Consider the following 57,671-nt stretch of genomic DNA (forward strand, 5'->3'; position numbering starts at 1 on the left):
TGGGATCGTGTTGGTAAATACGATGTAAACAGCTCATGTTGGATTCGTGTTGCGCAAAATATCGCGGGTAACGGATGGGGCTCGGTGTTTCATCCTAGAGTAGGACAAGAGGTCATCGTCGAGTTTGTCAATGGCGATCCTGACCAGCCAATTGTTACGGGGTCACTGTACAATGGTAGTCAACTCCCTCCCTACACGTTACCAGAGCAAAGCTCTCAAAGTGGTTATAAATCGCGTTCTGTACAAAAAGGCACATCTAATTTTAATGAGTTGCGCTTTGATGACAAACCCGGTGAAGAACACATCTATCTTCATGCCGAAAAACTTTTCCAAATGCTAGTTGAAGACTGTGTTGATATTGCCGTTGAAAACAGTAAAACCGAAAAAGTGACGAATGATGTCAATCAAGAGATTGGCAAGAATGCGACCTTGAAAGTAGGTAAAAACTTTTCTAATGAAACGGGTGAAGTGTTGTCTTTTAATGCAGGAAAGAGTATCGAGATCAAAGTCGGTGGCGCTTCGATTCAGATGTCTAGTTCCGGAGAAATCAACATCAAAGGCAATAAAATATCTATTAACGGCTCTGCTATCGCTCTTAAAGCTGGGCAAATTTCATTGAACTAAGGTGATTTAAAGTGGGTAAACCAGCCGCGATATTGGGCAGCTTTCATCTTTGTCCTAAAAAAACAGGAAAAATTCCTCATGTAGGTGGCCCCGTCGTAGTTGGCTCGCCAAACGTGACAATTGGCGGCATTCCAGCGGCTAGGCAGGGAGATAAGCTTATATGTATAGGTCCTCCGGATAGCATCTCAGCAGGCTCTTCTAGCGTTACAATCAACGGTAAGCCAGCGGCAAGGGTCGGGGATTCAACGTCTCATGGTGGTAAAATTCTGTCTGGCATGCCTACGGTTTTAATCGGAGGCTAGATGCCACTCGCATTTCAAACTCATCTTCTTGCTATTAATGGCAGGCCATACACTGTTCGTGAGATAGCTAACGAATGTTTTAGATTGCCCGCAGAAACACCAAGATCCTATCCTGATCAATCACTGTATGAGCAGATATTAAATCTTGTGCGCTCTAAGCGCGAGATACTGGAGCAAAGTGATATCAAAGGGAATATCTGCGTTCTTTTACCGTCTTGGGTAGATAAAAGCTTGCTTAAGGCATTGATAAACGAGTTTTCTCTTATCCTTGGTAACTCTGCCAATAGAGAAATTTATTTTTATCCTTATGGTCAAGCGGCGTTCTTGATGGCGCTAAATCGGATAAACCGTGAAGTTAACGAAACACAAGCAACTTGGATACTGGCTATAGAAATTGCTCGCGATGCAGAAGAGCATGCCAAATCTCAAAACTCGATCATTTTGACGAAGTGCTTTTTTCAACAGTCCGGCCTTGTTACTGATGATGTTAGAATTGATTTAGATACCAAACAACAAAGCATTGCTGTCGATAAAGTGTTTAAACAACTTGGAGTAGGGTGTGATCACTCACTTAGTGAGTTGCATTTATCCGTTGATGGAGATGAGCCTCGATGGTTAAATGCTATGCAATTCTTGTCTCCCTGGGTGACTGATCAAACTCAGTATCAATTTATTGATGTTAAACTAGGAGGGCTGGGCGCATGCGGAGGTGTTCTAAAAGTGTTAATGATTGAGGAGCATCAAAGAAGCAGCCTCAACTCAGACTTCCACGTTTTGCAAGCTGATATCGAGCCAGATGGTTATACGGTGGGAGTTCTATACAATTGGCATAACGAGTAGTTCTTGAGCTAGTTTGTCCCTTCTAAACGTTGGTTTTTAATGGTTTAAATGTGACGGTTTTTTTATTCGAGACCATCGCTTAATGTTGCTTAAAAGGTGTTTATACAACGTTCTTCTCGCTTTCCGGTGAAATAGTGAACCATAGAACATAAACTACATGAAAAGCTGTTCGACTCAAGATATCCTAACCCAAATTAAATATATTGAGCTTTGGTTTGTGCCAGATTCAGCCAGTCGCGTAATACTCTGATGTTTACACGGCTGAAATTCGGATTCTTGCAGAAGCAAACCTGGCTTAAAGATTTGGCAGAAAGTGAATTCGAATGAAGTTTATCCACACCTCAGATTGGCATCTTGGTCGACAATTCCACAATGTATCACTACTCGAAGATCAACAAGCAGTACTCGAACAACTGATTAACTATATTGAACACAACCCCGTCGATGCCGTTGTAGTGGCGGGAGATATTTATGACCGTTCGGTGCCACCAACGGTTGCAATAGAACTGCTAAATCGAGTCGTGAAGCGTATTTGTACTGAACTGAAAACACCGATGATATTGATATCTGGCAACCATGATGGTGCAGAACGATTAGGTTTTGGCGCAGAGCAAATGAAAAATGCAGGCCTTCATATTGTTAGTAACTTTGAAGATATGCTAACTCCCATCATCATAAAAACGGACTCTGCGGGTGAGGTAGCGTTTTATGGCATGCCTTATAACGACCCTGAACAGGTCAGATTTGCCTACAAAACCTCGGTATCAACTCATGATGAGGCACATCAACTGCTTGTAGAGCAAATAAGAGAGCATTTCATTTCAGAGCAAAGGCGTGTTCTCGTTAGCCACTGTTTTGTTGATGGTGCTATTGAGTCTGACTCTGAACGACCACTATCTATTGGTGGCTCTGATCGCGTAAGTCATGAGCATTTCTTAGATTTCGACTACGTCGCACTTGGTCATTTACATCAGCCTCAGAAGAAAGGCGCAGAGCATATCCGTTATTCTGGTTCACTTATGAAGTATAGTTTTGGTGAACAGAACCAGAAGAAAGGCTTCACGTTAGTCGAACTAGACAAGAAAGGATTTGTCTCTGCTAAACATATTGAGCTAATTGCCCCTCATGAAATGCGCATTGTTGAGGGAGAGCTAGATAAAGTCATAGAGCAGGGCAAGACTGACCCTAAAAATGAAGATTATTTGTTAGTTCGTTTGATGGATAAACATGCGATTTTAAATCCAATGGAAAAGCTTCGTTCGGTGTATCCAAACGTTTTACATCTTGAGAAACCGGGTATGTTAATTGGGGTAGAGCAGGAAATGGCGCAAGCAAAGTTGGCCCGAAGCGAAATTGATATGTTCCGAGACTTTTTTATTGAGGCACAAGATAGTCAATTATCCCAAGAGCAAGAACAAGCCGTTACTGACATTATTAAGCAATTATCACAGCAATAGGGACCAAAGATGAAACCAATTAAACTTACCATGCAAGCCTTTGGTCCGTTTGCAAAAACCGAAGTCATTGACTTTGAAAAGCTTGGCCGTAACCCTCTGTTTTTGATTAATGGTCCTACAGGCTCAGGTAAAACGTCGATCTTAGATGCCATTTGCTTTGCCCTTTACGGTGAAACTACCGGTAATGAGCGGCAAGGCATCCAGATGCGATGTGACTTATCGGCGCAAGACTTACCAACCGAAGTCGCTCTAGAATTTTCGTTACATGGCAAACAATACCGAGTTGTGCGATCTCCAGAGCAGGAAGCGCCCAAAGCGCGTGGTGAAGGGATGACGGTAAAAAAGCACACTGCGGCTCTTTATGAACTCGGCGAGACCGAAAAGCTCATCACTAGTAAGACGACTCAGGTTAAAACTGAAGTGAGCAATATTATTGGTTTGAATGAAACGCAATTTCGCCAAGTAATGGTATTGCCTCAAGGGAAATTCCGGGAGCTGTTGCTTGCTAGTTCTAAAGAGCGCGAAGAAATTTTTGGTCAGCTCTTTCAAACGGACATATATAAAAAAATTGAGTACGCGCTCAAGGATAAAGCGAGCGCAATCAGTAAAGCGAAAGATGAATTTGATAATCAAATTCGAGGCGCTTTACAAGTTGCAGGAGTGAGTTCAGAGCAGGAATTATTACACCAGCTCGAACAAGCAGCTGAGCAGCTAGAGGTCGATAGAAAGAATGAACAAGCTTCGTTAGATAAGCTAAATGTTGCTAAATCTGAATTACAAAAAGCGGAAACTATTAATGGAGAGTTTTCGAAACGAGAGCAAGCAGAAAACGCACTCAAGCTGCATCTAGAACATTCAGACTCGATAAAAGCTCGTCAACAGCAATTAGAAAACGCTAAAAATGCCAATAAGATAGAATTACCCTACGTTTCATTACAGAATGCAAAAGCTCAAACTCAAGAGCTCAGACAAAAAATCGTAGCTTTGAAAGAGAGCCTTGATAAAGCCAATGCTGTTACGAAAGAAAAAGAAAACTTGCAGCAAAGTGCAAAAGAAGCCGCGGCAAAAGTCCCACAGTTAACGCAGCTGCAGTATCAACTTGAAAGCATGAAAGACAAGTTGCTTGAAAAAGCCAACTTGGAAAGCAAAATAACGGCAGGTCATCAACAAAAACAACAATTTGAAGCAACGTTAAAACAGTACATAGAGCTGAAAGACAAGTTAGCGTTTCAGGCGCAACAGGGCCAGAAAGATCTAGAGCAAGCCCGAGTAGATGTTGCGCTTGTTGGCAGCATCAATGCGGAAATAAAACAAAAACAACGACTACTACAGGATCTACAAAAGCTGCATGGTCTTACTTTGGAGCTCTCTAAACTCACGGCGTTAACCGTAAGCAAGCAGCAGTCATTACAGGAAGCCAGTCAGCGCTATATGCTGTGTCAACAAGCCGCTGATACGATAGAGCTTAAGTGGCACAACGCTCAAGCGGCAGTATTAGCGCAGCGACTAAAGGCAGGTGAAGCATGTCCGGTATGTGGCAGCCAAGCGCATCCTAACCCTGCAACGTTTGTTGAAGAAATCGTTACAAAAGAGCAAGTTCAGGCGGCTAGAGCGAAAGAAAGAGAAGCTCAAACCTCACTGAACCAGCTAAGTAATCAGCTAGAACAACATAACGTTGTCATTATTCAGCATCAGAATCAAATCGACCAGTTGAAAGAAGAGCTTGGTGAGCATGCAGCATCTGAGATCTCGACGGCTCAAACTGAGTTGCAGGCGCTTAATGATCAACTTCTACGTCTACAATCTATTGATATTGAAAAGCTAGAAAAGAACGTTGAACAGCTTAATCAACGCTGCTTAGTGGGTGAAAATAAAATTCATGAGTTGCAGAATCAAATGGCGGCAAATGAATCAACCGTTCAAGCAAACCAAGAACAATTGACTCAATTACAAGCTTCCATTGATCCGAAATACAGTTCCGTTGATTCGCTTGAGCGTGACATTTTGCTCACAAAAGAGCAAATTCTGACCTTGAATACAGGTTTAGAAAAGGCGCAAAACGCTTTGCAGCAAGCGGTATTAGCGCAATCGAATGCTGAAAGTCAGTTAGTGACGAACAAGCAGTGGCTATCTGAGTCAGAACAAAAGCTTAGCCAAGCAGAATTAGCGTGGAATGAGGCATTACAGGCGAGTAAATTTGAGGATGAAAGCAGTTATCTAAATAGCAGAGTGACAGATGATGAGCTTCAAGCGTGGCAGAAAGAAATAGACAACTTCAAACAGACACAAACCAAGCTTGAACAAACACTACATGATTTAAACCATGCATTGAAAGCGCTTGAAAGACCGGACTTGGATTCGCTTAACGACAGCTTAACCACTCTGCAGGCGCAGTATATTGAAGTAAGGAATCAGCTCGATACCACGCGCTCAACCTTTGAGCGAATTGAAAAAGTTCGTAAAGATATTGCTACGCTGCATGAGAAAAATAGCAAGTTAGAAGAAGAGTACAAAGTGTTTGGTACGTTATACGACGTTGCCAGCGGTAAAACAGGCAGCAGGGTTAGCCTGCATCGCTTTGTTCTTGGTGTACTGTTGGATGATGTTTTAATTCAGGCCTCTCAACGTTTAAGCCTCATGAGTAAAGGGCGCTATATTCTTGCTCGAAAAACAGAGGGCTTCAAAGGCGCTGCGGGTCGCGGCTTAGATTTAATGGTTGAAGATGGTTACACAGGAAAAACACGTGATGTTGCGACACTTTCCGGTGGTGAATCGTTTATGGCAGCGCTTGCTTTGGCGCTTGGCTTGTCGGATGTTGTGCAATCCTATAGTGGTGGTATCCGTTTAGACACTTTATTCATTGATGAGGGGTTCGGTAGTTTAGACCCAGAATCTTTGGATCTCGCCATTCAAACGCTAGTGGATTTGCAACAGACTGGACGCATGATCGGTGTTATTTCTCACGTTTCTGAGTTAAAAGAACAAATGGCGCAGAGGATTGATGTTGAACCATCAAGAGTCGGTTCGACAGTATCGGTCAAATCTCAACTAACTAGGACAGTATAACTAATACTCGATTGAAAAGATGTATACTTTGCTGTGTCGTATCCTACGATTTGCAGCAAAGTATACTTAGTTGATGCTCGGAACAACCATCTACATGGAAACGAATTGTTTGACTCCTCCTCGTATGCTCTCTGCAAACACTTTGGCAAGCAGAGACATAGGTTTATGCGCAGGGGTTAGAATGGCGTGATCAAACATTACGGCTGGCGTAAATGGGCGAAACACCACATTTCCTTGACCGGATTTATACAATTTGTAACTAGCCGCACTGATTGGGTCACAGATACAAGCACACAGCTTCTGCTCCACAAATTCGAAGCCTGAAATGTAATTTTGCAACTCGAATCTTGGTCGATAAGTAGCTCCACATTCCTCAAATAACATGCGTACATGCTCACTTGCAGAGTGACGCGTATACAGCGCAGCCAGCGGTTCGTTATCCAAATCTTTCGGAGTAATCACTTCTTTAAGCGCCAGTGGGTGGTCTTTATGCAACGCACAAACCCCCTCAAGGTGAATGGGTTCGACATGGAAAGAATCCCTGTCTTTCGGTAGTTCCGAGTACCCAATATCATACTGCTGGGAGGCGACCCAGTCCTGAACCATGGTCGAACTGCGCATCATCATCGATACTTCGACCTCTGGTCTATCCTTCACAAATTCTGCAATGACATGCGGCATAAAGAACAGCGCAGCGGCAGGCATGCACGCAATGCGAAGTTTCCCACGAGTTAAGTTTTTGACCTCTGCCATAAGCTGTGTTGAGCGAGATAACCGCTCCAGAATGGCGTCTGTCTCTTCAAGTAAAAAGTACGCTTCTGGGTTTGGGATTAGCCGACCTTTATGCCGCTCAAACAATGCGAATCCAAGCTCTTTCTCCAAGCTAACCAGCATCGCGCTTATCGCAGGCTGAGTCCGGCACAAAGTTTTCGCTGCCACAGTAACCGAGCCAGAACGCATCACAGTACGGAAAGTTTCAAGTTGTTTTATTGATATATTGCTCATGTGTTCCTATAAGAAAAAATTATGACTTTAGAGGAATTTTAAATTTGTTTTTATTAACTGTCACCATTAAATTAACGATGTATTTACAAATACAACAATAAGGAAATGTACTGTGGAGCAAAAGTTCAGATATCTGCTGACTTGCTTGATTGCATCTGTAGCGCTGATGCAGTTCATCCAAGTCGTGACGCGATATATCTTTGAGGTCCCAATTATGGGGCTGGAAGAGTCGATGGTGATCCCCACTGTTTGGCTCTACATGCTTGGCGCGGTGAATGCTTCAAGGGAAGACACGCAAATCCGTGCAAATGTGCTGGAAATTTTCATTAAGACAGAACGCGGACACCAGATCCTCGCTCTGGTTGGTGAAGTGATCAGCTTTGTTATTTCGGCCTGGCTGACTTACTGGGCATGGGATTATGCCAAGTACGCATGGCGAGTTTGGAAAGAGAGTCCAACGCTTTATATACCTACGTTTTATCATGAGTGCTCCGTATTTCTCGGATTACTTCTGATCACTCTTTTCATCGCTGTTCATATCGTCAAGTTGGTACGCCAGCTTAGATCTCCATCCTATTCAGTAAGTAAGGTTTAAATTATGGTTGAAGTAGCTCTGTTAGCAGTGGCAGTTTTGGTCATACTGCTGACGTTCGGTGTGCCTTTACCGTTCTGTTTCGGTGGTGCGTTAATGGTAATGAGTTTTGTCGGCGATATGTCGATGAAAGGCAATATGATGTGGGGCGCTGGCCAATTGATGAACCCGGTTCTGCTTGCGATACCGCTGTTTGTCTTGGCTGGCACCATCATGAGTCGAAGTGGTATCGCCGCCAGTTTATTAGGATTTGTGAACGTTTTTGTCGGCCATATCCGCGGCGGATTGGGCATCGTGGCCTCAGTTAGCTGTGCAATTATTGGGGCAATTTCAGGTAGTGGCTTGACGGGTGTGGCTGCCATTGGGCCTTTGCTTATCCCTGAAATGGAAAAGCGCGGTTACCCACGAGCGTACGCAACAGCTTTGATTGCAAACTCATCAATTCTAGGTCTGTTGATTCCGCCAAGTGTCACCATGATTGTCTATGGTTGGGTCACAGATACCTCTATTCTGGCTTGTTTTCTTGCGACTTTAGGTCCGGGTTTGTTGGTCACTTTCAACTTTGCCGGAATCAACATGTTCATGGCGCGTAAGTTTCCACTGGTGTTGGATGACAAACCAACGATGTCCGAATTGATTAAGCAGACATCAAGCAAAACCTTTAACGCGATCCCTGCTTTATTGATGCCTGTGATCATTTTGGGTGGCATTTATGGCGGCATTATGACGCCAACAGAAGCCGCAGCCGTCGCAGTGATCTACGCTGTGCCAGTTGGGTTCATGATCTACAAAGGTCTGAGCTGGAAAACTCTGCTGGAATCCGGGAAAGAATCGGCAACCGCGGTTGGCTCTATCATGTTTATGATTCTGTTTAGTCTCATCCTGAGCCAGATGTTCGTTGTTGAAGACATTCCTCAGCAGCTTGTAGAAGCCATCTTTGGTATCACCGATAACAAAGCGTTGCTGCTTATTTTCATTAACGTGTTGTTGTTTTTAGTGGGCATGGTGGTGAATGACCTTACTGCTATTATCCTTATCGCGCCGCTGCTTTTACCACTGATGACAGCAATTGGTATCAGCCCAATTCAGTTTGCCGCCATTATGGGCGTAAACACGGCAATGGGTGGTGTAACCCCTCCATATGCGTCGATTCTTTACCTAGGTGCTCGCATCGGAAACGTTAAGTTCTCGGAAGTTGTTGGCCCTGCAATGCTACTGATTGTGTTTGGCTACCTGCCAGTCGTAATCCTAACTTCGTTCTGGGCAGATTTGTCTCTGTTCCTCCCTACTGTGTTTGGTTATTAAAAGGAAATTACCATGTTTAAAACAAGTAAGTTTGCACCATCAACAACACTGAAAAAATACAGCGTTCTTGCTTCGCTCATTGCGGCTGCAGTGACAGCGATCCCTGCGCAAGCAACGACATTAAAAATCAGTCATGTTCGTCCACAAGGGACAGTGGTTGATAACGATATCAAACAACTTAGTGAGGCGCTTAAAACCTCAACAGACGGTGATCTTAAGTTGCGCGTTTATGCCGCCAATGCCTTGGGTGACTACACCTTAGTTCAGGAACGTATTTCTGTCGGTGCTATCGATATGGCGTTGCAACCCGCGTCTACGTCGACGGATAGACGCATGCAGATTGGTCTGTTGCCTTTCTTAGCCAATGATTGGGAAGAGGCGCAAAACGTTTATGGTAGCGGCGCACCAGTACGTGAAGCTATGGAAGAGTTGTTTGAAAAACAAGACATTACTCTGCTTGCCGCGTATCCAGTCTACTTCGGTGGTATCTCGTTAAATCGTGAAGCTGTGGATGCAGGTAACCCAGATTCAGCGAAGGGCATTAAACTGCGAGTTCCACCTATCAAGAGCTTCCAACTTTTGGCTGATAATGTCGGTTACATCGGTTCCCCACTGCCGTTCTCGGAAGCCTTCACCGCGGTTCAAACTGGCGTAGTTGATGGTGTGATTGGTTCTGGCGCTGAAGGTTACTATGCGTCATTCCGCGACGTTACAAAGACATATATTCCTTTGAACACGCACTTCGAGATCTGGTACTTGATGATCAACTCAGAGCGTTTGGATGACTTAGACGAAAATGAGCAACAAGCACTAAAAGCCGCAGCGCAACAGTTTGAGTCTCGTCGCTGGCAGGCGGCTCAAGTCGACCAAAAAGAAAACGAACAAAGACTCGTTGAAGCAGGTGCCACCATTGTAGAAATGACACCAGCGCAACTGCGAAAAACAGCGGATAAAGTTCGCGCAACAGTATGGCCACAGATCATCGAAGATATCGGCTCAGACTGGAGCCAGCCAATCATAGATAAAGCGCTGAATTAAGCAAAGCACATACAAACGGGGGCAGTCCTGCCCCCAAATTTAGTCTGAAGAGAATGTTATGAAACCGGAATACATAGTTGTCGGTGGCGGTGTCGTGGGTTGCGCTTTGGCCTATGGGCTGCTGAAAGCCGGCCATCAAGTCACCGTATTAGACGGTGGAGACAGTGCGCATCGGGCATCACGCGGAAACTTTGGCTTAGTGTGGTTATCAAGCAAAGGGTTAGACGCGCCACATTACGCAGCGTGGACTCGTCGTTCAGTGAATTTGTGGCAAGGATTAGCGCACGAGCTGGAAAGCGCAACGGGTGAAAAGTTAAACCTGGTTCAGCAAGGTGGATACGATTTCCACTTCTGTGAAAAAGAACTCATGGCCAAGGCGCAGCAATACGAGCATTTGCGCGAAGCTCTGGGTACCGATCATCCCTATGAAGTCTGGGACAGAGCCCGTTTGCTCGAAGAAGAACCCGATATCGGCTCAGATGTGGTAGGGGCGATTTATGGCCCAGAAGATGGCCATGTGAATCCGCTGCAACTACTTAAAGCGTATACCAAAGCCATTCGTAATCTTGGCGCGAACCTTATTACGGGTGTCCATGTCTCGGATATTGAAAAGGATGATACAGGGCGCTTTCAGGTAACACTTGAGGACGGTACGCAGTACCAAAGTGACAAAGTGATCCTGTCTGCGGGCTTAGGTGCGGCCAAACTCGGACCTAAGTTAGGCTTTGTTGCCCCAATTTCGCCTCAAAAGGGGCAAGTGCTGATCACGGAAAAATTGCCGAAAGTCATCAAGCGTCCTTCTGGCATTATTCGACAGGTTGACGAAGGCGGCATCCAGATTGGTGACTCGAAAGAGAACGCTGGGTTTGATGATAGTGACACGCTTGAAATGACAGCCGCTATTGCGGAACGAGCCATCGCCGTGTATCCGTTTTTGGCACAAACAAGATTGGTCCGCAGTTGGGGCGCGATTCGAATTGTCTCTCCTGATGGCCTGCCGATCTACCAGCAATCAACAACGCATTCTGGCGCTTACCTGATTAGCTGCCACAGCGGAATTACCCTTGCAGCGGCACACTCCTACTTACTTCCACATTGGCTGGAAGACTCTGCCGATGCACCAAATTTGGAGGTGTTCAGTGAAGAACGATTCTAAGTTTCAACGACTTGAACAGGCTGACTCTCAACCTAAGTTGGTTCAGTTTTACTGGGAAGGCAAAGCGTATACCGCGTGTGAAGGGGACACCATTGCCGTGGCACTTTTTTCTGCGCAAGTAAACCATACACGTGAAACGCCGCAGTCGGGTTCCCCGCGAGCAGCGTTCTGCATGATGGGAAGTTGCTTTGAGTGTCGCGTTGAAGTGAATGGTGAACAGAATGTTCAAGCCTGCATGAATTTAATCGAAGACGGCATGCAGATTCGCCGCCAAACCACCTAACAGGAGACATCATGCAAGACGAAGTAACCAATGTAGTGGATGTATGTGTGATCGGAGCGGGGCCCGCAGGGATGAAAGCGGCTGTGCGCTGCTCGGCCGCGGGTGCTAGCGTCACTGTTATCGATGAACAAGCACGTCCCGGCGGGCAAATTTACCGCGCAGTGCAAGAGAACGGCCACCCGAATGGGCATATTTTTGGCCCGGATTACTTGCGCGGCGCAGAGTTAGTAAAAGCCTTTAATCAAGCGGAAGTAAATCACGTATCGCAAGCCACATTGTGGCGAATTGATGAAGACAATACGGTTTATTGGAGTCAGCAAGGCAAAGCGCATAAGACCATCGCGAAAAATATCATTATCGCTACTGGCGCGACAGAACGTCCGTTTCCGTTTGTTGGTTGGACATTACCCGGTGTAATGACCGCAGGGGCGTGTCAGATCATGATGAAAACATCGGGTTTAGTGCCAAAACAAGCGGTTATGGTTGGAACGGGGCCACTACTTTACCTATTGGCCGCGCAAATGATTGACGCCGGATCGCCTCCTAAAGCGATCGTCGATACTCAACAATCAGATGGATATTTAAAGTCACTCCGATTTGCGTCAAACGCGTGGACAGGGCGTAAGTATTTGGTTAAAGGGTTAGGTTTACTAGCGAAGTTACGAAAGGCCGGAATAAAACGCTATACAAGGGCGACTAATATCGAGGCCGAAGGTACAGATTCTGTGCAAGAGCTGGTGTTTAAGTGTGGCGGAAACAAAGTGTCGTTAGGGACTGAAACAGTATTGGCCCATATCGGTGTAATTCCCAACGTGCAACTGACTAGAGCAATGGGGTTAGAGCATCAGTGGGATGCCTTGCAAGTGTGTTGGAAACCAACGCTTGATGAAAACAATATGAGTTCTCGACAGGGCGTTTTCATTGCCGGAGATAGCGGTGGTATTGGCGGTGCACTGGTGGCCGAGCTACAAGGAGAATTGGTCGCTTGCCAGGTATTGCAATCGCTACAAAACGAGCTGAGCCGAGATCTAATTAATGAATCTCTGGCGCTCAAAGAATCTATAGAGCACGAGTTGGCAGTACGTCCATTCTTAGAAACCTTGTACGCGCCGCCCAAACAAGCGTTATGCCCATCAGATAAGACTATCGTCTGCCGTTGTGAAGAGGTGACGGCTGGTCAAATTAGGCAACATGCAGCCAATGGGGCGAATGGAATTAATCAAATAAAAACCTATACCCGTTGCGGTATGGGACCATGCCAAGGGCGTTACTGCGGTTCGACAGTCGCACATATTATCAGCGATAAAATAGGACTATCGATGGAGCAAGTGGGTTATTACCGCCTGCGCAACCCAATCAAACCGCTGAAGCTGGGAGAGTTAGCCAGTTTAACGCCAGTCAATAAATCATTTATGGAAAAATACAAAAGTGAAGGAGCAAGTCATGAACAACGTGCAAAAACAGTACAGCAATAAACGAATGAGTAAGGTCGTGATTCATAACGATACCGTGTATCTATGTGGACAAGTTGGTGTAAAAGGCACGAGTGTTGCGGAGCAAACGGAAGAGGCTTTGAAACGTGTTGAAGATTTATTGATTGAAGCGGGTAGTGACCGCAAACACGTTTTGCAGACGATTGTTTGGCTAGCAGACATGAAAGATTTTGATGAAATGAATGGCGTTTGGGATACGTGGTTTGAAGAGGGCTACGCACCTGCGCGTGCATGCGGGGAAGCTAAGTTGGCCAGTCCAGAATTAAAAGTGGAGCTGATTGTTACAGCGGCTCTCAGAAAGTAACAGATATACTCAAAAAGCCCCTATCTAGGGGCTTTCTTACTTAATCGCTACTGTTCGCAAAAGTGGCCTTCTTTTGGCGATTGGGTAATCGCATACTCACCATCTAGGTTGCGATAAACAACTGTATTCCAAATAGAGCCATCATCCAATTCAAACTCAATGGCATAGTTGACGCCGCTAACGATTTGCGCGTGAACGTTCAGTATTTGTTTGAACGACGCTATTGTGTCCATTCTTTTCAAAACAAAAGCCATTGCCTTTTGTGCATCAGGGGTAGCATTAAACTCATTCCACCCACCTGGCATGTTTCCTTGTGTATTACATACATCTGCCGAGGTTGTTAATTGTGTCGCTTGGCTTGGGTTTTCCTGCTGGCAACCTGCAAGCAATACCAAAAGTGCACAAACTGACACTGTTTTTAATTTCATAACAATAACCTCTGTCTATATCGCGACGTATTATAGGAGGGGGATATGACAGCGTATGTCTATATTGTGCAAAGTTTCTATATGCATACGGTTAAATGCTGACAAAATATACAAGTATGACCAACTTGTAAGTAAAACATAGAACAATATTGTTAGGGAATTGCTGACATAACGAGGTTTTGGTGTTCAGCATGCTATTGATAATGAAGAACTGTGATGTGTAGCTACGTACCTTTGGGACAGTAGTGCGACTTAGTGATCGATTTGCTACCTTCTACAGTAAAATCAATCACTAAATCAAATTTAGGTGTTGTATGAAATCGCTAAAAACATTATTACTTTTATCACTTGTTACTTTATTTGGCTGTACCTCTAAACCTGATGGGGTGGAGCCAGTTAACAATTTTGATTTAGAGCCTTATCTAGGCAAGTGGTACGAAATCGCACGGCTCGATCATTCGTTTGAGCGTGGTCTATCCAACGTTACGGCCGAGTATCGGCTTCGCGAGGATGGTGGGGTTAAGGTGACAAACCGCGGATATTCAGAAGAAGATCAACAGTGGTCCGAAGCTGAAGGTAAAGCTTATTTTGTTGAAGACGAAACGGTTGGGCACTTAAAAGTCTCCTTTTTTGGGCCAATCTATTCTTCTTACATTGTGTTTGAGCTAGGTGAAAACTACGACTATGCGTTTGTCTCTGGTTACAACCACGATTACTTGTGGCTATTGTCTAGAACACCCAACGTTGATGAGAAAATCCTGGAGCGTTTTAAGCAGGTTGCTAAAGAGAAAGGTTTCGCGTTAGATAAGCTAATTCTCGTTGATCAAGAGAGTGGACGACAGTTTTAAGTTCATCAATGTGACTTCTAAAAACAACAGAAGCGAAGTTTCTGTCTAGCGGTTTTGAGTTTTGCTTGGAATATTTTTGTTACCTTGTTACCTTGTTACCTTGTAACCTCATGTGGTCAAAAATATAGCCCCATCATTTGTGATTACTCGTGATGGGGCTTATATAAATTTGAGTGAGCGTCGAAAGGTAGATCTATCGACAAACGGTTATGGTTTACTTAATCAAACGAACGATCAGAGAGCCAGGCGCCCGAATAGATTCCACATTGTGGCTGAGCACTGTACCACTTGTAGGGGCGGTGTAGCGCTCAACTTCAGTGCCAAAGCTGTCGTATTGAATCGCAACCAGTTGGCCTTGCTCGACAAAATCCATCAAACCGACATGAGGTAGTACAAAGCCGCCATGTGTCGCTTTCACACTGACGATCTCGTTTCCTTCCAAGCATGAAGTGATAGGCTCTATCTCACCTTCTACGACGTTATGCTGCTTCAACACATTTAAAATGCCTGATACGGTTCGACTAATGAGTTTTTGCTCTGTGTAGCGCCCCATACCCACTTCAACCGTAATGCTTGGGACACCATGGTTATTCCAAACGGTTTCAAGGACGCCAGCATCTCCGGGATCATTTAAAATCGCATCAGGATTAATGAGACGAGCCATTTCTAATGATTGCTCAATTCGGAAGTCTGCAAACACGTATAGTGGGTAGGCCGCACCACTGGTTTGAGTGTGAAGGTCAATGGCTAAATCAGCATTTGGCTTGAGCAGATCATTCCACAATGCATATAAGTAGCGTTGTGCCTCATTGCCGTTTTGGTCACCAGGGAAAAAGCGGTTTAAGTTTGCAGGAGACGCATCCGGGTCTGCGGAATAGAAATCGCGGCTGTGGTTTAGCATACCTGGCATGTTAATGGTTGGAACAATCGTGACAGTACCAGCGACTTCAGTGCCAATGAGTTCTCTAGCGGTCTTCTGCGCTGCTAACACACCATTATATTCATCACCATGAACCCCTGCGGTGATCATGATTTTCTTGCCAGGTTTTTCACCTTTGAATACTAAAACAGGAAGATGTTGCCACTGAGAGAGCGCGTTGGTTGCGATGCGGAACCAAAACTTATGCTCACCCGGACCTAGGTCTGCTACATTGAGAGATTGAATCACTTGATGACCTTGAATCATGTCATCGAGAAGTTGTGTTGCCATTAAAGTTACCACTCCAAAACCATAAGCCAATCTAAAACCTTAACGTCGCCATACGAAGAGTATTAATAAGGCGAGAACGTGTCTCGCCTTGTGCCAATTGATTTCGTTTTACGCAAACCCCATTATGTGAGCTGCGATAACGACGACACTCGACAGGGTAAAGAGTAATAGGATAAATCGCCAGCAGAATTTTGCCCAGTCACCCCAGTCGATGCGGCAGACACCAAGTGTTGCCATCAAGGATGCTGAAGTAGGGACGATAACGTTGGTAAAACCATCTCCAAGTTGGAATGACAAAACGGCAACTTGGCGCGTGACACCTGCAATATCCGCCAATGGCGCTAATAAAGGCATCGTCAGTGCCGCTTGTCCAGATCCGGAAGTAACGAAGAAGTTGAAGATAGATTGGAATACATACATTAACCATGCCGCAGCTACGTCAGGAAGCCCACTGATCACGCCGCCAGCACTGTTCAGAATAGAATTCAGTACACTCGCTTCATCGGTCGTACCGCCACCTAGGATAAGTAACACACCTTTCGCACAACCAACCAATAGAGCAGGAGCAAGCATAATAGCCGCCCCCTCTTTAAACGCATCGGCTGCGCAGTTGAGCGTCATACCGTTTAAGCGAAAAATCGTACCGATGATCGCGACAACAAAGCCCATAGTGAAAAATTGAGAAGCGATTTCTGGGATGTACCATGCGTTAGCGACTACGCCCCAAACAACCCATACTGTGGTCGCGATGACCGTAAGAATAACGAGTGTATCGCCGATATTCCAACGAGAATCTTGATTGCCAAGCTCTTGCTGACGGAAGTATTTGTCTGTGCGGTGACTGTAAGAAAGTTCTGGGTTTGACTTCACGCGAGCGGCGTAGATCATGGTGAAGGCGATACCGATTAACGTAAAGCCAGCCCATAACCCCATGCGCACTGTCATGCCGGATAAAACAGGTACTCCCGCAATACCTTGTGCAATAGCAACAGAGAAAGGGTTCATCCAAGATGTTGCGAAACCAATTTGAGTCGCCACGTAGGTCACCATTACCGTAGTGATACCATCGTAACCAAGGCGAACCATAAGCGGAGCGATAATAATCGCAAATGCTACGGCTTCTTCACCCATACCAAATACCGCACCGCCCAGAGAGAACAGCAAAAATAGCACTGGAATGAATAGCGCTTCGTTACCTTTGGTCTTATCGATAAGGCGCAAGATACCGTTGTCGATGGTGCCTGTTCGCATTACAACGCCGAAAGCACCACCGATAACCAACATGAACATAATCACGCCGATCGCGCTGCCCCATTTAGAGCCTGAAACTAGCCCTTCGAATGGGAAGTTCATTAAACCAATGCCACCACCAGAAGCAAACAGGCCAACCTTGTTGTAAACCAATTCACCGTTTTCGTCGGTTGCATAAGAGAAAGAAGATGGATCGATAACCGTGCGAGTTTTTTCTGCACCATCGACCATATAAGTCACTTGCTGACTGTCAAAATGGCCAGCAGGAATTAAGTAGGTAAGAATCGCAGCGAGAATACCAACAATGAAGATCAAAATGAGGGTATCTGGCATCTGCCATGATTTGGGTGTAGCAACCGAGTCTGCTGGTTGCGCATGTGTGTGAGACATAACTTACTTCACGTTAAATTCAATGAAGCATGAAATATCAATAAACCAGAATAAAAAGTCAATATTAATGGAAATATTGAACTATAAATTCATAAAATATTTGAAGTGAAGTCATTATGATTATTTTACAAGCAAAGCTTGGTTAAATGTTTTGGCTCGGTTCGGGGGCTCACAAGCTCTTGTTGTGAGCCGAGATAAACAAATCATTTGTCTTGCGTCTGTTCTGCATAAAATGCAGCGACATCACGAAGATCCTCATCATTTAACATTCTTAATTGTGCGCCCATCATTTCGGCAAGCGGCCCTTTACGTTCGCCTGCTTGGTAAGACTTCATCGCATCGTATAGATACTGGGCATTTTGACCTGCAAGATTTGGATAGGCATCATTACCTGCGACGCCTGTTGCACCATGACAATAGACGCAGCTAGGGGATTTGATTTTACCTTTATCAGCATCACCAAAAGGCGCGGCATGGCTAGCGGAAGAGAAAATAAGAGAGGTTAGAAGTACAAATCTGAACATGAAGATTGTCTATTCGCTAAAAAGTCATATCGATACAATAAAGCTTCCCCTTAGGGGAAGCTCAATGATCAAAATCAAACTAAAGCAGAGATTTAATGCTTGATAAGAAATTGTCGATATCTTGCGCTGAAATGTCTTTATGAGTCACGAAACGAATGGGGTTTCCAGGTGTTATCGTGATATTTTGTTCCTTTAGTTTCGCAGCGATATTTACTATGTCCACTTGAGGATCAAGCTTCGCGAATACAATATTCGTTTGAACAAATTCAGGGTTGACTGAAAAACCAGGCAGTTCAGCTAAACCTTCCGCTAAGGTTTTTGCGTTGGTATGATCTTGTTTTAGCTGTTCCACTTGTTCGGTAAGGGCGAGTTTGCCTGCTGCGGCAAGAATACCCGCTTGACGCATACCACCGCCGACCATCTTTCTTAAGCGACGTGCTTTTGCGATGTACTCTTTGCTACCAAGCAGTAACGAACCAACAGGGGCAGCCAAACCTTTCGACAGACAAATCGTCATTGAATCAAAATACTGACCGATTTCTTTTACCGGAACATCAAGCGCAGCGGCTGCATTAAAAACGCGAGCGCCGTCGAGATGCATCTTCAAATTGTTCTTATTCACGAAGTCACGAGCTTCTGCTAAGTAAGACAGAGGCAGCACTTTACCATTAATCGTGTTTTCTAAGCTGAGCAGCTTGGTACGAGCAAAGTGACAATCATCTGGCTTAATCGCCGCTGCCAGTTTATCAAATGGGAGTGTGCCATCTGGGTTATTTTCGACTGGTTGAGGTTGAATTGACCCAAGTACTGCTGCGCCGCCAGCTTCGTACTTGTAGTTATGTGCTTGCTGCCCACACAGATATTCATCTCCGCGTTCACAATGCGCCATTAGGCCGAGCAGATTGGCTTGCGTGCCTGAAGTGGTAAACAAAGCCGCTTCGAATCCTGCAAGCTCTGCGGCAAACTCCTCAAGCTCATTGACCGTAGGGTCATCACCATAAACATCATCCCCAACGGGGGCCTTAAACATGGCCTCTCGCATGGCTTGGGTAGGCTGTGTAACGGTATCTGATCGAAAATCCATGAATGTCTCCTTGGTCAAAGTCCTAAATATATCCGCAAAGGCGCGCTTTGCTTAAACAAGCGATCGTTTTGGCATCGGTAATTGTGCCATCAATAATCTTGTCTTCGAGTTGTTGGAGTGACAAGGTAACAACCTCAATCACTTCATCTTCATCACATTCGTAACGGTTGGTTTGGCTGAGCTTCTCAGCAACAAATAGGTACTGTATCTCATCACAAAATCCGGCAAGGGGAGTGACTTGGCCGAGAGAGGTGAATTTTTCTGCACTATAGCCCGTTTCTTCTTCTAGCTCTCTTTTCGCGCAGCAGAGAGGGTCTTCATTGCCTTCTCTTGTACCAGCAGGAAGCTCCAAAAGCCATTTATTAAGTGAAGGGCGAAATTGATGGACAAGAACTACCTCACCTTCCGTTGTAATAGGGAGAATCACCGCAGCGCCCGGATGATGGATTGTGGTGTGCGTAATTGCCTGTCCTGTAGGAAGCATAACCTCTTCTTCAATCAGAGAAATTTGCTTCCATTTATGAACTATTTTGCTCATGCAGTTATTAACCCTAGCTGTTACCGCATTTTGACGTTTTTCGACATTAACCACAAATGGTGGGAAACAAAAGCAAAAAATGTTGCAACACGACGAAAGCGTTTGCACTTTCAGTGAGCTGTATCTCATAAATGGAAACTTTGATTGCTGGCTAAAGAAGGGGGTAAGCATCTGCTATAAGGGGAATTCAACAAAATACATTTGTAACAAAGTTATAACAAGTGTATAAAAATGTTAACGCAATACCAGTTCAGCAGCCGGAGAACGTATGACACAAACCTTATTTGCCTCAAATGCCGAAAAAGCGCTTCTCTCAGAACGCATCAACAAGTTGGCTAAAGCGTTAACGGATGGCGTTTATGAACGCGAACATACCATCAAGCTCTGCCTCCTTGCGGCACTTGCTGGTGAAAGTGTTTTTCTTTTAGGCCCACCTGGCATTGCAAAAAGCTTAATTGCCAAGCGACTTATCCAAGCGTTCGATAATAGCAGTTACTTTGAATACCTGATGACTCGATTCTCAACACCTGAAGAAGTTTTTGGGCCACTGAGTATTCAAGAACTCAAAGATAACGGTCGTTATGTTCGCTTAACTAAAGGGTATTTGCCAACCGCACAAGTCGTATTTTTAGATGAAATCTGGAAGGCGGGCCCCGCCATTCTGAATACATTGCTGACAGTGGTCAATGAGAAAACGTTCAAAAATGGCAGCGATATTGAGCGTGTGCCAATGCGTTTGTTGGTATCGGCGTCCAATGAACTGCCAGATGAAGACAGTGGTTTGGATGCACTCTATGACCGCATGTTGGTGCGCGTGTTTGTGAATCGAATTCAGAATAAACAAAACTTTAAGTCGATGTTGACGGTAGGCACGTCACAAGAGGCACAAGTGCCAGAAGGGCTAGCAATAACAGATGAAGAATATCATCAATGGCAACAGCAGCTCGACAAGCTGACGTTAACCGATAATGCATTCGAGAAGCTTTTCCAGCTTAAAACGATGTTAGAAAGTAAAGTCGAAGCTCAGTTTGGCGATGTCGCTAATACCGACATGTATGTGTCTGACCGCCGCTGGAAGAAAGCCGTGAAGTTGTTAAAAGCGAGCGCGTTTTTTAATGGTCGCGATGAAATCAATCCGCTTGACCTTCTACTGTTGCAAGATTGCTTATGGAACAGTCCTGAATCGCGAGATGTGGTACGTGAAGTGGTTCAAGAGTTCGCCTTAAAACATGCATTTGATCAACAAGACGCGGAGCAGGAAATCGAGTATTGCCGTGAGTCTTTGGTTGATGTTCAACATGAACTTGAAGATGCCTACCGCATGACGTTAACGTCTGAAGCGGCAACGGGTATTTTGCGCAAAGAAACCATGCGCTTTGATACCTCTAAAGCCAAGATGTACAAAGTTGGCGCAGCCGTTAACTTAGTTAAATTGGTTGTCTTGCAAAGCAACATGTCGGTTTCAGAATCAGAGAAAGGCGATAGCCGCTGGGTTTACGTGCCAAAAGATGAACTAGACCGAGTCATCAAAGAAGGACACGGTGATGTGTATGGCTACGTCAATCAAAACACCAACATGTGTCGTTTACGATTTGATGTTGATGCCGCAAATAACCTAGTTATTCGTGATATCGCAAACCGAGGCATTCTGGTGAGCTTAGTGACTCAAGAGGGTTTGGATGTAGAGCTTTACCAAAAGTGGTTAACGCAGAGTGAAAAAGCCGTAAATCAACTCAGTGAAGCAGAGCACCATATGCGCAAGGTAAAAGCGAATTTCCATGATGCGCTTCCGCATAGCTTTGTTGATCCTGAATTACCACGCCTAATGGAGTCGAGTCTGCAGCAGGTCAGTCAGAGACTTGAGTCTATCCAAGCTGAAAGCGAGAAAGTTATCCAACGCTTTAAAAACTTACATCAGTTTTTCTCATAAGGAGACGACATGCTAGGTGCAGACGGACTTAACCTCGCGCTGATGGTAGCCGACTCTGGCATCATCGATAGCGCAGTTAATGATTTAATGGCGCGTTCACAAGTCATGATGATGGCGGAAAACCGAGGCGTTAAATCTTCAGTCAAAGGCCACTTATTAAAGTGGCGAGGCAGTGTTAAAAAACGGATTACCAAGGTATGTGAGACAGAGCGTTTCCAACAAGAGCTGTCTTTATATCAAGAGGTCATTCACTGGGATGAAGAGGCGTTTTTCGAAAACATCGAAGATGTGATTAAAAAGCTTGAGTGGAACTCCGCTTTTTATATGCAGGCTCGCCGAATGATGGAGAAGAACAAGGGGATGAATAATCCCATGTTCCCACATTACTTCTGTGATCAATGGTACCAAAGCCTAGCCGATGCGATTAAGCAAGCGCAAGTAAGCGAGCTTGAGGCCAATAAAGAGAAAGTGCTGAATGACCTGTATCAGCGTATGGAGACCATGCGTAATATGGATAAGGTCACGGAGTCGGGTGATGCTGAAAGTGTAGGGCGCTTATGGGATATGGCATCTGCCAAGTTGAGCAAAACTGACTTAACAGTGATGAAACGCCATGCGGAGTTTCTGAAGAAGCACCAAGGCTTGCAAGAAATAGCCGAGCAACTTGGTCGTATGGCGGGGCAAGTGAATGATCCCGAACTTAACCGCGCGCCTACCGAAGAGCTACAAATGATCGAAGAGAAGAGTGATGAAGCGACAGATGATATTGTCGGCATTCACGAAAGCGATGATTTAAATAAGCTACTTCCCAACGAAACGATGTTTTTGGCGTATCCTGAACTCGAGGTCGTGTTCTATAAACACTTAGTCGATAAACGACTTATGAACTACCGTACACAGGGCAAATCGCGCACGTTACGTAAAGTTAAAGCTCACCGACCTGACAACAAAGCGGTAGATATCGAAAAAGGTCCGTTTATTGTGTGTGTGGACGCGTCCGGCTCAATGAGCGGGTTTCCTGAGCAATGCGCCAAAGCCATGGCTTATGCGCTGATGCAAATTGCATTAGCGGAGCAACGTGATTGCTATGTCATTATTTTTTCGACGGAACACATTACGTACGAGCTAACCAAACAAGATGGTCTGCGCGAGGCGGCGGACTTTTTAACTTATAGCTTCCATGGTGGTACAGACTTAGAGCCAACTTTGATCAAATCTATCGACTTGATGAGCGGTGATAAGTACAAAAATGCCGATATGGTGGTCATTTCCGACTTTATCGCGCCAAAACAACAAGACGAGTTGCTTGCCAAAGTGGATGCGCTTAAAGCGAAGAAAAACCGTTTTCACGCGATCAGCCTATCTAAATACGGAAACCCGGCATTGATGTCGATGTTTGATCACACATGGTCTTATCATCCTAATGTTGTGGGCAGGTTGCTTAAACGGGTCGGTAATTACTAAGTGACATTGAAATTCTATTGAGTAAAACGTACAGGAAGCTAGATTTATATTGCTTCGTTTTAAGCCGATAAGATCGAACTTTGGTCTAATTGGCTTAAAAGAAATCAAACAAACAGAAAATGAAAGATTTTTGTTTGACTATCTTCTCTCAATCCGTAAAGTAGCCACCAACGCAACGGGGAAGAGCCCTGAAGCGAAGTAAAAAAGGCGCCTTGGCAGAGTGGCTATGCAGCGGATTGCAAATCCGTGGACCTCGGTTCGACTCCGGGAGGCGCCTCCATTATTCTTTTGAGAGTGAATGGCTTTCGAGAATCAATGCGACACTAGCTCAGTTGGTAGAGCGCAACCTTGCCAAGGTTGAGGTCACGAGTTCGAACCTCGTGTGTCGCTCCAAATTATTCAGATATGGCAATTGCGGTATCTCGATGCCAAGTGCATCAACTTAAAACCAGCGAAAGCTGGTTTTTTTGTATCTGAATATTGATAAATTTACGCCATCTCAATTTCTTGAACTGTGGGTATAACCCTTGTTTCTGTCACCAGTTATGTTGTTAAGTGTGACCCGATATTTCGCAGATTGACCAATATCCGTTTACAATGTCGGTCTCCAAAGGATTTGACGAAGACGCATGAGAAATACCGACGATTACATCATTTTCTATCACCTGATCGAGCAAGGCTCATTCAGTGCTGCTGCAAGACACATGTCATTGACCAAATCGGTTGTCAGTAAACGCATCGCCAAGCTTGAGCAAGAGCTTGGTGTACAGCTTCTTTACCGAACAACGCGAACGTTAACGTTGACTGAGGCAGGGCGGGCGTTCTTTACTCATGCAAAAGCCGTTTATCAAGCGGTGGCAACGGCAGAAGAATCCATTGTGGGGTTGGGTAAGAATTTATCTGGAAACATTAAAGTTTCTGTACCCACTATTTCTGGTGAGTTAATTCTTCCTAAAGTGATCAATGAGTTTAATCAGAAATACCCTGACATCAATATCGACATGGATCTAGATAATCGTTTCGTCGATATCGTGAATGAACGTTTTGATCTGGCAATTAGAACGGGTGTGTTGCCAGATTCTAGTCTGATTGCAAGAAAGCTGGTGGATGCGAATTGGATTATTTGCGCGTCACCCCAATACCTGGCTAAACATGGCATACCTAAACAACCTCAAGCCTTGGATAAACACAATTGTTTAGTCTATTCCTACCAAGAAACCGGAGCGCATGAGTGGGCGTTTAAAGATGGAGACGAGGTATATCAAATCACCGTCGACGGTAACCTCTGTACCAACAATTCTTCTGTATTGAGAAATGTGGCGTTGTTAGGGCAGGGAATCATCTATGTACCGCGTGTCTTGGTTTATGAAGACTTAAAGCAAGGCCGCCTGATTCAATTGTTCAAAGATGAAACCGCCAAATGTTTGGGTATTTATGCAGTGTATCCTTACACTCGTCAACAACCAGAAAAAATTAAGATCTTCATTGATCATCTATACACCAGCTTTCAAAGTCAAAATCATCGATTTTAAGACAATAACTCAACACCAATCGTTATGTTGGTGTTGAGTTATTGTTTCCATCTTCATTTCTAATAATTCTTATAAATTTAGAAGCTTAAGCTTTCTCCTTGTTTTATCACTAATATTGATAACAAGATGCTGCGCACAACTGTTAACAAATGGTTTTGCTATTGTTTCTTTTAAGAAACGGTCTGTTTCTTGCGTTAAATTTTCCGAATGTGAAAGATAAGTGACAGAAAAATAAAAGAATTATTTTGTTTGTTGTCTATTGGTTAAGTGTTGCTCGCCTGCCTGACATAGACGCCGAGAAATGGACTGCTTATAGTGGCTCAAACGCCCATTACCGTCACTAAACGGTGATGTGAGCGAAGTACAATAACTAGAGATACGGATATGAAACAAAAGCAGCTGATTGACGAATTTAAAACTATCGTTGGGGAAGAAAATGTCCTAACCGACGAGGTTAAAACAAAATACTACCGCTCGGGTTTTCGCTCAGGTAGTGGCACTGCGCTTGCTATCGTGTTTCCTAATACTCTTGTAGAACAATGGAAGATCATTAAACAGTGCGTTGAAGCAAACTGCATTATTATTATGCAGGCTGCCAAAACAGGTTTAACAGAAGGCTCAGCTCCAAGTGGTAATGATTATGACCGTGATGTGGTTGTGATCAATATTACCAAAATCAAGAAGATTCACTTATTAGATGGCGGTAAGCAGGCGGTATGCTTGCCTGGTGCAAGTTTGCACTCATTGGAAAAAGAATTGAAGGCGGTGAACCGAGCGCCGCACTCTATCATCGGTTCTTCATCATTAGGTGCCACTGTGGTTGGTGGTATCGCCAATAACTCAGGCGGTGCGTTAGTCAAGCGTGGTCCTGCTTACACCGAACTGGCGATCTATGCGCAGGTCGATAAGCAAGGCCAATTACACCTGGTTAACCACCTTGGTATTGAAGGGTTAGGTGAAACGCCAGAAGAAATTCTGACAAACCTGCAAGAAGGAAACTTTGACCCAGCGAAGATCATTCATGACGAGCGAATGGCATCAGACAAAGAATACGATGAACGTGTTCGAGACGTGACTTCTGACATTCCTTCTCGCTTTAATGCCGATGAACGTCGATTATTTGAAGCCAGTGGCTGCGCTGGCAAATTGGGTGTTTTCGCCGTTCGAGTTGATAGCTACCCAGTACCCGAAAAAGAGCAGGTTTTTTACCTTGGCACCAATGATCCTGCGAAACTGACGAAGCTGCGAAAAGATTTCTTATCTACGTTTGAGAACTTGCCTGAGATGGGAGAATACTTGCATCGAGATATCTTCAACATGGCAGAGAAGTACGGCAAAGACGTCTTCTTATCCATCGACTTATTAGGCACAGATAAGCTGCCAAAAATGTTTGCACTTAAAGCTAAAGTAGAAAATGTCTTAGAGCGCGTCCCGTTTGTTAGTAAATACCTGCCGGATACCATTTTGTACTACGCGAGTAAGTTGTTCCCACAACATTTACCAGAACGAATGCTGGATTTCCGTGATAAGTATGAGCATCACCTGGTATTGAAAATGAGTGATGGTGGTATTGCTGAAGCGCAAAAATACCTCAAAGAAGTTTGGGTTGTTGAAGACGACTGTGATTTCTTCGAGTGTACGCCGGAAGAGGGTAAAAAAGCTTATTTACATCGCTTTGCAGCAGCAGGTGCAGCAATTCGTTACGAGACGATTCACCGAAAAGACGTAGAAGACATCGTTGCACTTGATATCGCTTTGCGACGTAATGATGAAGAGTGGCTAGAAACTTTACCGGAAGAGGTGAGTAAGAACCTTGTTCAAGCGCTCTATTATGGTCACTTTATGTGTTATGTATTCCATCAAGATTACATTTTCAAAAAAGGGACCGACACGAAGTTGATGAAAAAGCTGATGTTAGAACACCTCAATAGCCGTGGTGCTAAATACCCAGCAGAACATAATGTGGGTCACTTGTACGAAGCTGAAAATTCGCTGCAGAAGTTTTACCACGAGCTAGATCCAACCAACACCTTTAACCCTGGTATTGGCAAAATGGACAAATATAAGCGCAATTGTAACTGCTGTGCATAAGCATTGAATATTCATCAAGTCAACCTGGTGGAACACTATATGGCCGACCAGGTTGGCTTTTTACTCTTTGACGCTAAAAATCAACTCTATTTCATCATCAAGTCTTCTTCCTGTTGGGCTAAAACCAAGCTTTTGGTAAATATGGAGAGCATTCCCCTCCTCTTTATCCATTGTGGTCAGGGACACGCCTTGTAAACCGATAATGGAAGCGTATCGTTTGCTAAAGTTAATCGCTTGATTTCCCAATCCCTTTCCTTGAAAACGATGGTCAATCATGACGCGCCACACGTACAAATGATCCTTTTGAAAGTGATCATCGAACTTGTCGAGTAGTCTTGGATCGATAAGAGAGATGAGCCCTGCTGGCTTGTCGTCTAAATAAATGCCGTAACTGACGCTATCGTCGTTGAAACTTGCCTCTGCAAGCCATTCTGCGTTATTAGCAATGAGATGTTTTTGGGACTCTTCCACGGAGAGGTCGATAATGTCATCGATGGTGTTACCGTTTATTTTTAAAAAGCCAACGTTATTCATGGTAATCTCCCTTGGATAGGTATTTATCTAAAACCATTTGCGCAACATAAAGATCTTGATAGGCAATTCCTGAGCTATCAAAAATAGTAATGTCGTTTTTGTTCCTTTCTTTTAATTGAAGCTTGTCACCGATCTGATAGATCTCTTTATCTGGCGCATGCTGGAACTCACCAATCGTTTTGGACTGAGATAAATAATCACAGTAGAGGGTGGTGTTCTCGAATAGCGATGGTGGAAGTTCCTGTTTTCCTATTTTATCTGCTCCCATTGCAGAAATATGAGTTCCAGGTTTTACCCATGAAGATTCAAACAAAGGAGCGGTGGACGCTGTAACGGTAACAATAATATCTGCGCTTTCACAGGCTTCTTGAGCGGATTTGATGTCTGTTGTTAACCCTTCTTTGCTTAGCTCTTGCGCTAATTGGTTGGCGTTAGTCTGATTTCTACCAACAATCAGGACTTTAGATAGATTCCTAACTTTTGAAATGGCAAGCGCTTCGTATTTAGCTTGATGACCTGTGCCAAATAACGCGAGTACAGATGAATCTTGTCTCGCCAGTAGATCAACAGCGATGGCATCAGCTGCTGCAGTTCGGTAGGCATTGACCAAACTTGCTGACAAAATGGCTTTCATTTCCCCCGTATCCGGTGAAAGAAGAAAGATATGAGTACCATGGTTTGGTCGCCCAAACTGATTATTGCAAGGCCAATAGCTTCCCATTTTCCAACCAAGTAATTGATTTGTGCATGCTGATTTGAGTGAAAACATTGAGCCTTCGATCTGGCCTGATGCGTTAACGACCGGAAATATTGATGAGTGCTGATCTTGTACTGAAGAAAATGCCGCTTTGACCGCTTTGTATGCCAGTTCGTGAGAAATTAACGCTGCTGTCGTTTTTTCATCTAGATAAATCATGTTTACCACCCTGAAACACGTTGCCATTGCTCAATTTGACCCTCGACCAAGTCAAAGACATAGTATTTACTGTGCATCGCGCTTGTAGAACATGCATGATTTGGGACGATGTGTACTCTAGAACCAATGGGAAAACATTCGAAGTCGATCTCGCTTCCAGAAGCCGCTTCGAGTATGCCGTGCTCTTGATTTACCTGCACGACTTTCAGTATTTGATTCTCTTGGCCGTTCGGTTGGAGAACCACGCCATAACATTGTTCGTCATGGCCTTTATCTAAAGAAAGAGCCATCCAACCAGCATCAACAAATATTTGCCCCCTCGATTTGTTGTGTCCAATAACACTACTTACTACTGAGATTGCGATATCGTTTAAGGTACACACTCCAAGCCGATGCATCACTAAGTCAAACAACGAATAGACGCCAGCTCTGACTTCTGTGATTCCACTTGTGTTTGTGTATGAGCATGCCGTCGGGGTAGACCCCACGCTGACTATATCGCAGTAAATCCCAACCGACTCGAGGCGTTTCGCTGCAAGTTGTGCAGTCGCTACTTCATTACTGGCGGATTGGTTTAACGCTTCTCGAGACTTACAGTGGTAAGACTCACCTGCGTGGAGCATCACCCCTTTAAAATCGGCCAAACCCTTATCTAAGCTATTAGCCATTGCAATTAGGGCTTCGGAATCTGCACTTACACCACCTCGGTGTCCGTCGCAATCAATCTCTATCAGACAGCTAATAACACACCCACGTTCTTGACAGTAGCTGTTAACGAAATCGACTTGTTCCATGCTATCAAGTAAAACCACAATACTCATACCACGTTTCAGTAGCAGTTCGACTCGCAATAGCTTTTCTTTTGATATGCCAACAGCATAGAGAATGTCTTTACAACCATAACTGGCAAGCTGTTCTGCTTCTTCAAGGGTGGATACAGTGATTGGATCCTCTATAGAGTCAATTAAGTACGGAAGCGCATCTAACGATTTTACTGTCTTAAAGTGGGGCCTAAGTGGTGTGCCTAGTTTCGACATATGGCTGCGCATTTGAGTAAGGTTGCTCAAAAATTTTTGTTTGTCCAAATAGAGAAATGGTGTGCCAATAGCATTGTATTGTTTTTCTAAATTAGGGTGTTCTGTATGCTTAATCATTTCATTTACCTAAGCTTGCAAAGTGAAATTAACTATTGATGAAATGATTATGAAGTAGGAAGAAGTTGAATTATATTAACAAAAATCTACTTATACATTAGGTTGGAAGTTAATGTTAACGACAGAAGATATTCGATTTCTTGTGGTAGTTTCTAACCATAGGACATTGGCAGATGCGGCTCGTGCGCTCAATATAACGCCTCCATCAGTCACTCAGCGTATTCAACATATCGAAAAGAAGCTATCGCTTAAGTTACTTCAACGGCCTTCGCGCATAGTTAGCTTAACAGAAGAAGGGCGCGTTTTAGTCGATACAGGTAGTTCTATCCTTGAGGATTTGGATGAACTCACCGATAAACTCAATGAAAGCAGAGGGGATGTCAGTGGTCGTCTAAGAGTATTGGCGCCCCTTGGCTTTGGCAACGATGTGATAGCACCTTTATTAGGTGAGTATAAAAAAGCTCATCCGCGCCTAGAAGTGGAGCTAGAGTTATCAGATAAGCCAAACTGGGCCAACCATCATAAATGGGACATTATCATCTACATTGGTCACCTGGCGGATTCCAGCCTTAAGATGGTGAGTTTAGCCCCAAACAAGCGCTTTGTTTGCGCTTCGCCGGAGTATTTATCACGTTATGGACAGCCTGAAACTCCGCAAGATCTTAAGATGCATCAATGTATTGCGTTGAGAGAAAATAATGAAGATGTCACGTTGTGGAGCTTTACTCATACAGTCTCAGGAGCCATAGAAAATGTTCGAATTCGTCCTTCACTTGCAAGTAATGAGGGCAGAGTGATTAAAGACTGGGCCTTAAGAGACTTAGGGATCATCATGCGATCTGAATGGGATATTCAGTCACAGGTTGATAGTGGTAAATTAGTGCGATTATTACCAGATTACGAGCTTCCAAATGCCGATATTGTTGCCCTCGTGAGTTCTGCTGCGCATGAGAGGTCAGCGCGAGTCACTGGCTTTTTATCTCTCCTAAAAGAGCAATGCCAAAAAGCGCCGTGGTTAAGTCGAGACTAAGTTGTCGTGGTTAGTTTATAAGGCGCGGTTAAGCTCACAATCGAAGAATGTGAGCTTAAGTAATTATCTAGCTGAGGACGGTTAAAGAGCACGTACCGCGGCGGCTGCGATGATGCCAGCTGCAATTGCGGGCAGAGGCTTTTTCACGATGAACATAACGACGGCAGTAGAAAAAAGTGCTGCTCTAGCACCGTTATCACCTTCAACCGCTAGTGGGGCTAAAAGGGCAACTAATACGGAACCTGACATCGCAGTGATGAAACGTTGAACCCGTTCGCTAATTGGAATAAATGACATAACATACACTCCGCCCCAGCGGGTTATGAGCGTGACTAACGCCATAGCGATGATGATAAGCAGTGTGCCACCTACGCTCGTTTCGATGTTCATGCTTTTTTCTCCTTCCAACAAGCACCTAAGACTCCACCAGTAATGGCGCCAACCACTACGTGGCTATTCTCTGGTAAATACCAGTACGCCAACATAGAAGAGGCTGCTGCTGTGGCCCAAATTGCAAAGATTCTTAAGTCTTTCGGCCCAGCCACCACCATAGACAGCAGGAAGCATCCCATAACCATATCGAGTCCGAGGCTCACCGGATCTTTGATTGCGTTACCAAAATAAATGCCGATCCAGGTGCCAACAATCCAAAAGGACCACATCGCTAAGCCGCCACCAACAAGCAAACCAAAACCTGGTTCTTTTCTACCAAATGCATTGAGTGCCATTGCCCAGTTCGCGTCTGATGCTACTAGCATTACACCGTAACGTTTTGTCGGTGGGAGTTGTCGTAACCATGGATAAAGCGTAGCGCCCATCAAGAGGTGACGAGCATTAATAGCAAATACAGTAATAAGCACTGGAATCAGAGGTACTTCTGCTCCCCACATTTCTAGCGTGGCAAATTGTGAAGCACCGGCGAAGACCAGTGTGCTCATCAACATAGTGGGAAATACATCTAGTCCAGTTTGTACGGCGGCAACACCGAATGCGAGGCCAAATATGACCACAAACATGGACAGAGGTAAAAGTTGGGTGAAACCGTTCCACACGTCGATCCGGGTAAATTCGTGCAACTCTGATGAGGAGCGCTGAAGATGTTGAGTATTTTCTGTCATAGAGATACCTAGCCAGCAGGCAAAAAGGGCAGTGCCATATGAATGCGTTTGTTATTCTTTTGTAAACTTCATGTTTAACATCAATTGAAATGGCTTTCAAACACTAAGTGCTATATAAAAAAACAAGTATACCTGAACGACTTTAAGATGAAGGGGTTAGAGGATTTGTCACTTGCTAGGGCTCAAGGAAAGTAACGCAACGCAAATAGCAAACTCTGTTCAATTGAGAAGAGCACGGATTGTTACAGATTAGTATATAAGTAGGAAAGCGAGCACGAGGCTCGCTTTTTCGTTCTGTTACGAACAACTGAAAGGGTTTATTTTACGTAGACACGAGGGTTCGCAGCCCCCCAAACCGTGTATAGTTCTGGGAAGATGACCTCTGCATGTTTTTCCATTTCTGCTGCCGAAATCGTTTTGCCTTGCTGAGAGCCAAACAGTACAACTTCAGAACCAGGCTCAACATCTTTGATACCTGTAATATCAACCATGGTGGTGTTCATTGAAGCCACACCTGCAACTTTTGCTCGTTGGCCATTGATCAGTACTTCTGCCGTATTGCCCATTTTTCGTGGGTAGCCATCAGAGTAACCAACAGGAATGTTCGCCATTAGGCTTTCTTTGCTCGTTTTGTAGCTGCTGTCGTAACCGACAGTGCTATTTTTTGGCAGATGGTGAACGGATGCCACGCGTGTTTTGAAAGACACGATAGAAGGGTACTCAGGGTTGGTTGGCAGATCACCGTATAAAACGCCACCAGGACGAACCATATCAAGCTGTGCTTCAGGAACATTAAGTGCAGTGTAAGAGTTGGCCACGTGCAGCAAAATATCTTCGCGTTTTAGGCCCGCTTCTTTAATCAGCCATGCAGAGCTGTCTTTGAACGAAGATAACTTTTGACGAACTTCGTCTGCATTGTAGTTAGGGAAATGAGTCATGATGCCAACAATATTAACGCCAGCTTGTTGAGCGATTTCTAGCGCTTCTTGCTTGCCCGCTTTTGTTGTCATATCAACGCCATTTCGTCCCATACCACCGTCGTTAAGAGCAAGGTGAACTTTGATTTCTTTACCCGCTTTCTCTGCTAGCTTAGACAGTACTTTGGCTTGCTCTGCAGTGCCAATCAGCTCTTCAATATTTAAGTCGATTGCAGCTTCGATCTCGCCAATATCCGCCGAGCGTACACGCATAAGTTGACCTTTAAAGCCACTGTCGCGAACGGTCTGTGCTTCGGCGTTACTTGCAACGGCAACGCAAGGGATTTGTTGTTCGATAATAGTCGGCATCAGGCCCGCGATGCCATTACCGTATGCGTCGGCTTTCATCACGGCGCAGATTTTCGTTTTGCCATCCATGTGCGACTTGAACTGCTCAATATTATCGCGGAATTGACCTAAGCTTATTTCCAGCCAAGCGTTAGCGCCTTGAACTTGCTCTGCTTTTACTACAGTGTTGCTAATTTGAAGAGGGGCAGCAGTAGCTTGCATCGCAGGAGCAACGGTTGCAGCAGCGATAGTCAGTGATAGTAAGGTTTTATTTAAGCGCATAAAGTCTCCGTACGCGTTTTTTGTATTGGTTATGTTATTGAGTACTTGGGGAAAGTACCTGACGAAGTAAAACGCTCCAAGTAGTGCTTTGGAGCGTTTTTGAAGATCATGATTCAATATACCTAAATATATCTCAGTGATTGCACTCAATTTGCGCAAATCGAGGTTGATTCAATATCAACTAAGGTATCAACTGAGTTTAACTCAGTTTAAAGCGGCTCATTACATCTTTAAGAGAAATTGACAGCTGGCTTAGCTCACGACAAGCCTGTGCGGTTTGCTCTGAGCCCTGTGATACTTCTTGAGATGCCAAGTGTATGTTTTCAATGCTACGGTTAAGCTCTTCTGCAACAGAGTCTTGCTGGTTACAAGCCGTGGCAATTTGGGTGCCCATGTCTGAGATATCAGAAATCGAGTGTTCAATGTCGCTCATCAGCTGTTTTGATTGAATGCCTTGCTCTGCACATTCTGAGATACTGGTTCTAGAAAGTTCTGTCGCAGATTTCGCGTCTTTTGCAAGCGATTGTAGCTGTTCAATGATCGACGTAATTTCGCTGGTTGAATCTTGCGTACGGCCTGCAAGTGTTCGAACCTCGTCCGCAACCACGGCAAAACCGCGACCAGACTCACCAGCACGCGCAGCTTCAATGGCTGCATTAAGCGCAAGTAGGTTGGTTTGATCGGCAATGTCACGGATAACATCAACAATAACGTTAATTTTATTCGATTGCTGTTCAAGCTCTGCCACAGTATCGCCCGCAGCGCCAATTACGTTTGAAACTTCATGAATCGCGTCAACCATGCCTTGCGTTTCACGAACACCATGTTGTGTACGACGGTTTGCTTCGTTAGCTTGGTTCGCTGAATCTTCAGTATTACGTGCAACATCGGCTACTGCTGCTTTCATTTCTGTCATTGCCGTAGCAATGTGTGTGATTTGCAGTTGTTGATCTTTCATACCAGACGCAGAAATATCAGAGATTTGATTCATCTCTTCTACTGCACTGCTTAACTGTGTGACCGCAGCAATCACGTTGTCGATAACTTGGCGCAAGTCATCTTGCATCTTAGTGGTCGCATCCGCCAGCTCACCTAGCTCGTCATTGCCGATGGCTTTACGATCGATGTCGTTTGATAGGTCACCTGTTGCGATGGCATTTGCTTGCTCGACAACAAGTTTTAGTGGGCCACAAATAAGGCGTGTCAGCACGTACGTCATGCCTACCATGATAAGCAGAATAATCACGTTGCTTGCAATTGACGAGTTACTCAATCCATTTACAGAAGAAAGAATATGAGTTTTGTTACTGTCCATAGCATTTTTAAGTAGACGGATCAGTTCACCGAGCTCAGAGTCAACCGCTTCGAAAGCAGGTAAAGAGTTCGCCAAAATAGGGTGGGCCTTGCTTTTGTCGTTGGCTAGCATCGCTTCGTTGTACTGATCCATAGTGACCAAGTACTTTTTCCACTGACGCATAAGGCGCTGGTAAGTTTGTTGCTCTTCACCAGGCCAAATCGTTTCACCGTAAGAATCGAGCTCTTTGCTGATCTTTTCACGTTCGCGAATGTTGCTGGCAATTTTGTTTCTGATTTGGTCTGCGTCTTCATAAGTGTATGTCGCAAACTGAGCACGGCGCCAGCGAGACAAGTGATCTCGGATCGAATCTACTCTTTCCATAGCAGGAAGCGTATCATCGGTATAGTTTAAAAGCTCAGATTTAATGCTTTTGAGCTCTGTAGATAAAAATACGCCAAACGCAATGTTGACGATGGCAATGAGTAAAAACGATAGCGATATCTTTTTCGCTATAGAAAGATTCTTGATAGACATTAGTGATATACCTTGTTTTTCTTATGGTGTGTCGCCAAAGTAAACCACGTCCTTATATGTGATATATGTCCATTAAATTACTGCAACGAGTGTAAGCTATCATTATTTATTGATATTTTCGATAATGAATTGAGCTTTTTTTGAAAATAAAAAATGTCAATGATTTTATAAAGGTACGACCACATTCGATGCAAAGTTATCGGTAACAAAATATGATATTTCGTGTGAAACAGTGCCAAGAGTAGGGGCTCCAATTGTTACAGATGTTACAGAGCTGAAGAGAGTGGTGACTACGATCCGCGTTAGTCAGGCGTTTACAAGCTAAGCCGTTACGGGCATCAACATGTGTGTGACTTAGAGTTGATGAAAGCTAACGAGTGTTTCTTGGCCTAATTGAATGCCAATTGTACCGTCTGGATCGCTTTTTAAGCACTTAAATCAAAAAGATAAAATTTATTGTTGACCAGATAAATTAATCCGTTAAAGTACGCCTCGTTCTCACGGCAAAGGTCGCTGAGACAGATGGTGTCTAACCCATCGCATGATTGCGTTGCCCTGGTGGTGGAATTGGTAGACACAAGGGATTTAAAATCCCTCGGCGTTCGCGCTGTGCCGGTTCAAGTCCGGCCCGGGGCACCATCAAAATCTTTGGTAACAGAGATATAAAAATCAGAAAGGCGCCTTGGCAGAGTGGCTATGCAGCGGATTGCAAATCCGTGGACCTCGGTTCGACTCCGGGAGGCGCCTCCACTATTTCGAAAGCCAGTCTTAAATGACTGGCTTTCTTCGTTTTAAATCCATCAATCTATACTCGTTCACGCTTCTCTAAATTCCTCCCATGTTTTGATCACCATTCAATATTTTCAATGCGCTAGTCATTGATTTTATAAATGTTAAATAACTCAATAATTGTATAGGGTGATTGGTGCTAATTTCTCTTCGATTGTAATCCGAACTTTTTGTATCACAGGCAGCAACTTGGCTAGCGTGACCGTTGGCAATGCTTGGTGTGTATGAGCAGAAAGGAGGATTTTAGTCCTTAACGTGAGAGAAAAATAATGAAAACATTTAAATTAAAACGCACTATTTTACCTTTAACCTTGTTGTTAAGTTCATCTGCATTGGCTGCTGAGAATGGCACAATGATGCAGTATTTCCATTGGTATGTGCCTAACGATGGCACACTGTGGACTCAAGTGGAAAATAACGCTCCAACGCTAGCAGAAAACGGATTCACAGCGCTCTGGCTACCACCTGCATACAAAGGAGCGGGTGGCAGTAATGATGTCGGCTACGGCGTTTATGACATGTACGACTTGGGGGAGTTTGATCAAAAAGGATCAGTGCGCACCAAATACGGCACGAAAGATCAGTATCTTAGCGCTATCAATGCCGCTCACAATAACAATATCCAGGTTTATGGTGACGTGGTGTTTAACCACCGTGGTGGTGCAGATGGGAAATCTTGGGTTGATACTAAGCGGGTAGATTGGAACAACCGCAACATTGAACTTGGTGATAAATGGATTGAAGCGTGGGTGGAGTTTGATTTCCCTGGACGCAACGACAAGTACTCTAACTTCCATTGGACTTGGTACCATTTTGATGGCGTGGACTGGGACGATGCAGGTAAAGAAAAAGCCATTTTTAAATTCAAAGGTGAAGGTAAGGCATGGGATTGGGAAGTCAGTTCTGAAAAGGGGAATTACGACTACCTTATGTATGCTGACTTAGACATGGATCATCCTGAAGTTAAACAAGAACTGAAAGATTGGGGTGAGTGGTACATCAACATGACTGGTGTTGATGGCTTTAGAATGGATGCGGTGAAGCACATCAAATACCAATATCTTCAAGAATGGATTGATCACCTACGTTGGAAAACAGGGAAAGAACTATTCACGGTCGGAGAGTACTGGAACTACGATGTGAATCAGCTGCATAACTTTATCACCAAAACTTCTGGCAGCATGTCTCTATTCGACGCACCGTTACATATGAACTTCTACAATGCGTCTAAATCGGGTGGTAGCTACGATATGCGTCAAATCATGGATGGTACGCTGATGAAGGACAATCCAGTCAAAGCGGTAACCTTAGTAGAAAACCATGATACTCAACCTTTGCAGGCGTTGGAGTCGACGGTTGATTGGTGGTTTAAGCCGCTCGCTTACGCGTTTATCTTATTGCGTGAAGAAGGTTATCCATCCGTGTTTTATGCAGATTACTACGGCGCGCAGTACAGTGATAAAGGGCATGACATCAATATGGTCAAAGTGCCTTACATCGAAGAGCTCGTAACACTGCGTAAAGACTATGCGTATGGTAAACAACATTCTTATCTCGACCATTGGGATGTAATTGGCTGGACTCGCGAGGGCGATGCAGAACATCCACATTCAATGGCAGTGATCATGAGCGATGGACCAGGTGGCTCGAAGTGGATGTATACGGGCAAGCCAAGTACACGCTATGTCGACAAGTTGGGCATCCGAACTGAGGACGTTTGGACAGATGCGAACGGGTGGGCTGAGTTCCCTGTAAATGGTGGATCTGTCTCGGTTTGGGTTAGCGTTGAGTAATCCATTCTTGTGATTTTGATACAGAACAGGCAAATTTTGATGAAACTTTGCAGTGAATCAATACGTTATTTGATATTCATATAACAAATGAGTAACTTATATTTGAGCATTATCTAGAGGAAGATGAAGAATGGAATCTATTGCTGATGTATTGGTTGTGGCTATTGTGTTCGGTGCCATATTTGGGGGCGGGATAATTAAGTTAATCTTGAATCATCGTAAAGAAGTAAGAGCCTTGGAGATATCTGAACGTAATACAATGAGCCAAGAAGAACAAGATAACCTTAACAAGCAAATTGGTGACTTGAAGCGACGCGTTGAAGTGTTAGAGCGCATAGTCACAGATAGCAAATATCAACTTGAAAAAGAAATTGCCTCTCTGTAATTCACCACAAAAACGTAAAGCCGGCTGAGTCCGGCTTTTTAGTGCCTGTACATCATAGTTTTAGGGTACTTAGCTCAGCGTTCGTCAAAGAAGTCTTTATCGCGGATGTATTTACTCATAAAGTGATAAGAGAATGGTCGCATCAACCAACTAAATAGAGAACGTCCAAGTCGAATGAACGTTGGCGTATTCTCGTATATTTTCCCGTTATACAACCATAGCATTTTGCCTACATGCCAATAGAGAAAAGGCACTGGCGGCATGAATGTCACGATGTCGATGTCGCAACAAATCCGGTAAGTTTTGTGCCCCAAACGATAGCGTTTTTTAAAGGTCCAATCTCCAACTGCGGGCTGACCGAAAGTCACGACGCGTTTAATGCTCTTTGGGTATTTTTTCTCAATATAGTCGGCAAAAACACTGCCAATCGCGCCACCTGAAGAGTGACCAGTAATGGTGATTCTTTTTCCCCTAAGAATGAGCGGTACAACGATACCTTCGAGGCGCTCGATCACGGTCAACCCCAACCGATCTTCATTTCGGCTCGGTAAACTTTCTTGAAACAGAAGATGATAGAAACCCGCGTGAATGCGGTAATTCAGTCCCAACCGTCGACAGCTTCTCGTCCACATCGCGAAGTTTAACAACCAATCACTGATACTGTGTGAGCCTTTAATTACTACGACCACTTCACTCTGTTTTTTACTCCAGAGCACGCGAATCATAATCTTACCGTGTTCATTTCTAATGACTCGTTGCCCATTAGGATCGAATCCGTATTGAGTTTGTCTGAAGACGCGAGGATAGGCGAGATTACAGAGTACGGCATAGCGCTCATATTGGTATCGTTTTAATGGTTTCACGTTATCTTTCTTTATGGAGCCTAACGACTGACTGTAATTAATGAATATTAAAAATACGTGAACCTAGGTTAGTGCTGGTAGAGACTTTGTGTGTTGGTATCGTGGATGAAAGCCTCAAATTGGTCTAAGTGCGTTAAGATGGTCTGGCGCGAGATATCGTGATGTTCACTAAGCACGTTAAGCAGCTTTTTCAAGGTCTTACGATCTTTTTTATTTAGGTTTACTGCCTCTTTGATCTGTGTGAAAAATTCAATTTGACTTGAAGTGTCGTTAAAATCACCGAGCTTGTCTTGCAATAGTTTTAATTGTTTCACGTTGTTTTTGTGCTGTGGGGAAGGGTAGAGTGCGGAAAACCCTTCTAGCAAATAACGCAGCGCTTTGCACTTTATTCTCATTGAGTGGATCACGTTGGCACTACTTTTGTCCGAGATCTTGCGCCGTGCTTTGTCGACCTTTTTAAATTGTTCGGAGACTTTTTGGCTTGCGAAGAGTAACGCAGGTACGTTGTTATCCACTCGTTCGTGTTGTGTACTTCGCAGCAGACTATTCCTGACCAAAGTGCAGTGCATAGTGTATTCTTGTGTCGCTAGCCAACGCGCAACTTTTGTCTGTTCGTAAGCACGTTCGGATTCTATAAAGCCAAAAAGCGGCTCAAGAGAGGGTTTGTGGTTTGGGAGCATTTCAATGTATTGGCTTTTGTCCAAGATAAATACGTCCAAATCACGCAGCTTATTTGTTTTCTTCATCATTATTTTTAAATGAGGTTTCAAAATACGCTGTTCAAAAGGAGGTATCAATTCGCGAAGTAGCAAGCATAGTGAGCGTATGCGCCTCAGTGTGACGCGATATTGGTGTGTATATTCAGGACCCAAGTCATGGACGATCCCCTGTTCCAGAGAGCGTGCATAATCAAATTCAGTAAGTAAGAAGTGGGGTACTACGAAGTCGAGTTCGGAATCAGTGTGTAGCGGTAATTGAAATGATGACTTTCGAAACATGATGAGCGCTTATTTATCCCCTGCGGTACGAGTTAAGTTTATACCCATACTGTCAATTTGTGCGACTTGTCGATTCCTCGTTGATATGAAGTGATGAAGCAAAGTAAACGAGAGCAAAACAAGCTGATGTTCTTGTGAGCAAAATGATCGCCCTTTGTTCGTTTGAGTTGGCTTTTTAACCATTTGAATAAAAAAGACTAATTTTTTGTTGACCAGATAAATTAATCCGTTAAAGTACGCCTCGTTCTCACGGCAAAGGCCGCTGAGACAGATGGTGTCTAACCCATCGCATGATTGCGTTGCCCTGGTGGTGGAATTGGTAGACACAAGGGATTTAAAATCCCTCGGCGTTCGCGCTGTGCCGGTTCAAGTCCGGCCCGGGGCACCATCAAAATCTTTGGTGACAGAGATACAAAATCAGAAAGGCGCCTTGGCAGAGTGGCTATGCAGCGGATTGCAAATCCGTGGACCTCGGTTCGACTCCGGGAGGCGCCTCCACTATTTCTAAAAACCGGCCTAGTGCCGGTTTTTTAGTATCTGGTATTGTCAAACTATTCTAATGCACACTTTTCAATTGAATAATTAACTTTTGTACAAATACCAACCTCAATTATCAGTTAATCATTCTTTAACTAGTTTTCCCGAATTGCTATCTATAGCGTCATATTGTCACGTGATTTTAGTTCAATACTGAAAATAAAGTTGCACATATATCCTGCTTGTTTCTCTATATGTCTCTAGTTGATATTGCACTGTATCACTCAGTCTGTCTTTTAATCGAGTATAAAACTAGGTGAGCAAAAAACTTTTCACCACTTTAATTTAACGCAAATTTAACAATTAAAGATGAATAATATTACTCAAGAGTTGTTGAGGTATATTATTCGAATGACTCGTTATTAAGTTAATGAATTTAAAGGTTATAATTTCATGCGATGAAATTGAGGTTGTTTTAGTTCAATTTCTACTTGTTTGATTTTTAATGATTTAAATTGGCTGTAGTGCAAGTGATTTATTAAAGTCATTGTTGAATACAAAGTTTGTTCATATAAAACAATCATAAGGTTATTTTAAGTAACTGACAAAAATGGACAAATTTATTATTACACAAACTTAACCTAAATTACTTATCGCTCTGGTTGAATTTTGACCGGTTGCTTTGCTATGATTCCGGCTCTTATATTTTTGGTGGTTATCCTTTTATAACCATGTTGATGTATATAGGAACATATTTGGCTTTATAGGCTAGGGCATTTTATTGCCTAAAATTTATATCATTTTACCCTACCATTTCTGCTTATATTGGCGGGAAGGTGAACTAGTTATTAATTTAAAATTAGGTGAAGCAGTGATAAAAAATATTAAAATAAATAGAACAATCCTAAATAAAGGGTTGTCATTTTTATTAGTAATATTCGCTTGTTTACAGAGCATCCATTACGCCAGTGCAGCAGGAAGTACGACGGGACAGCAAAATACATTGGTTATCCTGCTGAACTTCAAAGAAAACCCAAATGAGCAGCCATTAACTTTGTCAGAGGCAAATAATCTAATCTTTGGCACAGTGAATGACTTCTACCGTGAAAGCTCTTTTGATCAAATGTGGCTGTCTGGGAAAGTCGTAGGTTGGTTTAATTTGCCGTTGTCTAATCAGGTTTGTGATTTTACCGCTGTTCAAGATGCAGCGGATCAAGAAGCCATCGCTGCGGGAGTGAAGCTTGAAGAGTACGATCGTATTGTTTACTTGATGACAAAAACGGCATGTGGTGTCGCTGGATCGGCAACTATTGATGGCATGCCTTCACGCGCGCACATCAATGGTGATTTTTCTCCGATGAACATCGCTCATGAGCTTGGGCATAACTTTGGTTTGCATCACTCTCGTGCACTTGATTGCGGCGAACATACGCTTTCAGACAACTGTACGTTGCGTGAATACGGTGATACCTATGATGTAATGGGTGGTCCAGACATCGGCTATTTGAATACTTTCCAGCGCGAGCGACTAGGATGGCTAGAGGGAGAGCACGCCTCAAAGACACTGGAAGTTACTCAAAATGGTACTTACTCCATCGCGAATTACGAGACGACTAGTGATCAGCCAGTTACGATAAAAGTACCTCGTGGTACTGATCCTTCTACAGGTGCAAAAAAATGGTTTTACATTGAATACCGCCAGTCTATTGGGTTTGACGACTTTTTAGATGCTCGTTCTTACTCGTTCTATCGTGGGGACGTTACGGATGGCATCATCATTCGAAGCGCTGTAGAAGGCGATGGGCGCAGCAGTAATCTGCTTCACTTTAAAACTGATTCTGAATATCGTGCGGTTTTTGGCCGAAATGACTGGTTTGACCCATCTATGCCGGTCGGTGGTAGCTATACTGACCCAGACTCAGGTGTAACATTGAGTTTGGTGAGTGCAGCGAACGGCATCGCTGAAGTAAGCGTTGTCTTTGATGGCTCTGACAACGGTAATATCGGGACTTGTACTGTAAATGCTCCATCAGTGACTGCGAAAGCTGCAACAAACAACTCGGTTGCAGCCGGCGATGAGGTTCAATATCAGGTCACTATTACCAACAAAGATAGTGCAGATTGTTCAGCGAGCAGTTTTTCTGTAAACGCGTCAGTGCCAACTGGTTGGAAAGCAAGCAGCAATGCAATCACGCTAGCAGCAGGTGAAACCGGACAAGTAATGATATCAGTCGTATCTTCGGTTGACGCTAGTGATAAAGACTATGTTTTGAATATGATCGTGACGCACGGAGAGGACTCAAGTCTGCAAACCGCAGCATCCGTGAATTACTCTGTAACCACTGAAATCTCACCATCACCAGAGCTCGTTGCTGTTGATGATCAGGTGACTATGTCTTCGAAACAGTCGGTGATTATCGATGTGATGGCAAACGATGTTGTTGGAGAGCAAAACTCTGCAAGCGTGCTTTCTTTTACTAGACCGAGCAAGGGGCGACTAGAGCTGTTATCAGATGGCACCCTGCGTTACACACCTGAGAAGAAATTCAAAAATAACGACAGCTTTACCTATACCATAGGTGATGGTCAAAGCAGCTCGACCGCTCAGGTCTCAGTGAAGTTAGAGTCCTCATCTGGTGGCGATTCTGGCAACTCTGGTAACAATGGGAAAGGTAAGAATAAATAGAACGATATAGTTCGAAAGAAAACGCCTGACGAGTTAACGTCAGGCGTTGTTTTATTAAGTTGTAAGTAGACCTTATTCAGGGCAGTTAACAGGCTCTGGACAAGTTGGACATAGCGTACATTCTGCAGACGCTGTTATCGCTTCTACGACAACATTACCGAAGATAGTTTCACCACTCGCATCCACAGTATCTGTAAACGCTCTGACTTCTTCACCCGGTAATGGAAGGCCTTCACCATCTCCTGGGATTGGCTCGTAGTTACCAGTAAAGTCGTAACACTCAGCAGGCGCAAGCATACCAACCTGGATTGGATTCGAGTCTTTGTTGTCGATTACGACAATGCCGTCAATGGTGACATTGGAGGTATTACATACACTACCACTGTAATTGACTTGAAGACCGTATTCATTAATACCAGTATCTTCAAATCGATTCACGACGACGACACTACAGTCTTTCTCTAGAGACAATGAACCAGGGATGTTTTGGCTTGGGCATTCCCAATCTGCGTTGTCAGAAACCGCAACACCACCACCAGTTTCAAGTGCTGCGCTTACTTCTGCATAGTTAGTGATACCGTTTTGGTCAATAATAAACGAACCATTAAACTCTTGCGTTTGTCCAACGGCGAGCATCGCTAAATTGAACACATGGTCACCAGCAGCCATATCGTTGTCAACGGCTGTAGTGTCTGTTGCCACAACATCATACAATGCAAAGTCACCGGTGTTTTCTACAGTGAGTTTATAATTGTATTTCAAAGTGTTACCATTGACAACGTCACTAAATGTACAAGTTTTAGTGATTTTAATGTCTGGTACGCCTGGTGTGTAACAGAATGAAATATGACTTAAGCCATAGTATCTACCGTTTTTACCCACAGGTGCATGTAGTAAGGCATCATCTTGATACAATAATCCATCTGTAAAGTAGTTATATAGGTTTCCGTCAGGACCACCTTTCACAAAGATAGCTTGCATAATCACAGGGCTATCACCTTGATCCCAACTGAAGGTTTTTGCCCCAGGTTGTTGATCAATAACCACTTCAAGCATGCCATCACCGAAAGTGCCGTCTGTAACTGGCTCAAGCTTGTATTCTATCAAACCATCGATCCCTGGAAGTAATTGTTGACAGGTGTTATTCCCTTCAACAAATATTGGTTGCACGCCTCGGCTTGAAGGGTCGCCAGCGGATGCGTAAACAATTTGAGAGCTCAGCACTAAGCTAACCGCTATGACCCAAGTAAACAGCTTAAACATGCTGCTGATATTGATCGCTGTAAGTATATTCTGGCTACATAAAGTGGAACAACGGTAACTCTTACTGCCCCACCAAGAGTTAAATATGGTTTTCATAAAACCTCCTTGTGTAAGTGGGCTCGCTACGTCCTTGAGCCCACATACGTGATAGTTTTCTCACAGAGTTAAACTGCGCCAGTTGACTAGCATAGAGTGTTCCATATTTAACCTTTTGTATTTGTTGATTATTTTTTATTTTTGTACAGAGGGGTGAACAGTTTGTTTATATTTTCATAAATGGTTGAGCTAAAACTTATTCGCTAAACGACTGAATATGTTTTAGTTAAATGAGTATTCAATTAGATGTGTAAAGGATGTAACACTATGCAAACAGGTGTTACACATCACCTTCACATTATTGGGAGTACGTGAGTAAGCGTCTATTTCATATTCATAGTGGACAGTTTCAATACCGTCGCTTTTGCGCATCTGTCACAGGTGTAAACAATAAAGTGTCAATCTGTAACATTATCCTAGAACACGTATATATCTTTGTTATCGTAGGTTTTTTTGTCTCTTTTGTTTTCTTTCTCTTTCTTTAAAATTGAACACTCTGTTCATTCTCTTCGCTGTTGAAAATATTTAGTTTAATAAAATCATAACCTTAAGTAGTGGCATGCTCTATGCGTTATACGAGCTCGAAACGAAAGTTGTATCTCGCTTTCACTCTTTCTTAAAAGGCAATTAATGACATAGGGACCTTCGTCTAGCTTTAGAAGCGTTCTAAGGAGTAGGTTATGAATTCTTGTAAGTCAGGTATCTGGCATACGATGAAGAGCTTTCTTTATGCAATATTTACAAGCTTGCTAATAGGTAGCTCTGCATTTGCAACACCAACAGATGGCGTATTTGAGTTAGAAGCAAATGCTAATGCGATAGATGACTCTGGAGTAGGTGCTCCAGATGACTGGTCAACGCCGCCAAACAGTGGTGGAGCATTAGTATTTAGCTTTGAGAATGACACGGCAACACCGGATACAATCTTTACTGGTGGTAATAAAGACATCAAAGACATACCGGAACTTGGTTGGAAGACTGGTACGGTACTTGATAAAGGGGACATTCTTCATGCGTATGCAGCGGCATACAACATTAATAATGACCTTGTACTTACCTTTGGTGCAGACCGTTTTGGTAACAGCGGTGATGCCTTCTTAGGTTTTTGGTTTTATCAAGACTCGGTCAGTACAAACCCAGACGGTACATTCACGGGTCAACATATTGCTGGCGACCTTTTGATTCAGGTGAATTATTTGCAAGGGGCAAATGAGGGGCCAGAAATTTTGGTTCTTGAATGGGACACAACTTGTGCGAAAGCTGATAACAATAATCCACAAGATGGTCAGTGTGCTGCGACAAACTTACGTTTGAAAGTTAAGACAAATGCACTGTGTTCACCAGGCGCGCAAGATGTGTGTGCTTCAACCAATACAACTGACTCACCTGCACCATGGGCGTATACGCCAAAAAGTGGTGTCGAAAATGTCTTCCCTCCAGAAACCTTCTTTGAAGGTGGTGTAAACCTTACTGAACTTCTACAAACAGACACCTGTTTTAGCTCATTTGCAGCCGAAACAAGAGCATCAAGCAGTATTACCGCTCAGTTGAAAGACTTTGTGGTTGGTGACTTTGAGTTGTGTAGTGTTGATATCACCAAAACATGTAATCAAGCGGTCGTGAATGAAACAGAAGATGGTTACGTTTACTCATACAGCGGCGACGTGATTAATGATGGTGTCGGTACGCTCTACGATGTTGTTGTAGAGGATTTAGAAGCAGGTACTACACATAGCTTAGGTGCCATTGCTTCAGGTGATAGTGCTTCATACAGCGGCAGTTTTGAAAGTACAAGCAATGGTCTAACTAATACGGTGAAAGTCACAGCAGCTGCGACTCCGGGTGGCCAAGCGACCATTACTGATACCGCAAGTGATCCATGTGAGTCATTGAGCTTGTCTCCAATGATTAGTGTAACGAAATCATGTGAAAGCGGCTTCAAACTTACTGAAAACGGTATCATTGCAGAAGTGAGCTTCTCGGGAATGGTATGTAACACAACGCCTGGACTTACTTTAGTGAATGTTTCTGTTGTGGATGACTCAGGTACGCCTGAGGATGCTTCTGATGACGTGACAGTAGTGGATAATATCGAACTCGCTTCGGATCAATGTCAGTCTTATACTGGTAGTTATATCCCAACGGCATTTAGCAATGCAGAAACACAATCTTTCCGTGATACTGTGACAGCGGTTGGTTTCTTGAAAATCGATAATACTCAAGCGACGAATACAGCTTCTGCTGACTGTGATATTTGTCCTGCACCAAGCAACTAATTGACGTCTTGTGAATAAAAAGCCTGGAGTATTCTCCAGGCTTTTTTGTATGAATTGCGTGATTTAGTTCGGTTTCCCTTTACCGTTTCCACCACCATTCCCACCAGAAGTCGATTGTAAGGTGATGCTAATCGTCGCGGTTGAAGAAGACTGACCGTCACTGATCGTATAAGTAAATGAATCATTATTCTTAAACTTCTTCGAAGGTGTGTATTCAATGGAGCCATCGCTCAGTACACGGGCGCTGCCTTTGTTTGGCTTAGCGACCGTAATTGCAAGAGAGGTCGATTGTTCAAACGAGTCATTATTTAACTGCTCGATGCGAACGACGGATTTATCACTGATCGTTACGCTATCATTCACCGCCTCAAGTGGTGACGTCGACTCAGACAACACTGTGTAAGATAGCTCGGTTTTGGCTGATTGTTCATTTTCAGCATCTATAACGTCAACGGTTATGCTGTAAGAGTTCGGCTGAGCATCGCTGTTTGACGTAACCATGACCGTCGTTTCTGCACTCATGCCGGAAGGAACCGTCAAGGCGCTTGCGTCATAATTCCATCCGTCAGGAACGCTTAAAGCCGTTGTATAAGTCGCGTCTGCACATTCTGTATTGTTCTGGTTCGTCACTTTAAGATTATACGCTAACGTTGCTCCAGCATTTGCATCAGAACCTGATAGTGGGGTTAGAGAGAGTAGAGGCGATGTCGCAACGCATTGCCCGGATTCACCACCAAATATGACACTGACCTGGGCGTTTTGACCATTAGCACTTTCCAAAGTAATTGACACGCCTGTTTTTGGATCGGTGAACGTTCCACCAATTGGAAGAGCAGGGTCTTCCCAGTCATTACTCCCAAATAATTGTTTGAAAGTGGAGTCAGGCTTCATGTGTAGCAAGCGGCTACTTTTAAGATCACCGTCTGTCGCTAGGCGCACAACCACACCTTCTGTCACATCTTGGCGGTATACGATGTACGAACGGTCACGTAAAAAGCTGTCGTAGCCAAGAGCTTGTCGATATTCAACGTAAAACCATTGGCGCTGACCTGTAATTGGATCGGTACCTCTTGGGATTTTTAAAACTTTTGATGAAGTACTTTCAAAGTCTTCATAGGCATCAATAGAGTAAACACCATCACTAGAAATGATTTGAGCAGGGGAGGTCTGCCACCCTAAGTTTTCCAATTGGAAGGCGCTAAAGTAACCCATATCGTAGTTACCCATTGTATCGTAGCTATCACCGTACTCTATGACACGGCAATCACCAGCTAACGTACCGTCTTTACAGTCGAGTGCGGAAGCGTGATGCAATCCAAAATTATGTCCTAATTCATGGGCGATAACTCGAGGCTCGAAAACCGCATTTATTGACGCTCTAGAGGGAGTTACTCCTTGACTACCAGAGCCTTCTGATGCACATCCAGTTTTGGTTGTTAAGTAGATAAAACGGTCATAGTTTGATAGTTGATATCCCGCAGTTTCAGCCATTTTGTTGGCTTCCGCTGCTACAGCATCATCATCGCAAATTTGGTTTGATATCGGTAAGGTGAATGTTCCAGCAACATCACCAGATAGCCAAAGTTGCCCCTGGGACATTTGCGAATAGAAGTCGCTAACGGTATTAAAAACAACATGATGGGCGTCTTCTTTAGAGATCGGGATCTCTTGAGGGTTTTCTTGGAAATTGACGAGTACAACTAATGTTTTTTGTTCACCACTAGCCACTTGCTCAGCATAAGCCTCTGATGAAAAAGAATATGCTGACACGAGGGTTACAAAGCCTAGAGCTAGCAAGCGTAAATTTGACGCAACAAAGCCCAATTGAGGGAGGATGACCTTCTTCAATTTATATACCTACTTAATATTTTGATATTAAATGAAATTACAAATTCATAATGTTTTAAATAAAATAAATACCGAGCTCTATCCAAATAGAACCAGTAATTATCAAGTGTGCATTATGTTTTATAAAGTTTGTTTTATATTTGTGTGTGTTTATTACTTTTAAACACGAGGCGAGATATTAGCAGAAGGGGTGGTTAAAATTCAACCATGCATTTCGGTTTTTATAAGTTTATGAATTATAATGTTTAACTACTTTTTACTGGTGGTTTTTATAAAAATAATAAGAAATAATATTGTATGCAACAAAAGCAGTTACAAAGACAGTAATAATATTACACCGTGTAGTATGCAACACTCTTAATTGTTTGTTATTTCTTTTGTTTCCTATATAAATGACTTATTAAAAATAAGACGCTATCAATTCCGTAGAGAAAATTGTCAAATTAAAGAAATATTAATTTCAAAAAACAAGAGACTTATTATATCTGGATATAGGCAACGCCATTTTTGCCATTTTTCTTTATCTCATACATTGCATGATCGGCTTTTTGATAAACTTCATTAAACTGTTGTTTTCCTTTATCAAATAGACAAACACCGATGCTCATTCCAATCGTTACTTTATTTAAGTCCTGATTTATCGCAGGAATGATGGAACTTAAGAGTCGATCACAAAGTTGAGATATTTCTTCTTGATTTGAATAAGAGCTTAAAACGACAAACTCATCTCCTCCTATGCGTCCGACTTGAGACTTGCTTGGCGCAAGCTCTGTTAAGCTATTGGCGATATTAATGAGGAGAGTATCACCAGTATGATGGCCTAGCTGGTCGTTAACTGCTTTAAAATTATCTATATCAACAAACACTAAGGCAGACTGCTGAGACGGCTTGGTTTGAGGTTGATGATTAAAGTTTTCCTCAATTGCTTTTCTATTTAACAGTCCGGTCAATGGATCACTCGAAGCTAACTTAGCCAGTTGCTGCTCATATCGCTTTTCTTTTGTAATATCGATATGAGTGCCCATCATGCGTAGTGGTTCGCCATCAGAACCATACTCGACGATGCGCCCTCGATCGTAGACCCAACTATCACTGCCGTCTTTATGAATCATGCGATGAACTACCTCATAAAGGTCGGTTTTGCCAGCTAGGTGATCTTCAAATGCACCCACCGCAAGATCATAATCTTCAGGGTGGAGATTGTTTTTCCACGTTTCAACCGTCGCGGTTAACTCATGGGGCTGATAACCTAGCATTTTGCCCCACTGCATATTGAATATCGTCAAAGTACCTGAAGGAATATGCTGCTCCCACAAACACAGTCCATTACTGTCGAGTGCAGCATTCAACTTTTCTTGTAGTCGCGCATTCTTCCGCTTCAGCTCTTCATTTTCTTTTTCTAAGCAGGCAATTCGAGTTAGATATTCTTCCATTTTGCGCATAATTTACGTCGTTTTCGGAGCGACAATATACGAAAAATACTTTGCAATTTCTATGATTGAGCTTGGAGATATAAGTATTGAATATGCGGTAAATAATAAAGAATCGGTGATGTTACTTAAGAGCAGCAAAGTAAATGCTTGGAAAAACAAAGAGGGAAATAGGGGATAAGCGAGGGGCTCTCCTGGTGCAAAGTCATAAATGAGGCCTTTGCACCGGGACTACTGAGGGTTAGCGGTTTAGTGCACCACAACGCTCAGGCTGGTAGGTGATATCGACAATTTCAATTGTCTTCACTTGATTATTTGGCATTGGCCATTCAAGTTTTTGACCAACAGACAAACCGATCAGTGCGCTGCCTACGGGCGCAAAAATGGAAATATCATCACTGCTTTTCAGCTCAGATGGGTAAACCAGTGTCTTTGTCATGGTTCTATCTTCACCTGCAAATTTAAACTCTACAGTTGAGTTCATCGTGACCACATTATCTGGCATTTGTTCTGGCTCAAGAACCGTCGCACGGTCTAGCTCTGCTTCTAGCTCAACAAGCTCCGCCGCGATGTTTGGCATTTTATCCAACAAAGCCGTGATTCGGTTCATATCTAAGCTTGAAATGTAGATAGAATTGTTTTCTGACATTTTATGACTCCCAAATAAAAGGCCGCCTCACAAACATGGGACGGCACTCTATATGTCAATTACGGTATCAATCATATGGATTTTATTCCATATGAACTAAATCAGATTCTAGTCTTTATAGTGCGACTTAGCTAGTAAAAGATTTTTGTTGTGAGACTTGATTTTTCTAAAACTTTCAGTCACTTCAGTTGTTCACCTTTAATAGCCTTGAAACGGCTAGGTTAAAACGAATGCTTTGTTTTTAAACAAAGCAGGGTTTATCGTTAGCGTGGTTTAACTCGACAATCATTGCCATTCTGTAAAAGCCAAAACTGTATAGCCCTTTGTGAGCATGACTGCGGTTATCTCATTTTGTAAAAACTACCAACATCCGTTAATAAATTACCTTTTATTCTTCAATATCAAGATAAAAACGTTCATCTACCCCTTTAGGGTAGTTTGAAATTGTAATTGATTTACATCATGTATTAATTTTCTTTCACAATTAACAATGAGCTCAGTGATAAGAACCTAACCCTTAGGAATTATAATGAGCAAGTTGAAGCTAGTAGTCATCGGTAACGGTATGGTAGGGCACCGTTATATTGAAGACTTAGTCGAGAAAGCTGATATCTCTAATATGGAGATTACCGTTTTCTGTGAAGAACCTCGTGTCGCATACGACCGTGTGCACCTTTCCTCTTACTTTTCTCACCACACTGCAGATGAACTTTCTTTAGTGAAAGAAGGCTTCTACGAGAAACACGGCATCAATATGTTGATCGGTGAACGTGCGATTAACATTAACCGTGAAAACCGCATTGTTTACTCAAGCACTGGCCGTGAAGTTCAATACGACAAGCTGATTCTTGCTACAGGCTCATTCCCATTTGTCCCGCCTATCAAAGGTCATGAAAGCAAAGACTGTTTTGTTTACCGCACGATCGAAGATCTAAAAGCGATTGAAGCGTGTGCGAAAAACAGCAAATCAGGCGTGGTTATCGGTGGTGGTCTGCTAGGTCTTGAAGCGGCAGGCGCATTGAAAGCACTAGGTGTAGAAACGCACGTTGTTGAGTTCGCACCAAAGCTAATGGCTGAGCAACTTGATCTAGCTGGTGGTAACCAACTTCGTCAAAAAATCGAGCGCATGGGCGTGAACGTTCACACTAGCAAAAATACGCTTGAGATTGCGGCAGAAGGCACAAACGCACGCAATGTTATGCGTTTTGCTGACGGCTCAGAGCTAGAAACAGACTTCATCGTATTCTCTGCAGGTATTCGTCCACAAGACAAACTAGCTCGTCAAATGGAGCTAGAAGTTGGCCCTCGTGGTGGTGTTGCCATCAACGACCACTGCCAGACTTCTGATGAGAACATCTACGCGATTGGTGAGTGTGCGTCTTGGAACGACATGTTCTACGGTCTTGTTGCTCCGGGTTACAAGATGGCGACGGTTGCTGTTGATCACCTACTAGGTAACACAGAAAGCAAATTCGAAGGCGCTGACATGTCTGCGAAGCTGAAATTGTTGGGCGTGAAAGTAGGTTCTATCGGTGATGCGAACGGTCGCACTGAAGGTTGTAAGAGTTACGTTTACCAAAACGAAGAGCAAGAAGTTTACAAACGTCTTATCGTTTCTGAAGACAACAAGAAGCTGCTAGGTGCAGTACTAGTAGGTGACACGTCTGATTACGGCGATCTGCTTCAACTAATGTTGAACGAAATCGACCTACCAGAACACCCAGATGCGTTGATCCTTCCTGCACACGCAGGTGCTGAGAAACCAGCACTCGGTGCGGATGCACTACCAGAAAGCGCAGTGATCTGTTCATGTTTCGACGTAACCAAAGGCAAGATCGCTCAAGCGGTTGCTGATGGTCACCACACATTGGGTGACATCAAAGCAGTGACTGGCGCAGGTACAGGCTGTGGTGGCTGTATTCCTCTAGTGACTTCAGTACTCAACGCCGAGCTTGCTAAATCTGGTATCGAAGTGAAAAACGACGTGTGTGAGCACTTTGCTTACTCGCGCCAAGAGCTGTTCCACCTAATCCGTATTGAAGAGATCAAAACGTTTGATGAGCTTCTGGAGAAATACGGTAAAGGTTACGGCTGTGAAGTATGTAAACCACTTGTGGGCTCTATTTTGGCGTCTTGCTGGGGTGAGCACATTCTTAAGCCACAACTGGTTAAGCTGCACGACACGAACGATAACTTCCTAGGTAACATCCAAAAAGACGGTACTTACTCTGTGATCCCACGTATGGCGGGTGGTGAAGTAACGCCTCAAGCACTGGGTGCGCTAGCGAACGTTGCTGCTGAATACAATCTATACACCAAAGTAACCGGTGCTCAGCGTATTGGTCTGTTTGGTGCTCAAAAAGACGATCTTCCAGAGATCTGGCGTAAGCTTATCGACGCTGGTTTCGAAACAGGTCAAGCATACGCAAAAGCACTTCGTATGGCGAAGACCTGTGTTGGCTCAACGTGGTGTCGTTACGGCGTTCAAGATTCTGTTGGTTTAGGTTCTTACATCGAGAACCGTTACAAAGGCATTCGTACACCTCATAAGATGAAGTTTGGTGTTTCTGGCTGTACTCGTGAGTGTGCGGAAGCACAAGGTAAAGACCTTGGCATCATCGCGACTGACGCAGGCTGGAACATGTACGTATGTGGTAACGGTGGTATGAAACCTCGTCACGCAGACCTACTAGCAAGCGATCTAGATAAAGAAACGCTAATCAAGTACATCGACCGCTTCATGATGTTCTACATCCGTACTGCTGCGCCACTACAACGCACATCAGTTTGGATGGAAAACATGGAAGGTGGTGTTGACTACCTACGCGAAGTGATTGTTGAAGACAAACTTGGCATCAACGCTCAATTAGAAGCAGACGTAGCGAAGCTTGTAGACGAGTACGAGTGTGAGTGGACGGCGACCATCAATGACGAATCACAACTGACTCGTTTCGCACACTTCATCAACTCTGACAAGCGCGATGACAACGTTGTGTTTGTTCAAGAGCGCGAACAGCACCGCCCAGCGACCTTCACGGAGAAACATCCTGAAGCGAAAGGCGACATCCTACACGTAGCGATCACTGAAGCATAAGGGAAGGTTGAACATGTCATTTGAAAAGATTTGCCAAATCAGCGACATCGTACCGGGCACTGGCGTTTGTGCTTTGGTTAATGGTCAGCAAGTTGCGGTATTTCGCCCAACAGAAGCGGAAGAAGTGTTTGCCATCAGCAACAAAGACCCATTCTTCCAATCAAACGTGCTTTCTCGCGGTTTGATTTGTGAGCACCAAGGCGAACTTTGGGTAGCAAGCCCACTTAAAAAGCAACGCTTTAACCTGACAACAGGTGCGTGCATGGAAGACGAGCGTTTTAACGTGAAAGCGTACAAAGCGCGTGTAACCAACGGTGAAGTAGAAATTTCTGCATAAGCTTGGTTTGCATTCCCTCCTCCTTAAGGGGAGGGAGTGCACCGAGTACTTAGATTCAATAGACAAAGGCTTTCCAAGCGTCATTTTTGGGGAACAGGGAAGCGAGATGATGTCGACAGCAGTGGGTGTCAACGGGAAGCCTTTCTCTATTCAATCTTTAACTTTTTAACTTTCAATTTTGAATAAGGACACATTCATGTCTACAGACTTTAAACCTGCTGAATTCGTGCAAACCATGATCAACGTGGGTGAAGCGAAAATTAATACCAGCACACGAGATCTTCTGCTTCGCGGCACGATGGCAGGCGTTATTCTGTCTCTTGCGGTGGTGGTTGCTATTACCGCGATTGTACAAACGGGCATTGGCCTTGTGGGGGCGCTTGTTTTCCCTGTGGGCTTTGTGATTCTCAGTGTGATGGGTTACGACCTTGTCACAGGTGTTTTTGGTCTTGCTCCTTTGGCTAAGTTTGCTAACCGTCCGGGTATCACTTGGGGTCGTATTTTCCGTTGCTGGGGATTGGTAGGTTTGGGTAACCTGATTGGTTCTCTAATTGTGGCTTACCTAGTGGCAATCTCTCTAACCGGTAACTTCTCTCTAGAGCTCAACGCGGTAGCGAAGAAGTTTGTCGCTGTATCGACTGCCCGTAGCCTTGGTTTCGAAAACATGGGCATAGACGGATGGATCACGTGTTTTGTACGCGCTATCTTTTGTAACCTAATGGTGTGCCTAGGCGTGATCGGCAACATGACGGCACGTTCAGTATCTGGTCGTGTAGCGATGATGTGGTTCCCAATCTTCATCTTCTTCGCACTCGTATTTGAGCACACCGTGGTAAACATGTTCCTATTCCCACTGGGTATGATTCTAGGTGCGGATTTTGGTATCGCGACTTGGTTGAACTTCAACCTTATCCCAACCATCTTAGGTAACATCGTTGGTGGTCTCGTAATGACTTGTCTGCCACTGTATCTAACTCATGCGAAAACAGCGCCTTCTATCTGCGTAGTTGAAGAAGAAGTAAAAGCAGAACCTGCAATCGCAAAATAAACCGCTTTATATGGCCCTATCTTTTGCGGGTGGGGCTATTCAACTCATTTAACTTTCAATAGATATTGTATTGATTTAGCTATAAAAAGTAATAACTCCTTGGGGTAGTTTGAACCTTAAGTTAATAACGTGAGTGTTACTCTTTATATCCAAATTTCCGATAGGCGTTGATATGACTACTGCGAACTCATCTTTAAACAACGGCTTTGTTTCTTTAGTTGGTGCAGGTCCGGGCGATCCAGACTTGCTGACGGTCAAAGGTTTGAGAGCCATTCAAGCGGCTGAAGTTGTGGTGTATGACCGATTGGTGTCGAAAGACATTCTTAAACTGGCTCACGCATCTGCTGAGATGATCTATGTAGGCAAGAAACTGGACTTTCACTGTGTACCTCAAGATCAAATTAACCAAATCTTGGTACAAAAAGCACAAGAAGGTAAACGCGTTGTGCGCCTAAAAGGTGGTGATTCTTTCATCTTTGGACGCGGCGGTGAAGAGTTAGAAGAGCTTGCAGAATATGGCATCAAATACGAAGTGGTGCCGGGGATCACCGCGGCGGCGGGTGCAACAGCTTACGCGGGTATTCCATTAACGCATCGTGACCACGCGCAAAGTGTTCAATTTATTACGGGTCACGTGCAAAAAGACGGTCGAGAAATTGAGTGGCATTCGTTAGCGCAATCCAACAACACACTTGTGTTCTACATGGGTTTGAAGCAAAGCGGTCATATCATGGATAAGCTGATCACTCATGGATTAGATCCTGAGATGTCATGCGCAATTATTGAAAACGGTACCCGCCCAGAGCAGCGCGTGTTCCAAGGAAAATTGAACGAACTTTCTGAAATGGCTGAGAAGGCGATCAGTCCAGCATTGATCGTCGTTGGCAGCGTGACTCAGTTGCACAACAAACTAGACTGGTTTAGAAAATAAGTTCGTCTAATGGTTAGATTTTGCAGGGGCTATGACGTCTCTGCATTTCTTGCTTACGCATTGGCATTTGATCAATCAAGTTGTTGATAAATGGCCAATCCGTTTCTGCGCCCCATCGGTATTTCTCTTGGCCATCTTTACCAAGTAAAATTGCGGTATGTGAACCTTTTTCAATTTCATACAGCTTGGCAAGCATTTTCAAATCAAATTCTTCTTTGAGCCAAGCTGGAGACGTATAGCCTTGTTCTGTAATGACTAATGTGACCACATCTCTGTCTTCCAACTCACACTCATTCATGAGTGTTTCTAGTAAGAATTGTTTAACGTATTCATCGTTTTCTGGAGCGAAGTAAAGCACACTCCGATGTGGCCAGTACTTTGAATGTGCTGGATAACCGAATGCTGTCGATGACAAGATACAAGAAAGTAGTATCACTAGTAACTTTCCGCCCATGACAGTTCCCCTAGAAACCCAAATACCGTTTATACGTTAAGTTTAGTGGAATTGGCTCATTGTGCTTTTACCAAAACTGACTTAGGGTAGGCAGCAAATAAATCAAGCGTAGAAAAGATGAATTCAGAAAGAAAACAAAAGATCGCCATTTTGGTTGATGTACAGAATGTGTATTACACCTGTCGCGAAGCGTATCGCAGTAATTTTGATTACAACCAGTTTTGGTATGTTGCGACGCAAGGGAAAGAGGTGGTGAGTGCTCGTGCTTATGCCATCGCGAGTAACGATCCAAAACAGCGTCAGTTTCATCACATTTTACGCGGTGTTGGGTTCGAGGTAATGCTTAAACCCTATATTCAGCGTCGTGACGGCAGCTCGAAAGGCGACTGGGATGTCGGTATTACTCTTGATGCGATTGAAATTGCCCCTGAAGTTGAGGAAGTGATTCTCGTTTCTGGAGATGGGGACTTTAGTCTGCTAGTGGAACGAATTCAGCAGCGCTTCAATAAAACGGTGACCGTTTATGGTGTGCCTAAGCTAACATCCCAAACTCTGATTGATTGTGCCGATAACTTTGTCGCGATTGATGATGACTTCTTACTGTAATAACTAACGTGACAAAGAAAAGGCGAGTCATTCAGGCTGTACGCTAACGTACAATGACTCGCCTCTAATTTATTGTTGATTTGGCTAATTATGAAGGAATGATCATTTGTCCTAACAAGTAGCCCAGACAGCAAGCACCAATCACACCAATCAAACCTACCGACATAAATGAGTGGTTGAAGTACCACTTACCAATCTTAGTGGTACCTGACGTATCGAAGTTCACTGTCGCGATATCTGAAGGGTAGTTCGGAATAAAGAAGTAACCGTATACCGCAGGCATTAGGCCGATAAGCAGTGCAGGATCCAGACCCAAGCCAAGACCGACAGGCAACATCATACGTGCAGTCGCTGCTTGAGAATTCACTACAACCGACACAATGAACAACGCAAGCGCGAACGTCCAAGGGTAGTTGGTTACCATCTCAACGATGCCAGATTTGAACTGAGGCATTGCGTATTGGAAGTAAGTATCTGACATCCAAGCGATACCGAAGATAGCAATGGCAGCCACCATACCTGATTTGAATACTACGCCGTTTGGTACGTCACGTGGATCAGTTTTGGTTGCAAGCAAAATGATACCGCCGAAGCAGAGCATCATCATTTGAATCACAACGGCCATGCTGATTGGTTTCGCGCCATCTACGATGGTACGAATGTCCGGCCACATCGCGATAACGACGATAACCAAGATAGACGCGATGAACAGCAACACAGAGTTACGAGCACTTGTTGGTAGCACTTCATCAAGAGATGTTGC

General features: G+C 43.9%; 49 protein-coding genes and 6 tRNA genes (2 of these 55 cut by a window edge). 33 read left to right on the forward strand and 22 right to left on the reverse strand.

Annotated features, from left to right (window positions below):
• The 5 genes from tssI to J8Z23_RS16785 all read left to right on the forward strand — a co-directional run.
• Nucleotides 1-624, forward strand: the 3' end of a protein-coding gene (gene tssI / locus J8Z23_RS16765) for a type VI secretion system tip protein TssI/VgrG (protein ID WP_104973741.1). The gene continues 1,212 nt to the left of window position 1, outside the view; 624 of the gene's 1,836 nt are visible here — the last part of the coding sequence; its start codon lies beyond the left edge, outside the window; it ends in the stop codon at nucleotides 622-624.
• A gap of 11 nt (nucleotides 625-635) precedes the next feature.
• Complete coding sequence (locus J8Z23_RS16770; RefSeq protein WP_005375969.1) at nucleotides 636-926, forward strand: PAAR domain-containing protein; 291 nt, start codon at nucleotides 636-638, stop codon at nucleotides 924-926.
• Nucleotides 927-1,766, forward strand: coding sequence for an NAD/NADP transhydrogenase subunit beta (locus J8Z23_RS16775; protein ID WP_256965772.1), 840 nt, complete (start codon nucleotides 927-929; stop codon nucleotides 1,764-1,766).
• Nucleotides 1,767-2,089: 323 nt separating this feature from the next.
• Nucleotides 2,090-3,223: an exonuclease SbcCD subunit D gene (locus J8Z23_RS16780; protein WP_301659055.1), complete on the forward strand. Its 1,134-nt coding sequence runs from the start codon at nucleotides 2,090-2,092 to the stop codon at nucleotides 3,221-3,223.
• Between the two features lie 9 nt (nucleotides 3,224-3,232).
• Nucleotides 3,233-6,289, forward strand: coding sequence for an AAA family ATPase (locus J8Z23_RS16785; RefSeq protein WP_434635569.1), 3,057 nt, complete (start codon nucleotides 3,233-3,235; stop codon nucleotides 6,287-6,289).
• A gap of 90 nt (nucleotides 6,290-6,379) precedes the next feature.
• Here the strand turns inward: J8Z23_RS16785 and J8Z23_RS16790 are convergent, their stop codons facing one another.
• On the reverse strand, nucleotides 6,380-7,294 hold the full coding sequence (locus tag J8Z23_RS16790) for a LysR family transcriptional regulator (RefSeq protein WP_434635572.1): 915 nt from the start codon (nucleotides 7,292-7,294) through the stop codon (nucleotides 6,380-6,382).
• Between the two features lie 112 nt (nucleotides 7,295-7,406).
• On the opposite strand from J8Z23_RS16790, the gene J8Z23_RS16795 reads away from it, so the two are divergent.
• From J8Z23_RS16795 to J8Z23_RS16825, 7 genes are read left to right on the forward strand one after another with little or no spacing between them, the layout of a single operon-like run.
• The gene (locus J8Z23_RS16795; protein ID WP_012842195.1) at nucleotides 7,407-7,889 is read left to right on the forward strand and encodes a TRAP transporter small permease; all 483 of its coding nucleotides are present in this window, start codon (nucleotides 7,407-7,409) and stop codon (nucleotides 7,887-7,889) included.
• 3 nt (nucleotides 7,890-7,892) lie between these two features.
• A complete protein-coding gene (locus J8Z23_RS16800) occupies nucleotides 7,893-9,191 on the forward strand; it encodes a TRAP transporter large permease (RefSeq protein WP_012842196.1) in 1,299 nt (432 codons plus the stop codon).
• Nucleotides 9,192-9,203: 12 nt separating this feature from the next.
• Entirely contained in the window at nucleotides 9,204-10,229 is a 1,026-nt protein-coding gene (gene dctP, locus J8Z23_RS16805) for a TRAP transporter substrate-binding protein DctP (protein ID WP_257897844.1), read from the forward strand.
• 58 nt (nucleotides 10,230-10,287) lie between these two features.
• On the forward strand, nucleotides 10,288-11,385 hold the full coding sequence (locus J8Z23_RS16810) for an NAD(P)/FAD-dependent oxidoreductase (RefSeq protein ID WP_301579677.1): 1,098 nt from the start codon (nucleotides 10,288-10,290) through the stop codon (nucleotides 11,383-11,385).
• Nucleotides 11,369-11,668: a (2Fe-2S)-binding protein gene (locus J8Z23_RS16815; protein ID WP_257897846.1), complete on the forward strand. Its 300-nt coding sequence runs from the start codon at nucleotides 11,369-11,371 to the stop codon at nucleotides 11,666-11,668. Before J8Z23_RS16810 ends, J8Z23_RS16815 begins: the two co-directional genes overlap by 17 nt.
• Before the next feature lie 11 nt (nucleotides 11,669-11,679).
• Nucleotides 11,680-13,143: an NAD(P)/FAD-dependent oxidoreductase gene (locus J8Z23_RS16820; RefSeq protein ID WP_256894175.1), complete on the forward strand. Its 1,464-nt coding sequence runs from the start codon at nucleotides 11,680-11,682 to the stop codon at nucleotides 13,141-13,143.
• On the forward strand, nucleotides 13,112-13,465 hold the full coding sequence (locus J8Z23_RS16825; protein ID WP_012842201.1) for a RidA family protein: 354 nt from the start codon (nucleotides 13,112-13,114) through the stop codon (nucleotides 13,463-13,465). Before J8Z23_RS16820 ends, J8Z23_RS16825 begins: the two co-directional genes overlap by 32 nt.
• A 47-nt stretch (nucleotides 13,466-13,512) precedes the next feature.
• On the opposite strand, the gene J8Z23_RS16830 is transcribed toward J8Z23_RS16825, so the two are convergent.
• Nucleotides 13,513-13,893 (reverse strand): cystatin family protein, encoded by a 381-nt coding sequence (locus J8Z23_RS16830; RefSeq protein WP_005396397.1) that lies wholly within the window; start codon nucleotides 13,891-13,893, stop codon nucleotides 13,513-13,515.
• A 314-nt stretch (nucleotides 13,894-14,207) separates the two neighbouring features.
• On the opposite strand from J8Z23_RS16830, the gene J8Z23_RS16835 reads away from it, so the two are divergent.
• A complete protein-coding gene (locus J8Z23_RS16835) occupies nucleotides 14,208-14,741 on the forward strand; it encodes a lipocalin family protein (protein WP_152814353.1) in 534 nt (177 codons plus the stop codon).
• A gap of 214 nt (nucleotides 14,742-14,955) precedes the next feature.
• On the opposite strand, the gene J8Z23_RS16840 is transcribed toward J8Z23_RS16835, so the two are convergent.
• The 5 genes from J8Z23_RS16840 to J8Z23_RS16860 form a co-directional block, all read right to left on the reverse strand.
• Nucleotides 14,956-15,951 (reverse strand): succinylglutamate desuccinylase/aspartoacylase family protein, encoded by a 996-nt coding sequence (locus tag J8Z23_RS16840; protein ID WP_124007977.1) that lies wholly within the window; start codon nucleotides 15,949-15,951, stop codon nucleotides 14,956-14,958.
• A 108-nt stretch (nucleotides 15,952-16,059) separates the two neighbouring features.
• Nucleotides 16,060-17,592 (reverse strand): putative basic amino acid antiporter YfcC, encoded by a 1,533-nt coding sequence (gene yfcC, locus J8Z23_RS16845; RefSeq protein WP_080936787.1) that lies wholly within the window; start codon nucleotides 17,590-17,592, stop codon nucleotides 16,060-16,062.
• A gap of 203 nt (nucleotides 17,593-17,795) precedes the next feature.
• A complete protein-coding gene (locus J8Z23_RS16850) occupies nucleotides 17,796-18,116 on the reverse strand; it encodes a c-type cytochrome (RefSeq protein ID WP_005396401.1) in 321 nt (106 codons plus the stop codon).
• 79 nt (nucleotides 18,117-18,195) lie between these two features.
• The gene (gene ltaE, locus J8Z23_RS16855) at nucleotides 18,196-19,200 is read right to left on the reverse strand and encodes a low-specificity L-threonine aldolase (RefSeq protein ID WP_104972667.1); all 1,005 of its coding nucleotides are present in this window, start codon (nucleotides 19,198-19,200) and stop codon (nucleotides 18,196-18,198) included.
• A 22-nt stretch (nucleotides 19,201-19,222) separates the two neighbouring features.
• Nucleotides 19,223-19,738 (reverse strand): NUDIX hydrolase, encoded by a 516-nt coding sequence (locus J8Z23_RS16860; protein WP_170891756.1) that lies wholly within the window; start codon nucleotides 19,736-19,738, stop codon nucleotides 19,223-19,225.
• Between the two features lie 268 nt (nucleotides 19,739-20,006).
• Here J8Z23_RS16860 and J8Z23_RS16865 point away from each other — a divergent pair, with 268 nt between their 5' ends.
• From J8Z23_RS16865 to dld, 6 genes are all read left to right on the forward strand, one after another.
• Nucleotides 20,007-21,668 carry an ATPase RavA domain-containing protein gene (locus J8Z23_RS16865; protein WP_237308625.1) on the forward strand — a complete coding sequence of 554 codons (1,662 nt, stop codon included), beginning with the start codon at nucleotides 20,007-20,009 and terminating at the stop codon, nucleotides 21,666-21,668.
• 9 nt (nucleotides 21,669-21,677) lie between these two features.
• Nucleotides 21,678-23,132 (forward strand): ATPase RavA stimulator ViaA, encoded by a 1,455-nt coding sequence (viaA, locus tag J8Z23_RS16870; RefSeq protein ID WP_434635577.1) that lies wholly within the window; start codon nucleotides 21,678-21,680, stop codon nucleotides 23,130-23,132.
• A 206-nt stretch (nucleotides 23,133-23,338) separates the two neighbouring features.
• A tRNA-Cys gene (locus tag J8Z23_RS16875) sits at nucleotides 23,339-23,412 on the forward strand.
• Between the two features lie 37 nt (nucleotides 23,413-23,449).
• Nucleotides 23,450-23,525 (forward strand) — tRNA-Gly (locus J8Z23_RS16880).
• 236 nt (nucleotides 23,526-23,761) lie between these two features.
• Nucleotides 23,762-24,664, forward strand: a complete 903-nt coding sequence (locus J8Z23_RS16885; protein WP_434635578.1) for a LysR substrate-binding domain-containing protein — start codon at nucleotides 23,762-23,764, stop codon at nucleotides 24,662-24,664.
• A 384-nt stretch (nucleotides 24,665-25,048) separates the two neighbouring features.
• A complete protein-coding gene (dld, locus tag J8Z23_RS16890) occupies nucleotides 25,049-26,755 on the forward strand; it encodes a D-lactate dehydrogenase (RefSeq protein ID WP_434635580.1) in 1,707 nt (568 codons plus the stop codon).
• Nucleotides 26,756-26,815: 60 nt separating this feature from the next.
• Here dld and J8Z23_RS16895 read toward each other — a convergent pair whose 3' ends face one another.
• The 3 genes from J8Z23_RS16895 to J8Z23_RS16905 are packed head-to-tail and all read right to left on the reverse strand — an operon-like array spanning nucleotide 26,816 to nucleotide 29,359.
• Nucleotides 26,816-27,289 (reverse strand): GNAT family N-acetyltransferase, encoded by a 474-nt coding sequence (locus J8Z23_RS16895; RefSeq protein WP_395193762.1) that lies wholly within the window; start codon nucleotides 27,287-27,289, stop codon nucleotides 26,816-26,818.
• On the reverse strand, nucleotides 27,282-28,205 hold the full coding sequence (locus tag J8Z23_RS16900; protein WP_434635581.1) for an ornithine cyclodeaminase family protein: 924 nt from the start codon (nucleotides 28,203-28,205) through the stop codon (nucleotides 27,282-27,284). The genes J8Z23_RS16895 and J8Z23_RS16900 overlap by 8 nt, the downstream gene beginning before the upstream one ends.
• Nucleotides 28,206-28,207: 2 nt before the next feature.
• Nucleotides 28,208-29,359: an alanine racemase gene (locus J8Z23_RS16905; protein WP_253651195.1), complete on the reverse strand. Its 1,152-nt coding sequence runs from the start codon at nucleotides 29,357-29,359 to the stop codon at nucleotides 28,208-28,210.
• A gap of 112 nt (nucleotides 29,360-29,471) precedes the next feature.
• Between J8Z23_RS16905 and J8Z23_RS16910 the strand changes: the two genes are divergently transcribed.
• Entirely contained in the window at nucleotides 29,472-30,389 is a 918-nt protein-coding gene (locus J8Z23_RS16910) for a LysR family transcriptional regulator (RefSeq protein WP_253651194.1), read from the forward strand.
• Between the two features lie 81 nt (nucleotides 30,390-30,470).
• On the opposite strand, the gene J8Z23_RS16915 is transcribed toward J8Z23_RS16910, so the two are convergent.
• The 4 genes from J8Z23_RS16915 to J8Z23_RS16930 all read right to left on the reverse strand — a co-directional run bounded on the left by J8Z23_RS16915 (nucleotide 30,471) and on the right by J8Z23_RS16930 (nucleotide 34,885).
• Nucleotides 30,471-30,779, reverse strand: coding sequence for an AzlD family protein (locus J8Z23_RS16915; RefSeq protein WP_012842209.1), 309 nt, complete (start codon nucleotides 30,777-30,779; stop codon nucleotides 30,471-30,473).
• A complete protein-coding gene (locus J8Z23_RS16920; protein WP_167427542.1) occupies nucleotides 30,776-31,507 on the reverse strand; it encodes an AzlC family ABC transporter permease in 732 nt (243 codons plus the stop codon). The genes J8Z23_RS16915 and J8Z23_RS16920 overlap by 4 nt, the downstream gene beginning before the upstream one ends.
• Nucleotides 31,508-31,824: 317 nt before the next feature.
• Nucleotides 31,825-33,054 (reverse strand): alanine racemase, encoded by a 1,230-nt coding sequence (gene alr / locus J8Z23_RS16925; protein WP_434635583.1) that lies wholly within the window; start codon nucleotides 33,052-33,054, stop codon nucleotides 31,825-31,827.
• Between the two features lie 199 nt (nucleotides 33,055-33,253).
• Nucleotides 33,254-34,885: a methyl-accepting chemotaxis protein gene (locus J8Z23_RS16930; RefSeq protein WP_012842212.1), complete on the reverse strand. Its 1,632-nt coding sequence runs from the start codon at nucleotides 34,883-34,885 to the stop codon at nucleotides 33,254-33,256.
• Nucleotides 34,886-35,437: 552 nt separating this feature from the next.
• On the opposite strand from J8Z23_RS16930, the gene J8Z23_RS16935 reads away from it, so the two are divergent.
• The 4 genes from J8Z23_RS16935 (at nucleotide 35,438) to J8Z23_RS16950 (ending at nucleotide 37,852) form a co-directional block, all read left to right on the forward strand.
• Nucleotides 35,438-35,524: transfer RNA gene (locus J8Z23_RS16935), tRNA-Leu, on the forward strand.
• 37 nt (nucleotides 35,525-35,561) lie between these two features.
• Nucleotides 35,562-35,635: transfer RNA gene (locus J8Z23_RS16940), tRNA-Cys, on the forward strand.
• A gap of 308 nt (nucleotides 35,636-35,943) precedes the next feature.
• Entirely contained in the window at nucleotides 35,944-37,467 is a 1,524-nt protein-coding gene (gene amyS / locus J8Z23_RS16945) for an alpha-amylase (protein WP_085343761.1), read from the forward strand.
• Nucleotides 37,468-37,597: 130 nt separating this feature from the next.
• On the forward strand, nucleotides 37,598-37,852 hold the full coding sequence (locus J8Z23_RS16950) for a hypothetical protein (RefSeq protein WP_012842214.1): 255 nt from the start codon (nucleotides 37,598-37,600) through the stop codon (nucleotides 37,850-37,852).
• A gap of 74 nt (nucleotides 37,853-37,926) precedes the next feature.
• Here the strand turns inward: J8Z23_RS16950 and J8Z23_RS16955 are convergent, their stop codons facing one another.
• Both J8Z23_RS16955 and J8Z23_RS16960 read right to left on the reverse strand, forming a co-directional pair.
• On the reverse strand, nucleotides 37,927-38,715 hold the full coding sequence (locus tag J8Z23_RS16955; RefSeq protein ID WP_047009223.1) for a lipase family protein: 789 nt from the start codon (nucleotides 38,713-38,715) through the stop codon (nucleotides 37,927-37,929).
• 68 nt (nucleotides 38,716-38,783) lie between these two features.
• The gene (locus J8Z23_RS16960; protein WP_434635584.1) at nucleotides 38,784-39,713 is read right to left on the reverse strand and encodes a CHAD domain-containing protein; all 930 of its coding nucleotides are present in this window, start codon (nucleotides 39,711-39,713) and stop codon (nucleotides 38,784-38,786) included.
• Nucleotides 39,714-40,014: 301 nt separating this feature from the next.
• On the opposite strand from J8Z23_RS16960, the gene J8Z23_RS16965 reads away from it, so the two are divergent.
• From J8Z23_RS16965 to J8Z23_RS16975, 3 genes are all read left to right on the forward strand, one after another.
• Nucleotides 40,015-40,101, forward strand: a tRNA-Leu gene (locus tag J8Z23_RS16965).
• Between the two features lie 36 nt (nucleotides 40,102-40,137).
• Nucleotides 40,138-40,211, forward strand: a tRNA-Cys gene (locus J8Z23_RS16970).
• A gap of 982 nt (nucleotides 40,212-41,193) precedes the next feature.
• On the forward strand, nucleotides 41,194-42,876 hold the full coding sequence (locus J8Z23_RS16975) for an Ig-like domain-containing protein (RefSeq protein WP_434635852.1): 1,683 nt from the start codon (nucleotides 41,194-41,196) through the stop codon (nucleotides 42,874-42,876).
• A gap of 72 nt (nucleotides 42,877-42,948) precedes the next feature.
• Here J8Z23_RS16975 and J8Z23_RS16980 read toward each other — a convergent pair whose 3' ends face one another.
• A complete protein-coding gene (locus tag J8Z23_RS16980; RefSeq protein WP_434635585.1) occupies nucleotides 42,949-44,235 on the reverse strand; it encodes a hypothetical protein in 1,287 nt (428 codons plus the stop codon).
• Nucleotides 44,236-44,915: 680 nt separating this feature from the next.
• Here J8Z23_RS16980 and J8Z23_RS16985 point away from each other — a divergent pair.
• The gene (locus J8Z23_RS16985; protein ID WP_005398290.1) at nucleotides 44,916-46,511 is read left to right on the forward strand and encodes a hypothetical protein; all 1,596 of its coding nucleotides are present in this window, start codon (nucleotides 44,916-44,918) and stop codon (nucleotides 46,509-46,511) included.
• A 63-nt stretch (nucleotides 46,512-46,574) separates the two neighbouring features.
• On the opposite strand, the gene J8Z23_RS16990 is transcribed toward J8Z23_RS16985, so the two are convergent.
• The 3 genes from J8Z23_RS16990 to rnk form a co-directional block, all read right to left on the reverse strand.
• The gene (locus J8Z23_RS16990) at nucleotides 46,575-48,359 is read right to left on the reverse strand and encodes an Ig-like domain-containing protein (protein ID WP_434635587.1); all 1,785 of its coding nucleotides are present in this window, start codon (nucleotides 48,357-48,359) and stop codon (nucleotides 46,575-46,577) included.
• A gap of 479 nt (nucleotides 48,360-48,838) precedes the next feature.
• Nucleotides 48,839-49,792: a GGDEF domain-containing protein gene (locus J8Z23_RS16995; protein ID WP_046875474.1), complete on the reverse strand. Its 954-nt coding sequence runs from the start codon at nucleotides 49,790-49,792 to the stop codon at nucleotides 48,839-48,841.
• A 238-nt stretch (nucleotides 49,793-50,030) separates the two neighbouring features.
• Nucleotides 50,031-50,438 (reverse strand): nucleoside diphosphate kinase regulator, encoded by a 408-nt coding sequence (gene rnk, locus J8Z23_RS17000; protein WP_005394604.1) that lies wholly within the window; start codon nucleotides 50,436-50,438, stop codon nucleotides 50,031-50,033.
• A 529-nt stretch (nucleotides 50,439-50,967) separates the two neighbouring features.
• Between rnk and nirB the strand changes: the two genes are divergently transcribed.
• The 4 genes from nirB to cobA all read left to right on the forward strand — a co-directional run bounded on the left by nirB (nucleotide 50,968) and on the right by cobA (nucleotide 55,848).
• A complete protein-coding gene (gene nirB, locus J8Z23_RS17005; protein ID WP_256966025.1) occupies nucleotides 50,968-53,532 on the forward strand; it encodes a nitrite reductase large subunit NirB in 2,565 nt (854 codons plus the stop codon).
• Nucleotides 53,533-53,545: 13 nt separating this feature from the next.
• Complete coding sequence (gene nirD / locus J8Z23_RS17010) at nucleotides 53,546-53,869, forward strand: nitrite reductase small subunit NirD (protein WP_434635589.1); 324 nt, start codon at nucleotides 53,546-53,548, stop codon at nucleotides 53,867-53,869.
• A gap of 196 nt (nucleotides 53,870-54,065) precedes the next feature.
• Nucleotides 54,066-54,917 (forward strand): formate/nitrite transporter family protein, encoded by an 852-nt coding sequence (locus J8Z23_RS17015; protein WP_301616168.1) that lies wholly within the window; start codon nucleotides 54,066-54,068, stop codon nucleotides 54,915-54,917.
• Nucleotides 54,918-55,089: 172 nt separating this feature from the next.
• Nucleotides 55,090-55,848, forward strand: a complete 759-nt coding sequence (cobA, locus tag J8Z23_RS17020) for a uroporphyrinogen-III C-methyltransferase (protein WP_434635590.1) — start codon at nucleotides 55,090-55,092, stop codon at nucleotides 55,846-55,848.
• Nucleotides 55,849-55,861: 13 nt separating this feature from the next.
• On the opposite strand, the gene J8Z23_RS17025 is transcribed toward cobA, so the two are convergent.
• Nucleotides 55,862-56,302 carry a DUF4174 domain-containing protein gene (locus tag J8Z23_RS17025; RefSeq protein WP_012842228.1) on the reverse strand — a complete coding sequence of 147 codons (441 nt, stop codon included), beginning with the start codon at nucleotides 56,300-56,302 and terminating at the stop codon, nucleotides 55,862-55,864.
• A 117-nt stretch (nucleotides 56,303-56,419) separates the two neighbouring features.
• Between J8Z23_RS17025 and J8Z23_RS17030 the strand changes: the two genes are divergently transcribed.
• Nucleotides 56,420-56,908 (forward strand): NYN domain-containing protein, encoded by a 489-nt coding sequence (locus tag J8Z23_RS17030; protein ID WP_005394594.1) that lies wholly within the window; start codon nucleotides 56,420-56,422, stop codon nucleotides 56,906-56,908.
• Nucleotides 56,909-56,996: 88 nt separating this feature from the next.
• On the opposite strand, the gene J8Z23_RS17035 is transcribed toward J8Z23_RS17030, so the two are convergent.
• On the reverse strand, nucleotides 56,997-57,671 hold the 3' portion of the coding sequence (locus tag J8Z23_RS17035) for an anaerobic C4-dicarboxylate transporter (protein ID WP_301606502.1). 657 nt of this gene lie beyond the right edge of the window; the window shows 675 of its 1,332 coding nt (coding positions 658-1,332); its start codon lies off the right edge, out of view; it ends in the stop codon at nucleotides 56,997-56,999.

It is taken from the genome of Vibrio sp. SCSIO 43086 (genome assembly GCF_051132235.1).
GTDB classification, from domain to species: Bacteria; Pseudomonadota; Gammaproteobacteria; order Enterobacterales; family Vibrionaceae; genus Vibrio; species Vibrio diabolicus.

Coding starts and splice junctions, on each gene's coding strand:
- J8Z23_RS16820 (WP_256894175.1), top strand. CDS start 11,680: ATGCAAGACGAAGTAACCAATGTAGTGGATGTATGTGTGATCGGAGCG.
- J8Z23_RS16775 (WP_256965772.1), top strand. CDS start 927: ATGCCACTCGCATTTCAAACTCATCTTCTTGCTATTAATGGCAGGCCA.
- alr (WP_434635583.1), bottom strand. CDS start 33,054: ATGCGCTTAAATAAAACCTTACTATCACTGACTATCGCTGCTGCAACC.
- J8Z23_RS16885 (WP_434635578.1), top strand. CDS start 23,762: ATGAGAAATACCGACGATTACATCATTTTCTATCACCTGATCGAGCAA.
- J8Z23_RS16905 (WP_253651195.1), bottom strand. CDS start 29,359: ATGATTAAGCATACAGAACACCCTAATTTAGAAAAACAATACAATGCT.
- nirD (WP_434635589.1), top strand. CDS start 53,546: ATGTCATTTGAAAAGATTTGCCAAATCAGCGACATCGTACCGGGCACT.
- J8Z23_RS17025 (WP_012842228.1), bottom strand. CDS start 56,302: ATGGGCGGAAAGTTACTAGTGATACTACTTTCTTGTATCTTGTCATCG.
- yfcC (WP_080936787.1), bottom strand. CDS start 17,592: ATGTCTCACACACATGCGCAACCAGCAGACTCGGTTGCTACACCCAAA.
- J8Z23_RS16840 (WP_124007977.1), bottom strand. CDS start 15,951: ATGGCAACACAACTTCTCGATGACATGATTCAAGGTCATCAAGTGATT.
- J8Z23_RS16980 (WP_434635585.1), bottom strand. CDS start 44,235: ATGAAAACCATATTTAACTCTTGGTGGGGCAGTAAGAGTTACCGTTGT.
- J8Z23_RS16790 (WP_434635572.1), bottom strand. CDS start 7,294: ATGAGCAATATATCAATAAAACAACTTGAAACTTTCCGTACTGTGATG.
- J8Z23_RS16865 (WP_237308625.1), top strand. CDS start 20,007: ATGACACAAACCTTATTTGCCTCAAATGCCGAAAAAGCGCTTCTCTCA.
- J8Z23_RS16800 (WP_012842196.1), top strand. CDS start 7,893: ATGGTTGAAGTAGCTCTGTTAGCAGTGGCAGTTTTGGTCATACTGCTG.
- J8Z23_RS17030 (WP_005394594.1), top strand. CDS start 56,420: ATGAATTCAGAAAGAAAACAAAAGATCGCCATTTTGGTTGATGTACAG.
- J8Z23_RS16985 (WP_005398290.1), top strand. CDS start 44,916: ATGAATTCTTGTAAGTCAGGTATCTGGCATACGATGAAGAGCTTTCTT.
- J8Z23_RS16825 (WP_012842201.1), top strand. CDS start 13,112: ATGAACAACGTGCAAAAACAGTACAGCAATAAACGAATGAGTAAGGTC.
- J8Z23_RS16950 (WP_012842214.1), top strand. CDS start 37,598: ATGGAATCTATTGCTGATGTATTGGTTGTGGCTATTGTGTTCGGTGCC.
- dctP (WP_257897844.1), top strand. CDS start 9,204: ATGTTTAAAACAAGTAAGTTTGCACCATCAACAACACTGAAAAAATAC.
- ltaE (WP_104972667.1), bottom strand. CDS start 19,200: ATGGATTTTCGATCAGATACCGTTACACAGCCTACCCAAGCCATGCGA.
- J8Z23_RS16920 (WP_167427542.1), bottom strand. CDS start 31,507: ATGACAGAAAATACTCAACATCTTCAGCGCTCCTCATCAGAGTTGCAC.
- J8Z23_RS16895 (WP_395193762.1), bottom strand. CDS start 27,289: ATGAATAACGTTGGCTTTTTAAAAATAAACGGTAACACCATCGATGAC.
- J8Z23_RS16930 (WP_012842212.1), bottom strand. CDS start 34,885: ATGTCTATCAAGAATCTTTCTATAGCGAAAAAGATATCGCTATCGTTT.
- viaA (WP_434635577.1), top strand. CDS start 21,678: ATGCTAGGTGCAGACGGACTTAACCTCGCGCTGATGGTAGCCGACTCT.
- J8Z23_RS16785 (WP_434635569.1), top strand. CDS start 3,233: ATGAAACCAATTAAACTTACCATGCAAGCCTTTGGTCCGTTTGCAAAA.
- J8Z23_RS16780 (WP_301659055.1), top strand. CDS start 2,090: ATGAAGTTTATCCACACCTCAGATTGGCATCTTGGTCGACAATTCCAC.
- J8Z23_RS16810 (WP_301579677.1), top strand. CDS start 10,288: ATGAAACCGGAATACATAGTTGTCGGTGGCGGTGTCGTGGGTTGCGCT.
- J8Z23_RS16835 (WP_152814353.1), top strand. CDS start 14,208: ATGAAATCGCTAAAAACATTATTACTTTTATCACTTGTTACTTTATTT.
- nirB (WP_256966025.1), top strand. CDS start 50,968: ATGAGCAAGTTGAAGCTAGTAGTCATCGGTAACGGTATGGTAGGGCAC.
- J8Z23_RS16915 (WP_012842209.1), bottom strand. CDS start 30,779: ATGAACATCGAAACGAGCGTAGGTGGCACACTGCTTATCATCATCGCT.
- J8Z23_RS16830 (WP_005396397.1), bottom strand. CDS start 13,893: ATGAAATTAAAAACAGTGTCAGTTTGTGCACTTTTGGTATTGCTTGCA.
- J8Z23_RS16910 (WP_253651194.1), top strand. CDS start 29,472: ATGTTAACGACAGAAGATATTCGATTTCTTGTGGTAGTTTCTAACCAT.
- J8Z23_RS16995 (WP_046875474.1), bottom strand. CDS start 49,792: ATGGAAGAATATCTAACTCGAATTGCCTGCTTAGAAAAAGAAAATGAA.
- J8Z23_RS16850 (WP_005396401.1), bottom strand. CDS start 18,116: ATGTTCAGATTTGTACTTCTAACCTCTCTTATTTTCTCTTCCGCTAGC.
- dld (WP_434635580.1), top strand. CDS start 25,049: ATGAAACAAAAGCAGCTGATTGACGAATTTAAAACTATCGTTGGGGAA.
- amyS (WP_085343761.1), top strand. CDS start 35,944: ATGAAAACATTTAAATTAAAACGCACTATTTTACCTTTAACCTTGTTG.
- J8Z23_RS16900 (WP_434635581.1), bottom strand. CDS start 28,205: ATGATTTATCTAGATGAAAAAACGACAGCAGCGTTAATTTCTCACGAA.
- rnk (WP_005394604.1), bottom strand. CDS start 50,438: ATGTCAGAAAACAATTCTATCTACATTTCAAGCTTAGATATGAACCGA.
- J8Z23_RS16860 (WP_170891756.1), bottom strand. CDS start 19,738: ATGAGCAAAATAGTTCATAAATGGAAGCAAATTTCTCTGATTGAAGAA.
- cobA (WP_434635590.1), top strand. CDS start 55,090: ATGACTACTGCGAACTCATCTTTAAACAACGGCTTTGTTTCTTTAGTT.
- J8Z23_RS16960 (WP_434635584.1), bottom strand. CDS start 39,713: ATGTTTCGAAAGTCATCATTTCAATTACCGCTACACACTGATTCCGAA.
- J8Z23_RS17015 (WP_301616168.1), top strand. CDS start 54,066: ATGTCTACAGACTTTAAACCTGCTGAATTCGTGCAAACCATGATCAAC.